Below are 53154 nucleotides of genomic sequence, written 5' to 3'. Positions count from 1 at the left end.
AATGCTTTCAGAGGAGAAGTCAAAAAACCTACCTATACTTATTACTATGAGGTAGTCAAGGACTCCAAAGGCAACAGATACGACCTTGTGGTGAAAAGGTTAGATGAAAATGAAATGATAAGCGTAGTTTATACTTCCTATGTTTTTGTAACCGAAGGAGCAAGCAAAGAGGACATAGTAGTTCACCTGCACTATGCCACGGGGGACGGCATGAAGTGGAGATTCTCTCCCAAAGATTACTTAGAAGTGGTTTACAGCAAAAATAATAGTACAGTCATAGAAAAGGCAGTAGGCAAAATGGAAACATGTCTTTTGCCCAATGTTGATAAAACTAAACTGTTGGAGAGAGATGCCTCTAAGGAGTTTTCTAACAAAGAAGCTATCAGAAAAGCAGTAGAGATTATGTTGGTGGCTTATGAGAAGGTAGTGCCTGATGCTTAAAATGCCCTACTCAGACCTACTCACTTTTCAGGGAGGTCTGAGTATTTTCCCTTACTATCCCTGCTTTATTTTCCTCAAAAATATTTTGTAGCTATTTAGGTATTTCAAACATACTATTTTTATATCGAGCTTTTTTATCTTAAAAATTGACCTTTAGTTTATTACCTCAATAACTCATCTTATTACTAACATCTACGCGTAGAAATACTTTGTCTTTGTACTTACCCTCAATCAAAAAAACAAAACTTTTCTAACATATCCTATTGCTGTCAGAGTTATCAAAGAAACAATTATATCTTTGCACTTTGAGAAAAAAATAGCATCAAGAAATGTTAAAAAAGCTAATTTTCACTATTTTAGGGAGAAGAACAAGCAAGCGGCTGTATTATACTCTTACCCGTAAAAAGCTCTATTTTTCAGAAGCAGAAATTATCATAGACTATTTTTATACCTACCAACGCCAAGGATTGATGATAGACGTAGGGGTGCATTTTGGAGAAAGTTGTCTGCCTTACAGCGAGTTAGGGTGGAGTATTATAGGCTTTGAACCCGACCCTTATAATCAGAAAAAAATTCCTATGATTCAAGGTTTGAAACTTTACCAAGAAGCTGTTTCTAATAAAGACGGCGAGGTACTTACGTTTTACGCAAGTGATGAGTCCTCTGGAATTTCCTCTCTCTCCTCGTTTCATGCTTCGCATCGTCCTGTGGCTCAGGTCAAGACCATTTCTCTTAGCACTGCTATAGAAAAAGAAGGAATACAAAAAGTAGATTTCCTAAAAATAGACATAGAAGGGCATGATTTATTTGCTCTTAAAGGCTTCCCCTTTGAAAAATGCGTTCCTGAGATAATTTTGTGTGAATTTGAAGACTATAAAACCGTTCCTGTCGGCTATACCTATAAGGATTTAGGAGATTTTTTATTAGAAAAAGGGTATGCGGTTTACCTTTCAGAGTGGTATCCAATTATCAAATACGGTTCGCAACACCGATGGAGAAATATACGCCCTTACCCTACTAAATTAGAAGATGCAAGAGGCTGGGGGAACTATATTGCGGTAAAACAATCAGAGAAAGATAGATTTGAGAAAGTACTCCAACAGTATTTGAAGGATTTTCCAATAAGCAACTGGACAAAGTAGCTTGATTATCAAGGATATAGCTTACCCACCCCATATAACAAAAGCCCCCCAATAGTATGGGTGTGCATATTTATCTTTCATTTTTTGTTGGGCTAAACGGAAGGCTTGGCGACGGTTGCCCTCAGCCAACCATAGTTGATAAAACTCTTTCATTAGGCTTTGAGTAGCCCAGTCATCAGCTAACCAAAGACTTATGATAATATTTTTCGCACCTGCTATCTTGAATGCTCTTTGCAAGCCATAGACTCCCTCTCCTACTTTGACATTCCCTACGCCCGTTTCACAGGCAGAAAGCACAACCAAGTCCGTAGTTTCCAAAGAAAGGTTCATGGCTTCGTAGCCTGTCAATCTTCCGTCATCTTCATCTATTTGATTATCGTTGCGATAAGAGGTTAGCATCAAGCCAGAGGAAAACATTGGGTCCTCGTAGCTATTAGCAGCAAAAAATCCATGCGAGGCAATATGCAGTACTGTAGGGCTGTCGCTTTGCTTTAGGATAGATTCGGAGGCTTTTTCACCTAAGTAAACTTCCGTATGCCACTGCTCTTTATTGAGGAGTTGGGCGATGTGTTTGACTTCTTTTTCTGTACCTTCCAAGTCTGATAATTTTTCCTGCAAATGCTCTGAATCATATTTAGGTCGACCTATCAATACTGCCTTAGGTAAGGTGTTTTGTAAAACGGCAGATGAAGCAGGCTCTATCTCCAGTATTTCTTTGGCATTGGCAAGCAAGTGAACGTCTGTTTCGTCTATGAGATAATTTCCTGTTTCGGGATTGAGCAATACATTTATATTCAACTGATTATATACACCATCAGGAGCGAAAAATATTTTCTTTACTTGTCCTATTTTTTCCTTAAAAGGCGTCCAAAAAAGTTGGTAAGAATCTACATCTGTTTGCTTTTCTTTGAGAGCAAAGCGATACGCCTTAAAGTGTTTGTTTTCCAAGTCTTTCCCATAGGTAATAAGGCTAACCATAGGATAGGTTTGCTCATGAGGCAGGGCTATTAAGCCCGCATAGTTTACCGAATCTGTCCATTTATCTTTGTAAATATCAAAATATCTAAATCTAATTACTTCTATTAGAGCCTCCCCCTGCTGAAGTTTTTGTTTGATGCTGCCCCAACTCACGGTTTGCTTATCGGCGAACTGTTTGAAAGTTTCTGATTTTTCATACAATTGCTTTTCTAACTTTTCCACTTCTGTTTCCAGCCCAATAATATCCTCAGCAAATATCTTTATCCTTGTTGCTTTGGCTGGCTTATAGATTTTTGCTAATTTGTCTTTCAATTTTGTCCACTTTTTATAGGTGGCTATGAGTTCTTTATCACCGCTATCAAGAATTTGTTTTCGCATCTTATTGGCAGATTGGAAGAGTATAGCTTTGGTAGTGAGGCGATAATTAAAAACTTCGCTGAGCAAATATGGATTTTGTGTACTTCTCTGGAAGGCAAATGCGTTGAACTTTTCAAAATTATCACTTATACCTGCATAAAACTTTTCCTTTTGTTTTTCAGACAAAAAAGGGAAATAGGCATAAATCTGATGGACTGAGGCTTTCAAATGTTGGAGATACCAACTTTCCGCTTTTTCGTATTGTTTGATAAGCTGATAGTACAAAGCTAACTGAACAAGCGAAGAGATATAATCAGGGTGGTTAGTGCCTACGATGCTTTGGCGTAGTCGCAGTGCCTCGAGGTAAAAACTTTCTGCTTTGGAGTAATTGCCTATTGCCTGTTGTGCTTTCCCTAACTGATGCAAAGCGTTGGCATAGATGAGGTGTTTTTTACCTAACTTTTCTGCAATGATTGCTATACTTTCTTCTAACAAAGGTAAAGCTTTGGTGGGTTGGTGCATAGCTTGGTAGAGGGTTGCCAAACTGAACAAGGCAAGACCATATTCAGGATGTTGTTCTGATTTTTCCTTTTTGATGATATTCAAGCTATTCTTCAGCATAATCTCAGCTTGGTCGAGGCAACCTATTTCTTGATAAAGTGAGGCACAGGCACTTTGAAAAGTAGCAAAGTACATATTATTTTTGCCGTCACGTTTCTTAATAATATTAATGCTTTTGATATAGCCATTGAGGGCTTTTTCATAATCTCCCATTTCATGCAATAGGGAGGCTAAATGATTGATAGACATAGCATAATCTACATCTCTATCTCCTAAGAGTTTAAGCCTAATGTCCCTACTTTTTGTATAAAGTTTTTCTGCTTCGCTGTACTCTCCTAAGTTCTGTTTGGCTACTCCCAAATTGTCCAAAAAAGTCGCTAAATCGGGATTTTCTACGTTAAAAATATCCTTATGAATATCTATCGCTTGTTGGATATGGTGTATAGCTTCCTCATAGTTTCCTATATCCAATAAAATCACTCCTCGGTTATGTACCAGATTCATCAGCGTTTCCAAGTACACGCTTTGGTCTTTACTTTCTGAGAGGCTATCTAAGTCTTTTTTTATGAGGGTGATTGCTTGCTGACTATGCTTGAGGGCTTCTTCATAATTTCCGTCTTGATGGGCATGCTCGATAAGAGTAAAAAACTTACTGTATTTCTTTTGGGCAAAAGAAATAGATACATGAAAAATAAAAGTGATAAGTAAGGCAAGAAAGGTAAACTTTTTCATGCTATAGGTTTTATACAAATTTAATATTTACACTCTTCCTTTTAGCAAACTCTAAGCCCTTTTTCAAAAGCCTCTAAGAATTTTTACCTATCCTTTTTTTAGTACTAAAAATTCTTGTTTAAGTGAAAAAGAATAAAAAAGTAATGGACTATACTAAGATTTTTATTTTTTTTATATCTTGCAAAAAATGATTAAAACGTTAAGATAGGGTTTTAAAAAATCTGATTTCTTTACATTTATCTTTATATTTTTGTATCATATAAGACTGATAAAGTTTTAAAGATGAATTTTATCAGTTCATAAAGCAATCACTCATTCTAATCCAAACTGAAAACCATGAACCGAAAAGTTATCAACAGCCATAAAGCACCAGAACCTATAGGACCCTATAGTCAAGCCATCTTGGTCAATAATACTTTGTATGTTTCAGGACAAATAGCAATAGACAGAGAAACAGGCAATATGGCAAATGAGGACATAGCTACGGAGGCGCACCAAGTCATGCGAAACTTAGAATATATCCTGCACGAGGCTGGCTTGGCATTCAAAAGTGTAGTGAAGTGTACTATATTTTTAAAAGACATGAACGATTTTCAAGTGGTAAATAATGTTTACGGGCAGTACTTTTCGCATCATCACCCTGCAAGAGAAACCGTAGAAGTGAGCCGCTTGCCCAAAGATGCCAGAGTAGAAATTTCTTGCATTGCAGTAAAAGAAATGTAAAAGTAAAACATTACAAGTAAAATTGTGTGATGCTTTTTTCTTATTAAACCATTATTTATGAATAAAGAGAATGCTTCCGAGCAGGAGATTATCTTTGGTATTCACCCTGTAATGGAAACTATAGAGGCAGGCAAAGAGATTGATAAAGTATTGATTCAAAAAGACTTGAAAGGGCAAAATATTGTTGCTCTTGCTCACCTATGCAATCGCCTCAAAATACCTATCGTCAAAGTTCCTATTGAAAAAATTAATCGCATTACCAAGAAAAATCATCAAGGTGTACTTGCCTTTATCTCTGCGATTACTTATGCCTCTTTGGACAATATTATTTCCTCTGCGTACGAACAGGGGAAAAATCCTTTTATCTTAGTCTTAGACCGCATTACTGATGTACGTAACTTAGGAGCAATCGTTAGAACGGCAGAGTGTGTAGGCATAGATGCTATCGTTATTCCTGATAAAAATACAGCAAGATTGGGAAGCGATGCTTTTAAAACTTCAGCAGGGGCATTGAGCAGAGTACCTATCTGCCGAGAGAGAAATCTGAAAGGCACTTTACAGTTCTTGAAAAACAATGGCTTGACAATAGTGGGTTGTACAGAAAAAACCGAAAAATTGATGTATGATATAGACTATGAAAAGCCCTTGGCTGTGGTGATGGGTTCAGAGGAAGACGGCATCTCGCCTGAATGCCTACGAATGTGCGACGAGCAGGTAAAAATCCCTATGTACGGGAAGATAGGTTCTTTGAATGTTTCTGTGGCAACAGGGGTAATTTTGTATGAAGCAGTAAAGCATAGAGTATGATTTTGAATGTTTTTGAAAGTTAAAAAATAAATTATGGACGACAAAAGTAAAAAGTTTTTATACGATTATCTAAACAATGCCTCGCCTACAGGATTTGAAGAATCAGGGCAAAAAATTTGGTTGGATTACCTCAAACCATATATCAGCGATTATCATGTAGATAACTATGGCTCAGTGGTGGGCATAGTCAATCCTACTGCCTCTTACAAAGTAGTCATTGAGGCACATGCAGACGAAATTTCGTGGTTTGTCAATTACATCACACCAGAAGGCTATATCTATGTCATTCGCAACGGAGGTTCTGACCATGTGATTGCTCCCTCAAAGCGAGTAAATATCCACACAGAAAAAGGCATCGTCAAAGCAGTCTTTGGTTTTCCTGCTATTCACACCCGCAAAGGAGATAAAGCAGACTTAAAACCTACCATGCAAAATATTTTCTTGGACTGTGGCTGTTCTTCAAAAGCAGAAGTAGAGGAGTTAGGCGTGCATGTGGGCTGTGTAGTTACTTTCGAGGATGGCTTAATGGAACTCAACAATAAATACTTGGTTGGCAGAGCCTTAGACAATAGAATAGGAGGTTTTATGATAGCAGAGGTTACTCGCCGACTGGCTGAGAACAAAGTACGACTTCCGTTTGGATTGTATGTAGTGAATTCCGTCCAAGAGGAGATAGGACTAAGAGGTGCCGAGATGATTTCTCGCTATCTCAAACCTGATTTAGCGATTTGTACTGATGTATGCCACGATACCAAATCGCCTATGTATGACAAGATTTTAGACGGAGAACAGGCTTGTGGCTTAGGTCCTGTACTGACCTATGCCCCTGCTGTACAAAATAATGTATTAAAAATGCTTATCAAAGTAGCCAAAGAAAAGGAAATTCCTTTCCAAAGAGCTGCCTCAGAGCGAAGCACAGGCACAGATACAGACTCTTTTGCTTTCTCGAGTACAGGGGTGCCCTCTGCTCTGATTTCTTTACCACTCAAATACATGCACACCACTGTTGAAATGGTGCATAAAGACGATATAGAAAATGTTATCAAACTGATGTATGAGTTTTTGGTACAATTAGAGGCAGGACACGATTTCAGGTATTTCAAATAGTCTTACTATTTTATGGTTAGAAATTTCTAAAAGGTATCTCTTAGTGAGAAAATACTTTTATGAAATCAAACTTAGTAGTGCATTATTTATGTATTTGTAGTTTTTTTTTCTGTTTTACCTACGAATCTGTTTTTGCCCAAGAGCGATGGTTTGTCTTTTCTCCCCAAGACTATTTTGCTACTCAGACCTTAGACTTGAGTCATTGGTTAGATGCTCCTGCGGGTAAGCATGGTTTTGTCCAGATGAAAGGAAAAGATTTGATTTTTCAGGACGGCACTCCTATCAAGTTTTGGGGGACAAATATCGCAAGCCATCTGCCTTTTATGCCAAAGGAACAGGCTCAAGTGTGGGCAAAATTTTTGGCTAAATATGGTTTCAATGCTGTGCGTTTCCACAAATTTACTTGGGACGCTACTGACGGCAAATATTCTACCCTTATTACAGAGGAAAATTGGAAAAATTTTGATTTTCTCTGCCAAGAACTCCGAAAAACAGGGATTTACTACGGTTGGTCGCACATCTATGGGCATAGGATACGCTCAGGCGATAGTACCCGCCTGCTCGCCTACAAAGAACTTGCCGACACCAAATTCCCTTGGTCGCATCTTAACGCCACTACTGCCTCGTTGGTAAACTTCGCAGAGGACTTACAAAATCTCAATATAGAGCTGACCGTCAATATGTTGAATCATAAAAACCCTCTGACAGGCCTACGCTATGCAGATGACCCAGCACTTAGTTTCATAGAGTTGCAAAATGAGGATAACATCTTTTGGAGTGCGATAGAAGAAACACTTAAGCAAACTCCTACTTATAGGGCTTTGTTGTGCAAAAAATTTTCTCAGTGGCTCTTGAAAAAGTACTATTCCCAAGAAAATTTAGAAAAGGCGTGGAACAGAGAAGGTATCAAAGAAGGAGAGCATTTAGGCAAAGAAAATATTTACCCTACGCCCAATCATGGACTTTTTAGCTGGGAATACGAGCAGGCTATTAAAAACAAACAGCCTGTAAAACAGCATATTTTAGATAAAATTGCTTTTCTATACGAGGAGCAGATAAAGTTTTACAACAAGTTTGTTGCCGCTATCAGAGCCACAGGATACAAAGGAACAATAGTGGGGAGTTGTTGGCAGGCAGGAACGGGAATCTCACATTTATACAATTTATATGCAGATTACCAAGTAGGCATCATAGACCGCCATAACTATTTTGGTGGTGGACAGGGACATGACCTCAAAGCAGGAAAGTTTGACAACAGTTCTATGCTTTCGCAAGTAGGTTCAGGATTGTTGGGGACAGGTTTACAGCAAGTGAGCGATAGACCTTTTGCTATTTCAGAATGGATGAGTCTTATTCCTAACGAGTGGACGGCAGAAAGTGCGCCTCTATTAGCAGTTTATGGCATGGGATTACAAGGCTGGGACGCTTCTTATACTTTTGCTACTGACTATCCACATTTTACAGAAACCATCCAAACGCCACCTTGGGGAGGAATTTACAATGCCTGCTCCCCTACGCAACTTGCTCTGTATCCTGCCTTAGCCATGATGATTTACCGCAATGATGTCAAAGAAGGAGAAACGATTGCCAATAGAAATGTGCATCTGCCGTCTATGCTGGAAAACAAGCAATTTTTAAATGAAAAAACCGTTCAAGACCATGATAGAAAAAGTTTTACGGGAGATTTTCCCTTAGAGGCTATGGCTATTGGAAAAGTAAGTATCTCTTTTACAGACAAGTTAAAAGAAAACGAAATTGGGGAAATTCAAAAATTTTGCAAAGGTAAAACTGTTTCTTCTAATACCCAACAACTTTTTTGGGACTATTCCGTCAAAGGATTCTTCACTATCAATACCTCTGGAACAAAGGGTTTAGTAGGTTTTGCCAAAGATAAGCTACACCGACTTGGCGAAGTAGATTTTAGTACAAGCAATGAGTTTGCTGTAATTTTGGTAAATAGTTTAGACAAACAAGAAGGTTTAGACAAAGCCAAAAGGTGGCTTATTACGACAGTTGCAAGAGCCAAAAATACAGGTATGGAATACGATGCAGAAAAGAAAAGCCTACTTAAAGTAGGGACTTCGCCTATATTGATAGAGCCTGTCAAGGTAAACCTAAAAATCAATAAAAAAGCTAAATATAAAGTATATCCCCTTGACCATGTGGGAAATAGACGCTTACAAGAAATCCCAATAAGCAAGCATACTTTGGTATTAGACGGAGAAAAATACCAAGCAATTTACTACGAAATCGTGTTTGAGTAAAAAATTAGAGCTATCTATCCTCAATCAAAAGTGTTTTTGAAATTTTTTACTAAAAAAGTCCCTTTCTCAGCAGGAGAAAGGGATTGAGGTTAAGAAAAACCGTTTTATTTTTAGTATAGAAATTTCTGACTTGGAAAGTCAGACCTACTTAGACAACTTTAATGTATTTTACAAATCCGTCAAACAGCCTTCTGATGCAGAGCCAACAGATTTGGCGTATTTATATAAGACTCCTGAATTGACTTTCAAAGGAGGCTGTTTCCACTCTTTTTTTCTTTTTTCTATCTCCTCATCGCTGACTATCATGTCAATAGTGTGGTTTACTGCATCTATCACTATTTTATCACCTGTTTTTACTAAGGCTATGCCCCCGCCTACTTGTGCTTCGGGAGTGATATGCCCTACCACAAAACCATGTGTGCCGCCAGAAAATCTACCATCGGTTATCAAGGCTACACTTCCTCCTAAGCCAGCCCCCATGATGGCAGAGGTAGGTTTAAGCATTTCAGGCATTCCCGGCGCACCTTTGGGACCGTTGTAGCGAATCACAACAACGTCCCCTGCTTGAATCTGATGATTAGCGATAGCGGCATTGGCTTCTGCTTCAGAATCAAATACTTTGGCTATCCCTTCAAACCTTTCGCCTTCCTTGCCTGTAATTTTCGCAACCGCTCCTTCGGTAGCAAGGTTTCCGTAGAGAATCTGTATATGCCCTGTTTTCTTAATCGGATTGTCCAAAGGTCTGATGACATCTTGTCCTTCTATGAGAGGTTGGGTATTCGCTAAGTTTTCTTTTACCGTTTTTCCTGTAACGGTCAGGCAATCTCCATGAATAAATCCTGCTTCGTACATCATCTTCATTACTGCCTGAACCCCACCCACATTGCAAAGGTCTTCCATAAGGTACTTTCCGCTTGGCTTGAGGTCTGCCAAAAAAGGAGTTTTATCAGAAATGCGTTGAAAATCTTTGATAGTCAAAGGAATACCTATAGTTTTTGCCATTGCCAAGAGGTGTAAAACTGCATTGGTAGAGCCTCCTAAGACCATGACCATAGTCAAGGCATTTTCGAAAGCCTCAAAAGTCATGATGTCTTTGGGCTTGATGTCTTTTTCTAATAAGTTGTAAATGTACTGACCAACTATATCACACTCAGCGTGTTTCAAAGGACTGACCGCAGGGAAAGACGAGCTATTGGGCAAGCTCATGCCCAAAGCCTCAATCGCAGTTGCCATGGTATTAGCAGTGTACATTCCGCCGCAAGCCCCTGCGCCTGGGATAGAGTTTTTGATGACACCTTTGTATTCTTCTTCGGTGATATTTCCCGTTACCTTTTTGCCATACGCCTCAAAAGCAGAGATAATGTCCAATTTTTTCCCTTTGTACTGTCCATAGTCGTACCTACCTGAGTTGATAGTTCCCCCATATACTACAATAGCAGGTCTATTTAGCCTTTCTATCGCCATCATTGCACCTGGCATATTTTTATCACAACCCACCAAAGCTACAATCCCATCATAGTTCTGCCCCCCAACGATGGTTTCTATGGAATCCGCAATCACCTCTCTGGAAACCAAAGAATAACGCATTTCGTCTGTGCCATTGGTCATGCCGTCGGAAACGCCTATGGTATTAAAAATCAAGCCAATGAGTTGATTGGCATTAATGCTTGCTTTTACCCTTGTTGCCAAAGCGTTGAGGTGCATATTGCAAGTATTGCCCTCGTAGCCCATGCTGGCAATGCCTACTTGGGCTTTCTGCATATCCTCTTCCTTCAATCCTATGCCGTAAAGCATTGCCTGCGCTGCAGGGAGGCTCTCATCTTGGGTAAATTTTTTGCTAAATTTGTTCATATTGATTTAGTTATAGTGATGAATTTTGTAAATAATTGATATGCAAGTAATAAATATTATTTTGTAGCGTTTGATTTTCCAAATAGCTGAATACTCGACTTAAAAAGTCAGGCTTAGCTTATCAAAAAGGTTTGATTTTTAACTTTTTAAATACCCAATATATCAAATACGCCCCTCCTGCCCCCACTAATGCACCTGCTAAAATATCTCCCAAGTAATGTACCCCCACATAAATACGGCTGTAGGAAACCAAACTTGCCCATAAAAACATCGTCCATGCTATTTTTTTTCTCTCTTCCAAACTCCTACCTACTGCCCAAAACAGGGTCGCCAAAGCAAAAGTATTAGCAGCATGAGAAGAAGCAAAGCCGTACCGTCCACCGCAACCTACATAGTTATACACCTGATTTTCAATTTCTTCATCATAGCAAGGGCGAGGTCTTTGGAAAATAGGTTTCATCAAAGACGAAGTAAATTGGTCTGCCAAAGTAATACTCAGCCCAATAGCTATTAGAATACTCAAAGCATATTTTTTAAACTTCCAAAATAAAAAAAATACAATTAAGACATAAAATGGAATCCATGCAGTAGTACTTGTAACTAACTGCATGATAGAGTCGAGCCAATCTTGGTGTAAGCTATTGAGAAAGAGAAAAATAGCTTTATCTATTTTATCTAAGTTTTCGAGCATTCAGCTTCCTTATTTTTGGTTAAATTGACTAAGTTTGATTTCGGTCAGCTTTTGTTTGGTATTCAGAGGAAAATCTCCTTTCATCATCCAATCGTAATATGATGGGTCTTTTTTCAGTACCTCCAATACGGATTGGTCTTTGTATTTTCCAAAATTGAATACTGCAATGCCTTTATCGTTATAAATCATGCGTCCTGCAAAGTCCACAATAGAGGAGGCTGTCAATTCGTGCAATACTTTCATGTCATTCTGAACAGGAAAATACTCTTTTCCGTTTTTATCTTTTAAGGGAACATTCTCATACATAGCTACTTGGGTATCTAAAACTTCAAAAGTGGCAAGAGTATCAGCCTCAGCACTGTGGGCATCTTCCAGATTTTTTCCACAATAAAACTTATAAGCGGCAGAGAGGTTACGAGGCTCCATAAGGTGATAAATGCGTTGGGCATCAATAAATTTCCGCTTGCTTACATCGAAGTCCACGCCTGCCCTCAAAAACTCCTCTACAAGCAGAGGAACATCAAAACGAATGATATTAAACCCCGCTAAATCAGCACCTTCCAAGAGTTTGGCTAACTCCTTAGCGATTTGTTTGAAAGTAGGTTTATCTTTCACATCTTCATCATAAATACCATGAATCAGGCTGGACTCGATAGGAATAGGAATCGTAGGATTAATTCGCTTGACATATTTGGTTTGGTCGCCATTAGGCATAACTTTCAGTACGGCAATTTCTACAATCCTATCTGTAGCAATGTTTACGCCTGTGGTTTCCAAATCAAAAAAGGCAAGTGGATTTCTAAGTTTTAAGTTCATTATTAATAGTTTATACGATATTGGCTTAGTACAAAAAAATTTTTTTGCAAGTTAGTTCAAAAAGTTTAAAATTATTGATTTTTTTTATTTCAAATTATTCTCATCAAATTTTTCTGATAAAGGGTTTTTCACATTAAATATTCAAGCAAGACGCATAGACTAATGTGCTGTTCCTTATCCTAATCGAGTGCAAATTTATAATTCGGACTTGCTTAAAGTTGGGCTGTTCCAATGTAGTTGTAACTCAAGTTTTATTTTGCGTTTGTAATTTTGCCTTTGTTAATGAGTGTTCCAAAATTATTATTAGAAAAACTATCTATTTAGTTTGCTGATTGTAAGTGAGTAAAAACCCTGATAAAGGTTTACTTTCGTACTTTTATCTAAACAAAACCTTACAAACTTCTGAAATTTAGTAGGAAAGTATATATTTTTGCGTTTTGCCTTGAATAGACAATAACCTGTAAATGACAGATAGCGATGAATACCTTTCTACATCACAAACCATTTCAAATAAGGTTTTTTCTGATTTATACTACCCTTTTTGCGGTGTTTATTTTAGCGGTTTTCTCTGTGTTTGCTCAGTCCGACCAAGAACTCAAAAACTCTTATCAATATGGTAAACAGCTTATTGCAGAGAGAAAATTTAGTTTGGCAAAAGATATTTTCTACAAACTTACTCAGCCTCTGCCGAATAATATCTATGAAAAGTATGCACATTACTTCTATGGCTTGGCTCTTTACAAAACAGGCGATAAAAAAACGGCAAGGACTTACTTGCAAAAATTGGTGGACTCCTCCCCTGCTTTTGCCCAAATAGATGAGGCAAAATACTTACTTGGTGCAATTTTGTTGGAAGCAGGAGAAGTAAAGCAAGGTTTGGACTTACTCAACTCCATTAAGCAAAGTACAATCAAAGAGGACATCAATGCGCAGAAAAGATATTTTTTATCTACTTTGACTACTGAGCAACTTAAAAAACTTTACGAAACCACCCAAGATGAAAGTGTAGGCAGAGTACTTGCCCAAAAATTAGTCAATGAGCGTATCTCCACGGACGACAAATTACTGCTCGAAACTTTATTGGTCAAATATAACCTTAAAAGTACTTCGCTAATTCAAACTAATAAAACCTTAGAACCACCTATTTTGAAGTCTGAATACAAGATCGCTCTCTTTTTTCCTTTTTTACTTAAAGAAACTTCCCCATATAGCCCTAATAGACGCTACCAATTTGTCTATGATATGTATGAGGGCATGAGAATAGCCCAAGAACATTTAGAAAAGGAAGGAGTGAAAATTAAACTTTTTACTTTTGATACGGAAAGGAATGACAACGTAATTGCACAGTTAGTGCAAAAACAAGCCAAAAGTGAAATAGATTTGATTATGGGACCTATTTATCCCAACAACATTCATAGCCTGCTCCCTTTGGCAGAAACAAAGAAAATCAATATTGTCAATCCTTTTGCCAATGATATTGGTATCTATCAGTCCAATCCCTACATATTTTTTGCAGAATCTTCTTATCAAACACAAGGCAAAAAAACGGCAGAATTTGCTGTGCAAAATTTTATCGGGAAAAAAGCCTATGTATATTATGGACGCAACTTAGAAGACTCTTTGAGTGCTTTTGCTCACAAAGAAACTTTAGAAAAGGCTAATTATCAGGTATTTCTACGAGCGATTGATAGTCGCACTATCTATCAGCGTTTTACAAGCGATATTAACAATATTTCAAAAACAGACTCGGCACATATTTTTATCAGCAGCAGCGAGGAGGCAGTAGCACTCAATCTTATTAGTGCTACGCAAACTGGACGCAAGATACTACCTATCATTGCTCCAGAAACATGGCTTAACTTTGAGCAGATTCCCTATGAAAAGTATCAACAAGCAGAGGTACATTTCTTTGCATCAAATTATGTCCGTACTAACAGAGATGCTAAAAACTTTCAAAAAGAATACATTGCTCGCTCCAATATGATGCCCTCTGATTTTGCCTACTTAGGTTACGAAATGATGTACTACTTTGGTAAAATATTATCTAAGCACGGTATAAATTTCCAAAATGCTATCAGGCAAGTTGATTATGACAAGGGCAAAATGATGATAGGCTTTGACTTCAAGGATAGCAATGATAATCAGTGCGTTGCTATTACTAAGTTCAAAGAGGGAGTATTAGAAATCGTCAATTTACCTTTGATAAGCATAGAAAAATTGACAGATGGTACGACAGATTAAGACATATACCTCAGCTTATTTTGCTGGTATATTTCATTCATGATTCGCCAATGATGCAAAACATCTCTATAGGCTTGGATAAGGGAATAGTTGGCATCATAGATATGAGCAGGCTCAGAAGAAATGCCATTTAACTCCATGATTTTGATACTGTTCCCTGTATAAAGGTCATCAAAATTTTGTACTTTCAAATCAAATCTACCATAATAAAAGCCCTCGATGGGTCGGCTAATTTTGTCAAAAACTGAATGAATCTCCTCTTTGATGAGGTCGTTGCGGTTGATAAACTCCGTTCCTCTACAATGGTTGCCTATGGGTTCTACGAGGATTTCTTGGTTTTGCTCAGGGATTTCTTGCAGTAGTTCGGGCATCTTTTTTTTTAGCCTCTCAAGTTGGAATCTTGCTCTCTCATTGTTTTTTAAAAGAGTATAAATTGTGGACTTCCCGTCGCCTTTCACTGTTAAAAATTTTTTCATAGTAATTGAGCTAACTCTACCAGTGTTTTCATTAGGCAGTCGATAATACATTACACCTAACTCTATGGGATAGTCTATGTACTCTTGGACTATGAGGTCTTGTTTATGTTTCTTTAAGTAAGCAATAAGTTCTAATGAGTCATTGATTTTCTCTACCTTGTTTCCTCGTTCTCCCACATTAGGTTTAACGATAATAGGGAAGTGCATCTTATTTTTTGCCAAATAAGCAAGCACAATCTCGGCACTGAGGAGTTCTTCGGATTTGAAAAACAAAGTCTTAGGCTTAAACTCGAGAGGGATTTTGTTAAGAATATCTATCTTGGACTCTCCTATCAGTCCTCCTGTTTCTATGCTTGGATTGACTAAGGAAAAAAACTTGAAAGAACGTTCTTTGAAGACAATACGAAGAAAATAAGGGAGTAAAGGAAGGTAAAATACCCACCAAGACCAATACTCGTACTTAAAAAGTTTTATCAGAAAAAGTGGTGTGCGAATTTTCACGACTGCTCAGTCTTTAATTTTTCGTTGTGATATTGTATAGTAGCATAAGCGATTCCGAAGTTTGTATCTAACTGAATTTCAGGAAAGTGCTGAATCACAGCCATCTTCACTATGGCTAAGTGATGAATGGCATGCTCTAAGTTATAAGCCAATTCTCTGTAAAAAGTTGTAGGAATATGTTGAGTATCTCCTTTTTCATTTAGGCTAAAGCAGAGCATCATTTCTTTATCCTTATTAGTTTGTTCTAAAAAAAAGACTAACTGCCCAATTTCTTGTTTTGCATAGTTTTTATCGGTTTCTATGAAATGGTTTCGGATGCGTGCATCATAGTTCACCACGATTTGATTATTTAGATAGCTTTGGAGTAGGTGTTGATAAAACTCTATGATGTGTCTTAGATGCTTACCTATCGTATTACCTGAAAGAATAGAAAGATGTGCCGAGAACTGATAATCTTCAATTGAGTCTATAAATGCAGACAGTTGATAAAGCATTGCTTTGTTTGTTTGTAATAAGCTCATAATTAACAATTTTACGTGATAAAATTTTTGAGTCTAAGAAAAAATTAGTCGTTTAGTGATATTTACTTGTTTTAATCAATAGTAAGCATTATCATAATAGTTACCCTATCACTCATTATCCAACTGCTGCCTCCTATACCAAAATCAAGGCGATTAAGTGTAAATTCTGCGTTTAGTTTTACTGCATCTCCTACTTCTGTATAGGTAAAAGGAAATTTAATTTCTTTGATAATTCCTTTCAAATAAAGGTCAAATACACCTTCGTAAGTACCAAGTCCTAATTTAGTCATTCTTTTTGATTTCATTATGATTTTTGGGAATCTTGCTACATCAAAATACTCTTGCTTCCTAAGATGATTATCGCGACTTTCTATGCCTGTATCTATGGTTTTGGCTTCTATGCTTGCCTCTATTTGAGTATTTTCTATCTTATCCTTGTCCAGAAAGATAGTTGCCTCTATCGCCCCAAACTTGCCATCGACAGTGAAGCCCGCATTCTTGATTTTAAAAGTTACTGATGAGCTTTTGACCTGCCATTGCTTTTGAGCAAGTAACTGACCTTCAAAAATATAAAGAAATGAAAGAAAGAAAATTATAAAGACATGGTGGATATGCAAGTTCATTTTTATTTTACGTATTTTAAAACAATTAGTTTATCTATATGGAGAAAAAGTAATTCCTAACATAAGCATCAAAATCTTTGCTCTAAACCTATCGTTGTCAAAAACAAGTTTGCCAGAACTTGTGTACTCACTAAAAGCAAAGGTCAAGCCCCCTCTAACAGCCCATTGAGTATGAAACCAATAGCGAAGATAAAGTTCTGAGTTTAAACTACCTATGTCATTATCGCTTGTCAGCAACAAATTCAAGGTAGTGGGTTTAGCAGTTTCTTGTGAAGGGTTACGTCCTTGGCTAAGGGCAACAAAAGTTCCTTTTTGCGTTCCACCAAAACTAACGCCCAAAGCATCAATGTTGAACCCTATTTCCCATTGCTTAGAAAAAGCATATTGGAGGTTGATATTGATATTTATAGCATTTACTTGTATCTTTTCTAATGTCAGTGTATCTAAGTTTGCTTCAATAGTTTCTTGAAATATTACCCCAAGTCCCGTATTTGCCGTAGTGAACTTAGCAGGAGCAGTAATATGCTCTACTTTACTCCCAAAAAAAGAGGTTAAACGTATGCCATAACCCACCTGAAACTTTCCTCTTTTCCCAATTTTATGGAAATGCGACCACGACGGAGCAATGGCAATCCCCTTTCCTACACTAATTGCCAAGTCATAGTAATTGTTGTATTTGAACCTTTTTGTAGTGTCTTTATCCTGAGCAAAGAGAGAATGAAAGAATAAAAAAAACAGGCATAAAACTAATAAATTTTTCATAAATCGTAATGATTTTCTTCAAAGTTAATGCCTATTGGAGGATAGAAATGTCAGAAAGATGACAAATTTGAGGAGGAGGGGATAGCAAGCAAAGCAGGAATTTGATTACTTTGCTTGCTATTTAAGGTTATTTTACTTGTGCTACTGCCAAAATTTCCTTTGCCCAAAAATTTCCTTCTTTTTTCAAAAGGTAGCGTTGCTCTTGGTTTACTTTACGAAGGTTAAGGCTTTGAACTTCGTAGATAAGCGAATCTGGCTTTAACTCTGCCTGTTTCACACTTACTTCATAGTCAAAGACTAAGCTATCGCCTTTATCAGTAACAGTTCTTACCTTCATAAAAACACGCTTCTCACTAAGCGGATAGATGCTGTCTGTTTCTATTTTGCTCAGTACAAAAGCAAGACGTTTATTGGTTATCATATCTTGAAAGTAGTAATGCAACAATCCTTTTTTAATAGAATTATCTACGAAATGTTTATCTATAGTTCGCATTACTCTGTCCCTTACCTTAGCATCATTCCAATCTACCAACTCTTTCTTGGCAGTAATTTCTGATTCTTGTGATTGTTTTTCGCCGTCAGAGGAGCAGGCATATAAGACAAAGGAAAAAATAAATAGCTGTATAACAAATACTTTCGCTTTCATGGTTTAAGTATATTTGAATTTCGAGGTGCAAAGGTAGTGATTAAATTGAAACTTAATATTAGCAAAAAGCAATTTTTTACTGCTTTGGATTTTGTGCCGATTGTAACATTTTCTTGTAATAAGCTAACTTTTCCTGATTACCTGTTTGCGAATACGCAGCTAATAAGTTATTAATGATTTGCTTACTTGGCATCATTTGAAAGGCTTGTTCAAAGAACTGACTTGCTTTTTCATAGTCCCCTAATTGGAAATAGGCAACCCCCATATTGTTACTACAATCATAGCTATTAGGGGCTAATTGGCAAAACTGAGAAAGATATTTGATAGCTTCTTGGGGTTGTTTGAATTGGAGTAAAGTAGCTCCTAAGTCTAACCATATCACCGCTACTTGCCAATACCATTTAATTTTATTCATAATCTAAGTCTTTCTACTTATCCTTCCCTGTAAGAAGTTGATACTTTTGAGCATAATAGTTTGCCATGAGAGTATCTTTTTTGTCCCTATAACATACTGCTAAGTTACCCAAAATAATTTTGTCGTTAGGTTTGAGCGCATCTGCCTTTTTCAGATAAGCCACCGCTTCATCTAATTTTCCTTGATATAGTTTTACTGTACCAAGATTGGTGTAAGCATCTGCTAAAACTGGATTCAAAGAAAGTGCTTTTTCACAATGCTCAATCGCCTTATCAAACTCTAAATACCTGATATAGTACATAGCATAGTACAAATACCATTCTGCTTTCAGTTCATTGGTAGTAGCTAAGGGTTCTGCCTTAGCAAATAATTCTCTGGCTTTGGGAGCATTATAGATGTAAGCATTGTTAAATGCCATGTCTAAATAGTACCGAAAAGTATTTTCCAAACTGGGCTGCATCTTTACTGCCATCTCATAACCCTTAATAGAGGTTTCAAAGTCGTTGAGCTTATTAAGTACGTGGGCTAACTGGAAAGTGGTGAGGGCATCTGGTCGAAGCAAATTTGCTTTGTCTAAATCTTTGAAAGCCTCCTCGTAGTTTTTTTCTGAAAGAAAAATATTGCCTCTCAGATAATAAGCCAATTCATCATTGGGATACTCCTCAATTACATCTGTCAATAGTTTTTTTGTGCTTTGCCACTCTATTGTTCTTTGATAGGATACGTAAGCTAACACCAAACAAGGAATGATTACTAAGGCAAGGGACATTTTCTTGTCTGCTTGACGGAATAATAGCTGATATAAGGCTACTACGAACAAAGACAAACCTACATAAGAAACATAACTTTTATAAGCTACCCACATAAGGTATCCGTCCACAGGCACTACTAAGGTAGGTAGTATATGCAATAAAAAAAACAGCAAAGCAAAAACAGTATTCCTATGAACTAATAAAGTCCTTCTACGAATAAATAAAAATGCTATCAAGCCCACACATGAAGCAACTACTAAAGCCCCTATAAGCAAAATAGATTTATCCAAAGTCAATGGGTTGATAATATTCCAATACAAAGGGACAAAAAACTTGCTCACATATACTCCCAAAGCATACCCCCCTAACCACAATTTTTGGAAAGTAGAGGGAACAAGGTTAGTAAAATACGAAGGAGCAGTGTTAATGCCTATGAATAAACTTAGTATCAATAGTCCTACAAATGGTAGCTTGTCTATGTAGCTTTGCCTTTCCCACTTTCTATGTTCAAAATAGTCTAATAGGAAAAATACCAAGGGAGTAATCCACGCCAAAGGCTGTAAATAAGCGGCTATCCCAAAGCACAATAGGCTTATGCCATACAACAACCACCTCGTTCCTATGAAACGCAGGTACAACAAATAAAATAACAAAGACAACAAATAAAATCCATAAAACAGTAAATTACCCTGCCTTGCTGTAGCTGACAATATATCAGCGTGTAGTGGGTGTATCCCCCAAAAAAGAGTTACTGCAAGTCCTACCCAAAAATTGCGTAACAGGGTGGAAACAAAAAAGTAAACTACTAAGGTATTGACTAAGTGAAAAGCTAAATTCAACCAAGGAATAGTCGCCAGATTGCTCAAGTTTCTCCCACCTGACCAATAAATAATATCCCTATCCAAAGAAGGATAATAAACCGTGCAAATCAAAATTAGAATACCTATCAGAAAAATATAAGGACTACGCCACATAGTGATATGTATAAATTATAAAAAAACTCTGCAAAACTAATGGTTTTTAGACAAAGTAAAAGTTCTTTGAGGTTACATTTAACACTTTTTAAACGCACTTTTCTCTAATGTGCTTTTTTTATTTGTAATTTTGCACGCTTTTTTGAAAGATTAATAAAAACCAATTTTAATAAACCATGAAAAAGTATTATTCATTCTTATTCATACTTGTTAGTGCTTATTTACTATTCTCTTGTGGAAGTGGTAGCGATAGTGGACGTAGCGATAAAAATACCGATGTGTACGGAGAAGCAGACAGCCTAAGCTATCACCAAGGCAGAAAAACGGATAACCTTGCCCGTGCCGTTATCAACGGTAGAAAAGTGGAATTCAAATACATAGATGCTGCTTTGACCATAGAAAATGTCATTCCGTTTACTCAAAGCAAAGACGGTAGATTTACCAGTTTTTCCTTTGAACTTGGCTCTGATGAGAAGTTAAGAGAGAAAATAGGCATCATGCTTATCAATCACAACATTACCGCAGACAATATTCCTTACCAAATTATGCCGGGTAAGCAAGAAGGCAAGCAAGCCAAGTTAGACCTGAATATTCAAAAGTCAAGCATTTTTATCTCTTATAATAACACTGATAATTTTACCTGCTCTATCACTGCATTTAGCGATGATGAAATAGAAGGCAATTTCTTTGGTGAGGTGCGCAATGCAGGTGGAAGAATTATCAAAGTAGAAGACGGCTACTTCAAGGTCAAAATCAAGAAAGTAGAAATGAAATTGCAATAAGGCTAAATATAAAATTGTATGCTCCCCTAAGAATAATCAAAATTCTTAGGGTTTTTTATTATTATTTTCTTCTAAAAATTTTCTTTTACATACTCAAACTCCTCCTCACTGAGTTCAAACACTTCTTTTGCAATGAGGCTTTCCAGGTCCAGACGCAAGTCAGAATAAAGTGGATTGGTAATCGTAGGCACGCTTTCTATGCCGATTTTTTTTCCTAAGTCTTTGAAAATGCCTTCATTTTGGTTTGAGAGTATGGCAAAAGCCTTTGCAATAATCTGGCTTTTGAGCGTTTGCTTATCTTTGCGATGTATGAGTTTAGGAAAAGGCAAAAGGCTAAGGTCTGCCAAGCCAATTTTCTGGACATAAAAATTGAACGCAAAAGAGTTGAATAAGGCAAGTAAAAATAGTAAATCTTCCTGATTAAGAAACTCTTGTAATAAATCTTTTTCACCTCTACTATACGAAAAATTACTGAGGTAAAGCAAATTGTTTTCTGCAAAAACCTTAGCAGGCAGTATAGCCGCTATCATAGACCTATCCTGAGCAGTAGCATTGAGTTTTATGACCAATCTTTCACTTTCGTAGTCGAGCAGGAAACCCTTTTCATTAAAAATGCCTATGATTTCATAGTTTTTTTGACTTAGATTAAATCGCTTTTTCAGTGCATTAACTTCTTGGGAAAGTAGTTGGGTATGTGCTTTCTCTTTGGGAATGAAATACTTAAAAGTATCTTCGCAAGCATAAGCCTCTATCATTCGCCCTTCGCAAAAAGGTAAAGTCTGCTCCTCCTGAGTGCGAAAAAAGAAATGAGCATCATTAGAAAGTTTGAACTCTTTTTTGAAAGTATAGCCCATCTCCTCCAAAGTAGGATTTTGTCCTTTTATCTTGCTACATATCTGATAGTCAATTTGTTGCTCAAATTTTATCAGATGAAAAGAAAGAGGAGAAAAACCTGCGATGAGTTCATTTTTATAACTAAAACTTTCATAATTAGATAAAGTAAAGCTAAAAGTGTGATTTTTACTTGGTTTTTTCTTTTGCACTTGAAGGAAACACCATTCCGTTTTTTCTTGCTCAAAAAGTTTCACCTTCAGCAAGCTATTCTCTATGAATAATAGTTGGCGAAGGTTCGTATCTACTTCATTAAAAAGGAGTTGGGAAGGAATGAAAAGAGTCAAAAATTCATTTTCATTCACTTGTGCCATGTATTGGCTTATGAGTTCTTTATAAGTTTTATCTTTCCATTTTTCATAAGGAAGCAAACAAGCTACCGCTGAGAAATATGAAGGAAGGACAAAGTTATTCCCAAACTTAGCCAATGCCTTTTTTTCTTCTTCGGGCATTAGTTTCTTGAAGTGAAAAGCCGAAGGAGCGAGTTTGATAGCAGAAAGATAAACATTTAGTTTTAAGGTGTTTAAGAGTTTTTGGTTTATTGTTTCTTGTTCTTGCTTGGCTGTTTCTGGTTCTTGGTTAAGTGGAGAAATAAATAGTTGGTGGAGAATAATATTAGCAATAAGTTTTCGCAAATCGTTCAAACCCAATTCTTCTTTAAAACTTGCCAATTTTTTCCAATGCTCGTCTTTGTCCAAAAGAGAGGTACTTTCATCTAAGATTTTATCTATGTGATTTCCAATACGTTGATATTGCTTGAAAATGAGTTTTAGCATTTTAGCAAGTACAATACCACTTTCAAAAAACGGATTGAAGATGCTGTTTTTCTGCACCTCCTCAAATAGTTGTTTGGCTTTTTTAAGGTTACTCTTGTCTATATTTTCTAAAATTTTATCTATTTGATTTTCAAACAAATAAAATAAGGTGTTTTCACAAAAGAAATCATAAACTTCCTCTGAAAAGCCATTATTCATGCCATACAAATTTTCAAAGGCTTTACCTAAAGCGTATTCATTGATTTTGAGGTAGTTATAGTCGGAAAGAGATTTTACTTTTTCATTTTGCTGTATGCCCAATGCTTGCTCTGTCCAACTTTTCTGAAAGGTAGTAAATTCTTCATTTTCAAAGGTATAGTAAGATGCAATAAAATCATTAATGGTCTGTAAAAAATGCTTGCCCACCGCTTCTTCCCCTAAAGTATCCCAAAGCTGAAGATTGGCGGCATATAAGTTTTTCAAAAAATGAGTAGGTAATAAATTGCAGTTTTCTAAGTGTTTGATAAAGATAAACCTTTGAGCTAAGTCAGATTGGCTTTCTTCTTGTAAAAATTTTTTAAACGTTTTATCTAACTGTCTGCTAATGTATGTATTTTCATACTCCTTCTGCCAAGACTGCACTAAACCTGCCAAAGAGTTTTTCTCTGCACTCAAACAGAGAAATTGGGCAAAATCAAGCTGTTGAATAGCTTGGAATTCCTCTATCGCCTCTTTGTCAAAAATAAAAACCTTCCTAAAATTAGTAAAGATAATAACTTCATTATCAGACAAATAATTGATAATACTCTGCTCGTAATTTTCTATAGACAAGTTTTCTGCTTTGAGGGAAATTACTTCTCCTTTTTCATTTTTGTTTACTTTATAAAAAGGTTTCGCAATGAGTAAAACAGCCTGATTTACAAGTTCTTGGATAGCATTCTCAGCAATGCTGCTCTTTAATCGCACCTCTGTCAGAGGCATTTTTCCGAAAAAATCCTCAGTCAAACGTTTTAGCAAAATAGAAGTCGCATCATCAGGCTTTACACCTACTTTGAGGCAGAGCAAGTATTGCTTCAGAGGCGTATAGGACAAAGAATCAATCAATTCATCTATCTGAGCTAAACTGATTGATTCTTTGTGGTTTAACTTTTCTAAGTCGCTAAGAATGAGGTCTAATTTTTTCATACTTGCGAAGTTAGAAGTTGTTAGCGAAAACAGCAAAATTTTGCTTTAACCTTTGCGAAGTTAAAACTGCTTCAAATAAGTAAGCTTGCCAATCAAGTGCTGACTTTGTTGCCTTTCCGTAGTTTCGTAGCCACGCTGATTAAACACCAAATAGACAAAAGAAAGTGGCTGGAACTCCCAAGCTAATCGCATATTCCAAATTTCTCTACTCTGGGAAGTATTGTATTGGTAAAAGCCGATTAACTGCAAGCGGGGATTGATAGCAAGGCGACTTTCTACCCCCACCAATTTGACCGATTCATTTACTTTTTCTATGCCGAGTTCGCTGAATTTGTTGCTATCGTAAGTCAAAGTCAAAGAAAAATGAGGCACAGGTGAGGTACGTACCCGTATCGAGAAATAGTCTAAGCGTCCATTGTAGTAGCCACCAATTTCATAATTTAAGCGGTAGGAAATCTTTTTGGAAGGGTCGCTCAGTGCCAAAGCAGTGTAACGCAAATAGTTATACTCCCCTACCCCTATATTGATTCCCAATGGACTAAAAACCTCGTCCAATCGCTGGTAAGTAGGCGTAACAAAAATGCCGAAAAAGCCTCCATTATTCAAAGCTAACCATATCGGATTGAAATTCAGCACTCTTTCTTGTAGCTTTCCTGTAGAGGCTTGGAAATAAGTTTCTGCAAAGAAGCCCGGTTCTAAGCCACGAATCCATTGTGGCTTCCAATCAGGTCGCCAAACGGCATAACCTCCTGTAGAGTTGGAAATGACATCGTAGCGAGATACAAAGCCCATCTCAGGATTGAAGTCTTTGGTAACTAAGGTGCTGGTACTCCAACCTACAAACTGATTGCTGTTGTAAGAAAATTGGGCATAGCCAGCCAAGCCACCGACTCCATTGTTGCTTGATTGCGTACCTATCGCCATGACATTCAAGGAAAATTTTTGGCTCAGTCTGAAAAATCCATCTACTGCCCCTGTCCAATTGGTATAGCCTTGTGTTTTATCGGTGGCTTCCTTATTTTTTACTGTCATAATGCCTCCTATGCGGTCTTGCTTACCGATATTGTGAGAATAGCGGGCTACGCCAAAGTTTACCGCCCCTTCTGTTTCGTTGCCTCTTTGTCGCATGAGCATACCGCCGTAATTTCTTTTTAATGAGCGGCTTACTATCCTCGCTCCTGCGTCTAAAGGAATAGGATTTCCGCTATCGTCTAAGCCTATTCTACGACTAAAAAAAGGCTGGATACGCATAGAACCGCCTACTAAGTTGTCGTTAGGGGCTAAACCTGCGGCAAAAAGGCTGGCATTTTCTAAGAAAAATTGGCGGCGTTCAGGGAAAAAAACAGAAAAACGAGTAATGTTATTCACCTGTCTATCTACATCAGCCTGAGCAAAATCTGTGTTGAAAGTCAAGTCTAAGACTGTATTAGGATTGACAGCCCATTTTACCTCGCCCCCTACTTTGGTGCTTGCTTTTTCCTCATAGCCTACTTCACTACCTTTGTACTTGTCAGCTACCCCCAAAATATAAGGCTGTACTCGCACATTGGGCGAAGGGGGTGGTGGCTGTATGTCTTTTAAAATCCCTGCATACTCCATTCGCAAAACGCTAAATGCCCTTGGATATGGCGACCAACCTGTTAGCTCATTGGTTTTACGGCGATTGCGGAAAAAGTTGATGCCCCAAGATTGTGTTTTTTCTATGCTGGCAGGATAGCGCAAGGTTTGCCAAGGAATGGCTATTTCTGCTATCCAGCCCTCCTCAGTGCGTTGTGTACGCACCCTCCACAGCCCATCCCAATCGGTATCGAAAAGGCGGTCATCAAAAGAAAGCAAATCTCTTTGCGTGCCATAAGCATTGGTCATGAAGGTCATAGCATTGCGCTTATCGTTAAAAGCATCTATGGCAATACCGAAAAAATCATGCTCTTGGAAGTTAAAATCTCTCCTCATGTCAGGAGTACGAATAGCAGACTTCCCCAAAGAATCCCTACAAAAAGCGGCGATGTAGAGAAAATGTTTGTTATAAAGTATCCTGACTTCTGTGTCGTGGTTCGCTTTTTCGCCTTGCAAAGGCTCTACCTGCACAAAATCGCTGGTAGATTTTGCCAACTGCCACTCTGCCTCATCTAACTTACCATCTATGCGTAGGTTAGTCTGAATAGCTACCGCATGGACTTCTCTTTTGATAGAATCAGGCAGAAAAATATCTTGACTATAAGCAGACTTTGCATAAAAAACAATAAAAAGTACAGGTAAGGATAAAAATAGCCTCATTTTGATTTGGTTTTTAAAGTTTAAGTTTGTATAAAATGAAATTTGATTCCCTAATGAGCAGGGCAATTGTGAAGGAATTATAGGTATGTGCGTGTTTTATTTGCAAAATTAGCGGGAAAACTTGTATTTTCCTAAATTTTCTTAACCTGTAAATTGTTAATGAAAAGTTAAATAAGATTGGTTTGAAAATGAATTGATATACTCCATCAAAAGTGGTTTTGAAATTTTATTTACTCCAAAATCCCTGTTCTCTGACACTTCCTGTGTAAAACTTATGTAAACATTGGACTTTCAGACTAACACAGTAGGTGTGCTATTTTTGTAGAAAATAATGAATAAAACCGCGTAGCGGTGGCATATTTCACGCCTACGTCCCTTGCTGTAGGTGGGTTGGGCTTACTCTTTTCTACCAAGATGACAGCCCTACGGGCTTAAAGTTAGATGTAGTATTGTTCATTGGAAAAAGTGTCAGAGAACCCGAGTCCCTTTCTCAGCAAGAGAAAGGAATTGAAAAATCATTTTATTTTGAGCATAAATCCACAGATTTGATACACTAAGAACTGTTTATTCTAAATCAGTCGCATTTTTACAAAATTAGCAAGGTTTCACTGCATCGTTACACCTATAAAATTTCGTACTTTTGTATATGAAAAAATATACTTAAAAAAGTCATTACCCATGAAGTCTATTTTATTTACTTTACTATTGCCTACACTTTTGTATTCCTTTGCTCTCGCCCAAGAGGAAAGGAGATGCGGCTTCCCTATCTCTGCACAAGAGAAAGCCCGGCACAATTACTTCTTTGATTATCAGGAAAGACTCCACCAAGAAGTAGAAAAACGCAAAAGCCAAGAAACTTCTGCACGTACCGAAAATGATATTTTTGTTATTCCTGTCATTGTTCACGTGATTCACAACGGCGAACCCATAGGCACGGGAACGAATATCTCTGCGGCACAAATTCAAACACAAATTGATGTTTTGAATGAAGATTTTTCCAATAACAACCCTTACAAGAGCCGTACTTTACCCCAATTCAGAAATTTAGCCGACGATACTGGGATTCGTTTCGTCTTAGCAAGCTATGATGTAAACGGCAGATTACTCTCGGAAAGAGGGATTCGCCGCTTGCGCTCTCCCAACGGCAAGCGAGTATGGACTCCTGACGAGTTTGACAGAGAAGTCAAGCCTACGACTATTTGGGACCCCACTAAGTACTTGAATATTTGGACGGTAGATAGTTTGAGAATAGGGAATGAGGTGGGCATTGGCTATTCTTCTTTGCCCGATTTGACAGGACTGGAAGGACTACCTCCCACAGGAGATTTAAACATCACAGACGGGGTAGTAATTCGCTACAATCGCTTTGGCTCTGCGGGAAAAATTGATGTTCCTCAGTTGGACAAAACAGGAACTTATACTTACGGAAGAACCACTACGCATGAAATTGGACATTTTTTAGGCTTGTTGCATCCTTTTGAGTCAGGAAACTGCTCCTTTGATGGAGATTACTGCCCTGATACTCCTTTGACTTCCAGCCCTGTTAGTGCAAGATTAGTGAGTTCACAATGCGATTTAAACCAAACAAGGTGCAATGGAATCGCTATGGTACAAAACTTTATGGACTACGGCAGGGATACTTGCATGACTTTGTTTACCAAAGACCAAATCAGGCGTATGAGAACCGTACTCCAAACCAGTCCACGCAGGATTGCACTTACTCAATCTGTTACAGGCTTCATAGACCGAGTTTTGAGCAGTCAAATCATAGTTTATCCCAATCCTGCAAGTAATCAAGTACGTATCGCAGCATCAGCAGCAGATATTAGGCTTAAATCATACCAAATCTATAATCTACAAGGTCAAAAAGTCATCTTTGATAAGTTCGATGAGTTTAGTGATACCATAGATGTAAGTCGACTACCCAAGGGAATGTACCTCTTGCAGATAGAAACACAAAAAGGAAATGCACTGAAAAAGATAATGGTAGAGTAAAAACAATATACCCATGCAACTTTTTTTATACAACATTTTTATACAACTTTATTACTCTCTAATTTATCTTTTTTCATTTTTCAATGCAAAGGCAAAATTATTTGTCAGAGGAAGGGAAACTATTTTCAAAGATTTGTCCTCACGCTTCCAACCTAAGCAAGTTCCTTTGGCATGGTTTCACTGTGCTTCTTTGGGCGAGTTTGAGCAGGGCAGACCCGTGATAGAGGCTTTCAAAGCCCAATTTCCTACTTATCAGATTTTGCTTACTTTTTTCTCCCCAAGTGGTTATGAAGTGAAAAAAAATGATGCCATAGCAGACATTATTTGCTATTTGCCTATGGATACTGCCAAGAATGCAGAGAGATTTTTGCAAATTACTCAGCCCAAGATAGCATTTTTTGTGAAGTACGAGTTTTGGTATCATTTTATTTATCAAACTTCCCAAAGAAATATTCCACTTGTTTCTTTTTCAGCAATTTTTAGGAAAGAGCAGATTTTTTTTAAGCCTCATGGTGCGCTTTTTCGCAGTCTTTTAAAAAAGTTTACTCATATTTTCGTACAGAACCAAAGCTCTTTAAATTTATTACAAAGCATTGGCATCCAGCAAGTAAGCCTTAGTGGAGATACTCGCTTCGACAGGGTTTGGGCTATCAAAGAAGCCAATAGAGAGATTCCTATTGCTAACATTTTTAAAAATAACGAAAAACTCATAGTGATTGGGAGTAGCTGGAAAGAAGACATTAGTGTTATCAGCAGGGCTTTGCAACATTTCCCTTACCCAATCAAACTCATCATCGCCCCTCATGAAATTAATGAAAATACTTTGCAATACATTGAAAATCAATTTTTTTACCGAAAAGTGATTCGCTTTTCCCAAGCCAAATCGCTCACTAATGCACAGGAATTAGCCAGCTTTGACCTTTTGCTTATAGATAATGTAGGTATGCTGTCTGCCCTCTACCGCTATGGAGAGTATGCTTTTGTTGGTGGCGGATATGCACAAGGATTGCACAATATTTTAGAACCTGCCGTTTTTGGAATGCCTATATTTTTTGGTAATTTGGCATATCAAAAGTTCAGCGAAGCTACTCAATTAGAAAAATTGGGCGTGGCTTTTCCTATCAAAAAGGCAGAGGATTTAAAAAACAAACTTATTTTTTTTGTAGAAAATCCACAAGCAAAGAAAAAAACCGATACTGACTGCATTACTTTTGTCAAGGAAAACTTAGGAAGTACGGACAAAATTTTGGCATACCTTACAAATTTTCTTTCTTTCCAATAATTTTAGCATATTTGTATCAGCTAACAAAATACCGGTGGTGCTTTCAAATGTATGATAATTTTATGTGTTTAAAAAAATCCGTTCTCATCGGTACAATCTGTGTCATCAGTGTTCCAAAATAGAACAACGATAATACGGATTGGGCTGAATAAGCACAGATTTTTATTCAAAAAAACACTTTTCTCATCAAATTGATAACAGTAGATAAAATACCATCATACAATTGGAATCATCACCAAAATCCCAACTTTTGATTCAAAACAAACAGTATGAGCGATAATAACGAAAAAATTATTTTTTCTATGGCGGGAGTAAGCAAAATCTACCCCCCCCAAAAACAGGTACTTAAAAATATCTATCTCTCTTTTTTCTACGGAGCAAAAATAGGCGTACTGGGTTTGAACGGCTCAGGCAAATCTACTTTGCTTAAAATCATTGCTGGTTTAGACAAAAGCTACCAAGGCGAAGTGGTCTTCTCCCCTAACTATTCTGTGGGGTACTTGGAGCAGGAACCGCAGTTAGACCCTACCAAGACCGTCAAACAGGTAGTACAGGAAGGCGTACAACCTATCATAGACTTGCTCAAAGAATTTGAGGAAATCAATGAGAAGTTTGCTGACCCTGAGGCAGATTTTGACAAACTCATGGCAAGGCAGGCAGACATTCAAGACAAATTAGACCAAGTGGGGGCTTGGGAATTGGACAACCGCTTGGAGAAAGCCATGGACGCACTTCGCACTCCTCCCGAAGATGCCATCATTGGCAATCTCTCTGGTGGGGAGAAACGTAGAGTAGCTCTGTGTCGTTTGTTGTTACAAGAGCCAGACGTACTATTGCTTGATGAGCCTACTAACCACTTAGACGCTGAGTCGGTTCACTGGTTAGAACAACACTTACAGCAGTACAAGGGAACGGTCATTGCCGTTACCCACGACCGCTATTTCTTGGACAATGTAGCTGGGTGGATTTTGGAGTTGGACAGAGGCGAAGGTATCCCTTGGAAGGGCAATTACTCCTCTTGGCTCGAGCAAAAGCAAAAACGCTTGGCAGTGGAGGAAAAGCAAGAATCTAAGCGACAAAAAACCCTGCAAAGAGAATTGGAATGGGTAAACATGTCGCCTAAGGCTCGGCAGGCAAAGCAAAAAGCTCGCTTGAGTTCGTATGAAAAACTTTTGAATGAGGAGGTCAAGCAAAAAGAAGAAAAATTAGAACTGTATATTCCGCCCGGTCCCAGACTCGGCAACAAAGTCATCGAAGCACACAATATCTCCAAAGCGTATGGAGATAAATTGCTTATAGAAAATTTTAGTTTTTCTCTGCCCCCTGCGGGAATCGTAGGGGTAATAGGTCCCAATGGCGCAGGGAAAACTACTCTTTTCAAGATGATTACAGGAGCTGTCAAACCAGACCAAGGCACTTTTGAAGTAGGGGCAACCGTCAAGTATGCTTATGTCGACCAAGAACATGATGACTTAGACCCTAATAAAACGGTATGGGAAGTCATCTCTGGTGGCAATGAACTCATGAAGGTAGGTGAGAGAGAGGTAAATTCCCGCGCCTATGTGAGCAAGTTCAATTTTAGTGGCAACGACCAGCAAAAGAAAGTAGGACAACTCTCGGGCGGGGAGAGAAACCGAGTCCACTTAGCAATGACCCTCAAACAAGGAGCAAATCTCTTGCTCTTAGACGAACCTACTAACGACTTAGACGTAAATACTTTGCGGGCTTTAGAGGAGGGCTTAGAAAACTTTGCGGGCTGTGCAGTAGTCATTTCGCACGACCGTTGGTTTTTAGATAGGATAGCCACACACATCATTGCCTTTGAGGGAGATTCGCAAGTTCGCTTTTTTGAGGGGAACTTCAGCGAGTATGAGGAATTTAAGAAAAAACAAGAAGGCTATGTAGAACCTAAACGCATTCGTTATAAAAAATTGGTGTAAAAAATAAATGAGTATGGTAAACAAAGAAAAACTATTGGAAGCCTTCGGGGAACTGATTTATGCAGTAGCCAAAATCGACGGCAGAGTCCAACCCGAAGAGGTAGAAAAGTTAAAGGCTCTCTTTCAGTACAAGCAAGGGGGCGAGGAGATAGTGTGGTCTTTTAACTATGAAACCAAGAAAAACAACAGCGTCAAAGATGCCTACGAAAAAGCCCTGAGCGTAATGATAGAATACGGTCCCTATCTTGGCTACCCCGAACTCATACGCATTCTCAACGAAGTAGCCCAAGCAAGCAACGGCATAGACGAAAGCGAGAGATTTTTGATTAGTCGCTTTGAGGAGGACTTGATGCGAGGCTTGCGCTCCAGACCTTATGAGGAATAGGACATGGCACCATGTATTAGTAAACTTACTTGTTACAAGCCATAACTCAAGCAAAATCATTTTTTGCAATATAGCCCTCTCCTTTGGGGGGAGGGCGACCATTGCTGCGGCAGAAGAAAACAAAAACTGCTTGTGGAAGTCTAAACTAATCTAACAACCTTGTTTCTAAGATTTCTCTGAATTTTCGCAAAATTGCAATAATTTGCATGAGTTCTTTTTGTTTTGTACTATCGTAAGCCTCCGAAACACAGTATTGCTTTCCTTCTATAATGACAAAGTTCCAAAACCTCCCTACCACGTATCCTCCATAGATTGGCTTATCGTCCTGATTGATAGCCTGCGCTATCAGAAAAGCCTCTATCAGCTGCGCCAAAGGGTCTCCGTGAGGGTCTCGTTCTTTTTTGTACTCTTGAAAGTGAAAATAAGGCTTCTGCACCAAGTCCAGAATGCCTTTGGCTATCATAAAATCAGATTTGACCTTTAAAAAATGTCCCTCTATCTCTGCTTCTATGGTTTTATCAAAAAAAGTACGTATATGCTTAGATGATTTTAAATGAGATAATTCTAAAACAAAAGCAATAAAATTCATCTTCAGGTCTTCCTCTGACCATGCCTCTATGTTTTCCAAGGCATGATGCAAAATGCTATCAAAGAGTTTCTGCTCGTAATCCAAGAGCGTAGTCTGACTCATTAGCCATTCTTGCATCAGAGGCGTAGCTATCTTAGTCTTGTCCAAGCCAAACAAAGCAATGAGTTCTGCCTCTGAGTACCTTACTTCTTTTTTACTTGTTTTCTTGCCCATGCTTTTTTCTTCAAATATATACAAGTTCCCACAAAAATACAAAACAAAAAAGGGTTGAGCTTAAACCCAACCCTTTTTTATTTATCTATACAAAGATACTAACTAACAGATTAGTCTAACAAGCGACCAGTACCGTAGTGAATATCTCTTACATAAGTAACACCAGTTACTACGTCAAATGCTGAACCTGGAGAGTTAGCACCTGTTTGAGTAGCTGTACCAGAACCATTGCTACCTACGATTACGTAGTCTTGACCAGATGGACCGGAGGTAAAGAATCTTTGATACAAGTTACCTCTGCCGTAGCCAGAACCACCGTTAGTAATTCTGATGGCTTGGATTTTACCTAAGTTAGGAGCACCACTTTCTATTCTGATACCTACAGGAGCTGGGTCGATTACCGCAGTAGCTTGTGTACCAGTAGCAGGAGCAGAAATGGTTACTAATGGAGGTTGGTGATAGCTCACTGCATTCCAACCTGCACTTTCTGCACTTGTTCCATTCACGAAGTTAGCACCTAAAGAGATACCAGTAACTGCACCGTTAGCCCCGATGCTGATTCTTGTACCATCAACAGGCGCAGCAGAGCCTAAACCAGCCGCAAAAGCATTGGTCAGTGAAGTACTCAAGGCATCAGATACAAACACCGCAGGTGCGCTCACGAATTGAGGAGTAGCAGGTAAGGTGATTCTACCTTGGTTAGCTTGTGCGCCTGTAAAGTTATTACCTACTCTTGTTACAGAACCATTAGACATAGATACAGGACCTACAAGGGTAGAGTTAGGTGTACTTAACAAACCAGCAATCTCATTGAAAGTCAAACCACCATCAGCAATAGCTACAGAAGGAGTTTGTGCATAACCAGAACCACCATTAGTTACAGTGAACTGTAAGAAGGCTGATTGAGCAGGCAATTCAAAACCGATGCTCAACGCATTTGAAAGTGCATTTCTCAGGTCTTTACCTGCTTGTACAGGAAGTACATTAGTAATATCTGTGCCCAAAGTGAACCAATTAGTAGCATTTGCAGGACCAAAATCGGCTAATGCGATTGCAGAGTTGCCTACTGCTGCACCAGTTCTTCTAAATGGATTAGGCATCAAAGTCATTGGCACTGCGGTAGTAGAAGCAGCATAACCAGCACCAGCATTAATAATCCTCACACCTGCAATGGTAGATACTCCATTAACTAAGTTTATGAAAGGAATACCCCATGCTTGTACTCCACCACCTGCTGGAGGATCAAATACCACTATCCATGGGCTTCCACCTAATAAATTAGTACCTAAATCTACAGTAATAGGAGAGTTAGGATTTAACAAAGTAGAAGTTACCAAAGTAGTATTTGAAGGATAACCAAATGCAGTAGCTGCGGAGAAGATGTTAGTAGTACCTACTGTAGGTGTTGGTGTAGTAATTACGTAGTTGTCCAAAGCCAAACCAGAACCACCTGCAAATGACAAAGCCGCCAAAGAGTTAGTAGTTCTTGAAGAACCAGGAGGCACTGTAGCAACTACGATTCGTAAAGAAATACCATCTATATTCCCACCTACGCCTGTCAGTGGGAAAGGAATAACATCAGCTGCTGCTCCATTTCCACCATAACCAGTAATGCCACTATAAACTCCTCCATTAGTAATTTCTATACGAGCTATAGAACCTGGAGGTGTATTAGAGTTATTAGCGTTAGCAGAAGTATTTAAAGTAAGTGTAAAAGAAGCAGGTGTAATACTTGGGAAAGAACCATTACCTTGTGCAGCAGCCACTGCGGTAGGCACAAATACATATCCACTTCCTAAGGTACTTCTTTGACCTGCTGCCGCTGCTTGCGTAGCTGGAGTCAATATAATTGACGTAGCACTTACTGTATAGTCTGTACCTGCTGTTCCCCAAGAAGGAGGGAATACATAAGCAGGTCCACCAGTAGCATCAAAGTTAAATTGAATACCTCCTGAACCATTTTTCTCAAATAAATTATTAGTAACAGCATCTTGAGACGGAATAGAACCGGGGTTACCATAAGTAAATACAGGTTGAGGAATGGAAGATAAACCGCTACCTTGGTCAGTTACTGTGATGGCAGTAATAGTACCAATAGAAGGCTCAGGTATTACCACTGCTACAGGAGTAGTAGCTGGAGGCAGAATGCTGCCAAAGCTAACTACTGGCAAAGCACCAGTGAAACCAGAAGTTACCGTAGTAGTAGTACCGAAACCATTGATGGTTCCAGCTGTTGTTCCTATTGCTGTAACATCAAAAGTAACAGGATCTGGATATCTAAACCCAAAACCACCGTCAGTTACTTGGATAAAGTTGCTGATTTGAGAACCAGTAGAGCCAGCTACTCTGAAACCAGAACCAACACCTACTACGTCATTTCTTGTGAAAGAAGCCACTCCATCGTTGTTAGCTCCTGACACCGCAGTATAACCAGAGCCTCCTGCGGTTACGTTTACCGCAGTAATAGTCTTACCTACCACAGTAGTACCAGCAGGAGTGTCAGCAAAAGCATCACCTACTGTACCTGTAGCACCTATAGAACCCGCCAAACCAGTACCGCCTGTACCTGAAAGCGTTACAGTAGGAGCTACTGCATAGAAGCCACCACCGCCAGTTCTAAGACCTGTTGCGAATGAAGAACCAATAACTTGTGGCTGATAAGAAACTGTTACTACTGCTGGAGTAGTGAAAGCTTGGAAACTCACTGTAGGTACAGAAGCATTCACTGGCACAGCGTCAGCAGTTACGTTAGGACCATACAAGTGACGTTGAGTAGTCAATAGACCACCTGCACGGAAGTAAGTCCTGTTAGCTACGATTTCGTCAGACTTCATGTTGATAGGAAGACCAGAAACTGTAGCAGGAACTAACAAGGTATAATCACCAGTAGCACCTACCGCTACTCTTGTTACAGGCGCACCAGCAGCTCCAGAACCAGTCGCTGGAGTAGCAGGACCGTAGAATATCTTAGTGATAGCACCTAAACCAGCAGTAGTAGAAGTACCCCCTAAGTTAGCACCAGCAGTACCAAAAGCACCTTGCTTAGCTAAGTAACGGTTAAAGAAAGTACCTTGAGTGTTGATACCCGCAGTTACGAAGATGTTATCTACTGCACCAGCTGCTTGGATAGCGGCATTTTGAGTATTAGCTAACTCTTCTACATCGTTTGTCAAATCAGTTTCGATGAAGGCACGACCGCGGATTCTCGCCATCTTAGCTCCATCAGTAGAGATTTCAAACAATGGGATTACGTTACCTACATACACAGTAGTACCGTTCTTAGGAGCTTGTACTACAGTATTTCCACTTCCTACCAAAGAAGTTTGACCGCCAGAGAAAGGACCTGTCAAGTTTACAGTGTAGTCAGCAGAAGTGTGGTTAGGAGCAGTAATCGCTACTGTAGCTTCACCACTTCTCAACTCGAAAGTAGCGATACCGTTAGTAGTTTGTACTGTTCTTGTTTGACCATACTGAGAAGTAGTAACAGAAGCACCAGTAACACCTTCAGCTTCTTCTACTCTACCATTAGAAACAGCAGAAGCAGTAGCAGAAACTACGTTTACAGTATAGAATACTCTACCACCTGCGTTTTCTCTGTCAAGAGAGTCTAATGCTCTTTGATAACGCAATAAAGCATTTCTATCAAGTCTATCCTGTGCGGTCTTGATAGAGTCGATGGTTCTTTGCGCTCTCAATCTTTGTAGTTCAAGATTCAAAGCGTCTCTCTCTGTGAACTGGTCCTTAGAGCAAGACGACAAGATAGCAGCTGCAGAGAGAGCTACTGCCAACGCCTTTACTGAGGATTTCATGAAGTTTTTGTTCATAGATTAGCGTTTTTAAATTAATTAATTGTAATTAAGTTTATTAATTTTCACGGCAAAGTTATTAAAAAAATCATGTTTGCAAACAATTCTATACAATTTTTTAAGAATTGCCCTCTGGTAGAGGTTTGCCATTTTTCTAATAACTGCTACCACCAAGACCCAAGTCAGCAAAAAAAGGTTGCAAGCCCGTGTTAATTTTTTTATGAAAAAGTTAAACTTTTTATTGGAAATGTTAAAAATTAGATTTGCTGCCTCGCTCAAAAGAGAAAGTCATAATCATTATAATAGAGTTCTTGCGAAAGTGTTTTTAATCCGTTAGGATTTCAATATTGGTAGTGATGCTATTAATTTTAATCAAAAACTCCATTGGGAGTTTAATATTCTTCGTTGTATGCAACTCCTAACGGGGTTGGAAGTGTTTTGAAGGGTGATGTGTTCTACCAATATATAACACCTATGGTGTATTTTTAAGCACAATTATTGAATTATGCTATGAAAATGAAATTTCTAAGGATTTCTATGCGGTACAGACCTACTTTCGCAAGAAGTCTAATAGAAGAAGCATAACGAAGCCTAAGATATTAACAAAAAATTTTGCTTGTTAAGTAAATACTTTATAATTTTGCAGTTCAAAATTGAATGCTTCACTGCAAGCAGCTAGGCGTGAGAGATTCAGTTTGAGAAACTTTCATATTAATTATTAAAGTTTACAAGCATTTGTTTTATTTTTCACAAATTGATAAGTGTTGGTGAGCGCATGTAAAGTCTAAGGACGGCATACTTACTGATACTTTATCGTAAAAAATTAATATTCATCATGCGTTACTTACGTTATTTACCAAAGGAAAAAAAGCAAGAAATTTTTGAAAAACACGGTTTTGAAAAGTCTAAGACCGACACAGGTTCGCCAGAGGCTCAGATTGCACTCTTTACTCAAAGGATTAACCACGTTACCGAGCATCTAAAAAACAACCCCAAAGACCACTCTTCTCGTTTAGGCTTACTTAAATTGGTAGGGAAAAGAAAAAGTTTGTTAAACTATCTTTACAAAAGAGACATTAACAGATACAGAGCAATCATTGCTGAGTTAGAACTTAGAAAGTAATTCAATAAAATAGTTTCAGGGGGTCTCTTTCAGAGATTCCCCTTTTGCTGTTTGAATCAAAGCAATCAAAATTAAAATATTGAAAATATAGATGCAATCACAAGCGATTATCAAGACTATTGAGATGCCTGACGGAAGGCAAATTACGATAGAAACAGGCAGATTAGCCCGCCAAGCTGATGGTGCGGTAGTAGTGCGAATGAACAATACGATGTTATTGGCAACAGCAGTGTCAGCCAAGGAAGCCAAAGAAGATGCTGATTTTTTTCCTCTCTCTGTGGATTACCAAGAAAAATATGCAGCTACGGGAAGGATTCCCGGCGGCTTTTTGAAAAGAGAAGGCAAATTGTCTGATTATGAAATCTTGATTAGTCGTTTGATAGATAGAGCTATTCGCCCGCTTTTCCCAGATGATTACTTGGCAGAAACCCAAATCAATGTAATCTTGCTTTCCGCCGATGACAAGGATATGCCTGACGCTCTCGCTGCCCTTGCGGCCTCTGCGGCGCTTGCCGTTTCTGATATTCCGTTTGGAGGACCTATTTCTGAGGTACGCGTCGTTAAGTTTGAAGGAGAGTATTTTGTTAATCCTACCAAAGAAAAAATAGAAAAAGCAGACTTGGACTTGGTAGTAGCCGCCTCTATGGACAATATCTTGATGGTAGAGGGAGAGTGCAACGAGGTTTCTGAGGAGGAGATGTTAGAAGCACTCAAAGTCGCTCACGAGGCTATCAAAATCCAGTGCCAAGCACAAATAGAACTGAGCGAGTTTTTAGGAAAGACCCAAAAACGTCAGTACAGCCACGTAAAAGAAGATGAGGAGCTAAAAAAATATTTATTTGATACTTATTATGATAGATATTATGCAGTGGCTAAGTCTTGCATTGCCAACAAACAAGTTCGTAGTGAATCTTTTAAAGCTATAGAAGAAGAATATTTTGCAGGATTGCCTGAGGATACTACGGTAGATAAAAACATTGCTAAGCGTTATTTCCACGATATTCACAAGAAAGCGGCTAGAGATTTGGCTTTGAACGAAGGTTTGAGATTAGACGGGAGGAGAACAGAAGACATCAGACCTATTTGGTGCGAGGTAGATTACTTGCCTATGCCTCATGGCTCTGCTATTTTCACCAGAGGAGAAACCCAGTCGCTCACTACGGCAACCTTAGGGACTAAGTTAGATGAGCAGATGATAGACGGTGCGGTCATAGCAGGTTATAGTAAGTTTATTTTACACTACAATTTCCCTGCTTTCTCCACAGGCGAGGTAAAACCAAACCGAGGTCCCGGTCGTCGTGAAGTTGGTCACGGGAACTTAGCTATGCGAGCTTTGAAAAGAATTTTACCGCCTGAATCTGAAAATCCTTATACTATACGCATAGTTTCTGATATTTTGGAGTCCAATGGTTCGTCTTCTATGGCAACCGTCTGTGCAGGTACTTTGGCGATGATGGACGCAGGCATACGCATCAAGTCGCCTGCCTCAGGGATTGCGATGGGTATGATTTCAGACCCTTCCACCGGTAAATATGCCATCTTATCTGATATTTTAGGAGACGAAGACCATTTGGGAGATATGGACTTCAAGGTTACAGGCACAGTCAACGGCATTACTGCCTGCCAAATGGACATCAAAATAGATGGACTTTCTTACGAAGTATTAGCCCAAGCCTTAGCCCAAGCCAAAAGGGGAAGGCTACACATTCTCAACGAAATGGCGAAAACTATTTCTGCACCAAGAGAAGATTACAAACCTCACGCACCACGCTCAGTAAGTATTCAAATCCCAACGGAACTCATAGGGGCTGTCATCGGACCGGGAGGGAAAGTAGTTCAAGAGATTCAGAAAGAATCAGGAGCTACCGTTATCATTGAGGAAAAACCCAATCACGGTCTGGTAAGTATTTTTGCAGTGAACAAAGAGGCTATGGAAAAAGCCTACACCAGAGTAAAAGCCATAGTAACCGAGCCTGAAGTAGGTGAAGTCTATGACGGAGTTGTAAAGTCTATCCAGCCTTTTGGGGCTTTCGTAGAGTTTTTGAAAGGCAAAGAAGGACTGTTGCACATCTCAGAAATCAAATGGGAACGCTTAGAAAATATGGACGGCGTGCTTGAGGTAGGGGAAGAAGTCAAAGTAAAACTCATAGAAATAGATAAAAAAACAGGCAAGTATCGCCTTTCTCGCAAGGTTTTATTACCCAAACCTGAAGGCATGAGCAGCAATAGTGGGGGCAGTAATGGCGGGGGAAATAGAGGGAAATTGGATAATAAAAATAATCAAAAAAAAGATTATGATAAAAGACGAAAATAGAACTTAACTCGTTCTGTTTATGTTTAGTATTGAAATCTAACTCTTATTATACGTCAAACTAAGTTTAAACCGCATATTTCTGTTATTTAAACTGCTTTTTGGAGTTAGTAAATTTTATTTATTTGATATATTTTTCACTGGGTAACAAAATTATAGGTAGTAAAATAGATGAGACAGCTTAAAATCAGTAAACAAATTACCAACAGGGAGAGCCAATCTCTTGACAAGTACTTGCAGGAAATTGGTAAGGTGGACTTACTCTCTCCAGATGAGGAAGTGGAATTAGCAAAAAGGATTCGCGAGGGCGATCAACTGGCTTTGGAAAGACTTACCAAGGCTAACTTGCGCTTTGTGGTTTCTGTGGCTAAACAATATCAAAACCAAGGACTTTCGCTGGGTGATTTGATTAATGAAGGTAACTTAGGTTTGATTAAAGCGGCGCAACGCTTTGATGAAACCAGAGGCTTTAAGTTTATCTCTTATGCTGTTTGGTGGATTAGGCAATCTATCTTACAGGCATTGGCTGAGCAATCTCGCATTGTGCGTCTGCCTCTGAACAGAGTGGGTTCTCTGAACAAAATTTCTAAAACTTTCTCTGAATTGGAGCAAAGATTTGAAAGAGAGCCTTCTCCTGACGAATTGGCAGAAGTGCTTGACCTCCCTACTTCCGAAGTAGTAGATACTATGAAGATTTCAGGTAGGCACGTTTCTATGGACGCACCTTTTGCTCAAGGGGAAGAAAATAACCTTCTGGACGTATTGGAAAATGATGGGGAAGAAAAGCCAGACACAGGTCTGATGACTGACTCGCTCAGGCGCGAGGTTCAGCGTGCTTTATCCACACTGACTCAAAGAGAAGCCGATGTAGTGGCTTTGTACTTTGGATTGAACGGTGAGCATGCCATGACTTTGGAAGAGATAGGAGAAAGGTTCAATCTTACCCGCGAGCGTGTAAGGCAAATCAAAGAAAAAGCTATTCGCAGATTGCGTCATACCTCGCGTAGCAAAGCATTGAAAACATATTTAGGATAAACTTTAAAACCCTCCATAAGAACGGAGGGTTTTTTATTAGCAATATGTATTTATAAAAAAACATCTGGCAATCAAAGATTACCAGATGCTTGAGTATTCAGTTAAATGTATGCAAATATAAAAAAATAAAATACAACTCTATGTACTAATTTACTGATTTTACTGTAACCTAATATCATCAAAATAAACAGGGTCTATTTGGTCGCCTTCATTGCCAAATTCTTGGAAAATAATGCCTTTGAGGTCTGCTTCATTGCCTAAGTCGCTTACGTTCAACACCACTTCTGTCCATACTTTTGCTTTGATGGTAAGGGTAACACCTGTGTTACCAGATGGGGTTCCATCATCTTTAGCCCTGTAGAAAACTTTGATTTTCTTGTCGTTATCTTCGCCACCATAGACCCAGAATTTCAAGGTTTTAAAATCTGAGGCTTTTACAGAGTTAGGATTATTCAGCCAAAGTGCGCCCCAAGCAGAGAACACTACCTTTATAGAATTTCTACCAGATTTTACTTTGGTCTGGTCTCCCAGAGTTACTCTTGCCCAAGACCAGTTCTGGTAGCCATTTTGGAGTTGGTCGTCGTAGAGAAAATAGCCTGCTCCCTTAGGCGAGAAATCTATCTTGGAAAGCCCTGCTCCTCCTTCTGTAACGACCTCTATGGGAGCTTTTTCCACCCCTTCAGGCACTTTTACTTTGATTTCTGTTTCGCTTTTAGATACTATCTCTGCACGCTTCCCACCGAACCTTACTTCTATCACATTCATAAAAATTTTCCCTTTGAGGGTGATTATATCTCCTGCTGCGCCTTCAGTAGGCTCGAAAGCATCTATTACAGGTGGTGGTTGTAAAACTTTAAAATTGGTTTCTTTTTTCGTAGCATCGCCACCAGAGTTAATCAATACGAGTTTTTGCATACCATATCTTACTTCAGGAGGTACGCGTACCATCAGCACATCGTTGGTATTATAGACCGGGTTGAAGCGTGCGTTAGTTTCTCCAAAATACACTTTTTGCATATCTGCCAAACCATTTCCTTTGATAGTAACCAAAGTACCGGGTAAACCCTCTGCAGGGAAAACTTCGGTGATATTGGGCGTAGGAGCAACATTGTCTTTTTGGCAAGAGCTTAGCCCGAATGCTACCAAAATCACTCCTATAATTTGTTTTATATATTTCATTTTCATTTGTTTCTTCAATTTTAAATGTTAGATGTCGGTCTTTAGATATTTGTTGTTAGTTTAGTTCCTTGTTTTTAGTTCTAAAAAAAAAAAATAAATCACAAACAAGGAACTATGAACTGTACTCTGCCTACCTTTTTACTTGAAGTCATAAGGTACAGGCGGTTCTAATAGTTTAGGATTCTGGTCTGTTTCTGACTGAGGCATCGGCAAGAGGAAGTCATTATTTGTTGGTGTTACTCTTACCGAACCAATTTCTGTATCGTTATAATAAGCCCCTCTTTCCTGATTTGAAATGATAGAGATTGCTTTTGCTCTATCTATTCGCCCTAAATCGTACCAATAGTCATGCTCTAAGAACAGTTCTATACGTCTTTCGTGTAAAATATCGTCAAAGGTAAGTAATACTTTAGGCGGTAGTCCTGCCCTTGCTCTTACTCGGTTAAATGAGGCAAGTGCTTGGGCATCAGTGGTACTTGTGCCACCTGCTAAAATAGCTTCTGCATGAATGAGTAAAACCTCTGCAAAACGTAAAATATTGGTATTGATGCCTGTACGCATAAAGTAAACGGGACCATCAGGAGAAGTAGGCGAGCCAACTATGTATTTACGAATGTTGGCATGAGTTGGCGAAATAAAATTGTCCTTTGGATAGGTATAGCCATTAGGATTTGTTTTAGAGGTTAGCTCAGGGTAGAACTCTCCTGGGGTCATGATAGAGGGCTTTCTGCGTTTATCATTAGGTTCGTAGGCTCTAATGAAATCAATAGAAGGCGTAAGCGACCCCCAGCCATCGCCTGTTTCGGTGATGCCTTGCCCAAAAGGAGCAAAATAAGCCTGATTGGTGTTTTGCTGTCCCCAGCAGTCAGGGCAGGCAACCCATTGCCACGCAAAAATAGACTCTCTGTTGTTATTATTTTTGGTTCTAAAAATGTCTGCGTAGTCTGGCAATAAATCATATACGCCAGAGTTGATAACTTCCTCTGCCTTTTGGCGTGCTTTTGCATAATTTTTTTGATACAAATACACTTTTGCCAATAAAGCCTTTGCCGCCCCGCTTGTTACCCTGCCAGCATTAGTGGCATCGTATCTAAGCGGGCAGTTTTGCTCTGCATATTCCAAATCCATGATGATAAACTTATAAATGTCCTCGACATTATGGCGTGGAATACGGTAATCTCCTGTTGCGAGTGCCTCAGAGTTGGCAATAATAGGCACTGCCCCCCAAGTACGCACCAAGTAGAAGTAAGCCAAAGCACGCATAAATCTCCCCTCGCCTACTGCTCTTTTCACCAAGTTTTGGTCTATACTTGCAGGGGCTTTTTGAGGCAAAATATTAATCACGCTATTGGACATTCCTATTACTTTGAAAAGAGAACTCCATGCCTCGTTTAGTCTTGGGTTGTCTTGGCGTACACTAAACTTCATAAAGGGGTCGTATTGCCCATCGTAAGTATGCAAGTTGCCTCCCATGAGGTCGCCTATGGCATAGACAGTTTTATCATTGAGATTGAACCAAGGGAAACCATACAAAGAAGCCGTAAAAGCATTGATTTGCTCTGGAGTTTGGTAAAAGTTATCTACTGTAATTTGGTCTAATGGAGGCTGTTCCAAGAAATCTTTGTTACAAGCCATTACTGCCAAGCAAAGGAAAATAGCAGTAAAGTATTTTAATATTGTTGTTTTCATATTTTACTAATTATGAATAATGAATGATAAAATTATGAGTCGAGTGAACTATCTTGTTATTAAAGTTTATGAATTATAAACATTTGACTATGATTTAGTTAAACAAAGAACACTGCTTTTTAAATCTTTTGAAAACATTTATAATTCATTATTGATAATTCATCATTAAAATTCAATATTAAGCCCAAGTGTATAGGTGCGTGGATTAGGATAGTGTCCGTTGTCCACATTCATTAGCAAGGCATCTTGGTTATAAGCCCCAAGTTCAGGGTCATACCCTGTGTATTTGGTAAATGTCCACAAGTTTTGAATAGCACCATATAATCTTAACTTGCTTAGTCTAAATCTATTAAGGAAGTTATTAGGTAATACATAGCCAAAAGCGATGTTTTGGATTCGCAAGTAAGAGCCATCCTCTACAAAGCGGTCAGATACCCTGTTGTTGCCGTTAGGGTCGCCTAAGACCATTCTTGGCATCGTATTGCTTGGATTGTCAGTTGTCCAGCGGTTGGTAACACTTCTCAACTGATTCATGGCTACCCCATTCATGCCTTCTGTATGGCGGCGAGTAAAGTTAAAAATCTTGTTACCATACGAACCTTGCAAGAAGATAGAAATATCAAAGTTTTTGTACGTCAAGCTATTAGTAAATCCAAAAGTAAACTTAGGATGTGGGCTACCAATGTAGGTACGGTCATTTCCGTCAATAACTTGCTTGCCATTTACAGGGGTTTCATCTAAGTTTTTGAAGCGAATATCGCCTACCCAAGTCCCATTGCCTTGTGCTACTTTATCCGCTTGAGCTGGTGCGCTATTTACCTCGTCTAAGGTTTGGAAAATCCCATCGGTTACAAATCCATAAAATTGCCCTACGGGTTGCCCTACCGCAGATTTAGTTACTGTATTGAACCACTGCACGTTGCGGAATATGGCTGATTTATCATCTACTAATTCCAATACTTTATTTCTGTAGGCAGACAAAATCAGTGTGCTTCTCCAAGAAAAACCATTAGCGTTAATGTTTTCAGTATTAACGGTTAGGTCAATCCCTTTATTCTGCATTTTCCCTAAGTTTACATAAGGGGCTTGAATATCGTCCCAATTACTTCCTGCCCCTGTATAGGCGGGTAAAGGCAGAATATAAAGAAAGTCTTTGGAAGTTTTATCATACACATCTACCGAGAAAGTAATCCTGTCGTTGAACAAACCTACGTCTAAACCTAAGTTAGTTTGAGTGGCAGATTCCCAACGCACACTTGAATTAGGGATTTTGTCCACGAAAAATCCTGTGCCGTAAGCAGTAATGATAGGTTTGAGTGCTGCACCAAATGCGTAGTTATTGATGTTCTGATTTCCTACTACGCCGTATCCTGCTCTTAACTTCAAATTGCTGATAGATTTAATATCTTTCATGAAACTTTCATTGGAAATAGTCCAAGCACCAGCCACAGAAGGGAATGCCCCCCAACGATTACTGGGTCCGAATTTAGATGAGCCGTCTATTCGGTAAGTAACCGTCAAGTTATATTTATCTCTGAATCCATAGTTTACACGACCAAAAACAGATTCCAAGGTAGATGCACCCTTGCCGTTTTCATTGGTAGCACTTATGGCTGTACCTGCATTAAGGGCTTGCACATCGTTAGAGTAAAACCCTGTACGTGTGCCACTTAACCATTCATACTGGGATTTCATTGCCTCATGCCCAATCATTCCCGTTAGCTTGTGGTCTTCGCCTATACTTTTGTTGTAAGTCAAATAATTTTGCCACATCCAGAAAAAGGACTGATTGTTTCCTCTGATGTATTTGTTTTGCGTATTGATAACCGCTCCCCACTGGTAAGTAGGATTATAGGCAGTATTTTCAGAGTAGGTAATGTCCCCACCAAAGGAACTCCTGAAGGTCAAGCCTTTATACAAGTTTACGTCTGCATAAAAGTTTCCTAAAAAGCGATTTTGCATTCTTCTTACATCTCTAAGCAATGCCATTGCTACCGGATTCGTTTGCAGTCCAGAGTTAATGTCCTCAGGACCTCCCCAAGAACCGTCAGGATAGCTTACAGGAATATTGGGGGCTTGCAAGAGAGCGGCACTCACTACCCCGTTGTCGTCGTCTGTGAGCGTAACTCTTTGGTTGGTACGGCTTGCAGTAATACTTGTTCCTATTTTTAACCAATCTTTGGCTTGGTTGTCTAAGTTTACCCTAATAGTGTAGCGGTCAAAATTTGAGCCTACAATGATGCCGTCTTGTTGGAAGTATCCACCTGACACATAATATTGAATCTTGTCTTTCCCGCCAGAAAGCCCAATTTGGTGATTTACGATAGGAGCAGTGCGGAAAATTTGACGTTGCCAATCTGTACCTTTTCCAAGCAGACTTACATCTCTGAACTCCTCTTGGGGTTGTTGGCTATTTTCTGCACGTATTTGATTGATAAAGGAAGCGTACTCCTGCAAATTCATTACAGGAAGGTATTTAGGCACTTGTTGGAAGCCGTAATAAGTATCGTAGTTGATTTTAGAATCATTCGCCTTGCCTCTTTTGGTGGTGATAAGCACCACTCCATTAGATGCCCTTGAACCATAAATAGCTGTGGCAGAGGCATCTTTGAGAATATCTACCGAAACAATGTCGGCAGGATTGATAGAAGAAAGAATACTTTGGGAAGTTTGCCCGCCGCCACCACCAAAGGCAGAAAAAGCCTGCGACTGCACCCCATCACCTGTAAAAGGCACACCATCAATTACATACAAAGGCTCATTGCTACCTGTAAGCGAGGTAATCCCACGAATACGCACTGATACACCGCCTCCGGGTTGCCCTGTATTTTGTGTAACCATTACCCCTGAAGCCCTGCCCTGCATGAGTTGGTCAATACCTGCCATAGGTACAGTTTTCAACTCCTGTGCTTTGATAGAAGAAATAGACCCTGTTACATCTTCTCTTTTCTGCTCGCCGTAGCCTACCACTATGATTTCTTTCAAAGCCGTAATGTCAGGGCTGAGTTTTACGTTCATTACTACTTGCGAACCTATAGGCACTTCTAAGGTTTTGTACCCTATGGAGGAGAATAATAATACTTTGGCATCATCTGGAACGGAAATGCTAAACTTCCCATCGCTGTCCGTAGTAGTTCCTACGGTTGTATTTTTCACTACTACGTTTACCCCCGGCATAGGCAAGTTTGTTTCCTCATCTATTACACGTCCTGTAATCAGTTTGGACATTCTCATGCCAAACTTCACGGATTTGGGAGTAAACATTTCTATCAAGTCGTCAGTAACATGTGTCCTTTGCTGTCCTATTTCTCCCTCCTTTTTCTGATTTGCCTTTGTACCACGTGAGTTTTTTTGGGTAATGACATACACTGATTGGTCAATTTTTTGGAAAGTCAGGTCTAAGGGAGTTAAGAGTGCTTCTAACTGCTTATCTAAGTCCTCATCGGTTTCCATAAACTTGACGATTTGGTGATTGACCAATTGAGGATTGTAGAAAAAACTTATCTTAAAGCGACTTTTCAACTTTTCTAAAGCCTCATTCAAATAAATCTTAGAAGCAGGAGCATACACCTGTGTAAGGCTTTTCCCACTATTTTTTACCAAGACTGCAGGGTAGTCTTGGGCAAACGTAGGAGAAAAGACCAGCCATGCACAAATTGCCATAAGCAATTGTTTAATCGTTTTGTTAGTTTTCATTTTCATAATCTACATAAGTGGTTTGTGTTTAAATAATACCTTTATTTATTTGAAATTATCAAAGAGTCTTTTTTAACCTCTATTTGTAAGTTATACATAGCAGCTAAGGCTTTGAAAAGCAGCTCTTTATCCTTGATAGGTATTTCCCCTGTTACCTGCCTTTCTGCCAATTCCTTGTTTACCAATACTACCTTAATGCCATAAGTATCCTCCAAAATCTGAGCAATGTCCCGTAGCGATGTTCCATCAAAGATGAGTTTTCTATCTTTCCAAGAAGTATGAAGTTCTGTTTTTACCTCTCTGACCTTCAGCGTCTTAGTAACTATATCGTATTGGGCAATTTCTCCCGGTGCCATGATGACCTCTTTAGGCTGTGAGCTTGCAGTTTGTATGAGTTTGATTTTCCCTGATTGTAAGACAACTTTGGTCTTTTTGCGGTAGCTATTCACATTGAACTCTGTGCCTAATACCTCTACATCAAGCCCTTCGGTATGAACAATGAACTTATCTTTTCGTACTGTTCCTCTTTTATTGACTTGAAAAAACGCTTCTCCTTTTAGGAAAACCTCCCTATCTGTCCCCTCTTCCCACACCTGCGCATACTCTATTTGAGAATTGGAATTGAGAATTACTTTTGAGCCATCGGGCAAGGTAATAGTTTTTGTTTCTCCAAAAGCGGTGATATGTTTTAGCTGTGGATTTTGCAAATAAAGCAAGCCCAAAATACTTACTAAAAGCAGTGCAGTAATTGCTGCGGCTATTTGTAAATGTCTTTTGGAAAAAATGTTGAATACTTTTGTCTCTTTTTTTGCTGTTTTTCTATGACTTACCTGCAACTTATTTGTATTCTGTTGGATTTTTTGCCACAATGCCTCTTCGGAGGTAGCATCAAAGTCAGTTATCTCTATTTTCATCATCAAAATCATCAAACGTACTTGCTCTACTCTCTGTTGGTGTTCAGGATTCTCGGCAAGCCAATTTTGCCAAAAAGCATTTCGCTCAGGCGTTGGATTTTTTACCCATGAGGCAAAATCGTTTGCTACTAAAAAATCATCGAGGTTTTTTGGGTCGACTTTCATTTTCTTAGTTTGTTTTGTTGTGAAGACAAGTGTACTGCAACTACCAATTTGCCCTCTATCTAACCATAAAGTACAGAAGGTCGGTGTGCTTACTCACTTGTCAAGAAAAATTTTTTAAAGTTTTTTTTAAATCAAATGAATATGATTTTTAGGCATTGTTTCACCTAAAATCTGAAATGCAAAAGTACAAGAATTGCTAAAATAGAGAGGTTCATTTTTTTTCTCAACACTTCTAATGCCCTGAAAATAAGATTGTAAGCGGATTGCTGTTCTACTCCCAAAATTGCAGCAATGTCTTCGTAGCTCATATTTTGGTAGAAGCGCAAGTAAATAGCTTCCTTTTGGCGTTCAGAAAGTTGTTGGATTGCCTGTTGCAGACGCTGCTGTAATTCTTGGCTTTGCTGCTCCTCTATGAGCAGGGTTTCTACAGAAGCAATGAGTTGGAAGGGTAAATTTTCTTCTTGACCGTCTGCATTTATCCATTTTTTATGCTTTTCCAAACTACGCAAAATACGATTGCGGAGTGCTTTTATCAAGTAGAATTGTATGCGGTCTGTCTCAGCAAGTTTTTCTCTTTTTTCCCAAATATCTACAAAGACATCTTGCAGGCAGTCGCTAATAAACTGTTTATCAACTACAAAGCGATAAGCATATTCATAAAGCACCCTCACGTGCAGACGGTAAATCTGCTCGTAAGCGTGCCTGTCCCCCTGCTTAAATGCCTGCCAAAGTTGTCTGTCATTTTCCATTGTATTTGCAAACGTATAAATTCTAAGGTGGAAAGAATAAAATATCAAATTATTTTTGTACTCAAATAAAATAGATTTTTTTGTGAGAGATATGCAAATTTTAAGAAATTTAAACTACTTGCTTAGCTTATTTTTGTGTTAAGTTATAGAATAAAAATAGCCCAAAAGCAAAAATACTCCAAGTGAATGACTTAATGAATATATAGAGCTTGGATTTTAGACGAAAAAGAATGATTTTTTGCTTTAAAGCCAAAAGTTTTGTAAGTTTGATAGATTGTACCTATTCATCAAGAAAGTCATGAAAGAGAGCAGTAATCCATTGTTAGAGAAGTACATCACTCGTTTGTTGGACTTGCAACAACGTTCTGCCGAGCAGCTCACCCAAGCAGAAATACAGGAGATAGCTAAAGAAATTGGCTTGACAGAGCAGGACTTAGCAGAAGCCACACAAACGGTCAAAGATGCTATCCAACGTAGCCAAACCTACCAAGAAGCAGGAAGGTGGAAAGAAGCAGAAAAAGAATTACAGTTAGCGGCAGACCTCCAGCCCTTTGATGCAAATATTGAATCTTTATTGGCGAGTTTTTACCTCGAGAAATGGAAAAAATTTCATCGCTCAGAAGATTTCCAAGCTATGGAAATACACATTGAGAAATGCTTATCGCTCTCCCCAAGACATGCCATTGCTACCCAACTTTTAAAGGATTTAGACACAGAAAAACGTAGAAAACAAAGAAACAGGAAAATCAAAATTGCCTTAGCGGTAGTTATTCTACCTTTTTTGGCAGTAACGACACTATTTTTTTTGAATGAAATAGGTATTTTTGACCCTACGCCCACAGGTTTTGAGGGGCGTACTTATCAGATTCCCGTAGAGTTTGTCCCTCATGCGGAGGCAGAAGGCGTAAATATAGCTATGAACTATTGCGAAATTAGGCATAGTGAATATACAGGAAGCAACTCCATAGACTATACTTGCTTAGGAAAAATTACTTCGCAAAAGTTTGAAATACAAACACTTCGCCTAAAAGCAGAATTTTTAAATGAAAAACAACAAGTAGTTGCGACTGATGACTATGTGTGGATAGTCAATGCCAACAATGCAATGAATCGCTATCAAGATGGATTTACCATTCACCCCCAAGACCGTCTTTCCTTGTCGCTTGGTGAAGGTTTTGGAATGATTTATTTCAAAGACAATCAACCACCTACCGAAATCAAAAAAATGCGCCTGTTAGTAGATGTCATTCAACGTTATATGCCTCCAGCAAGCTATCCTGTTTATCCTACTATTCCGCTTTCATGGATTTCAGTACCACCAGACTATCTCACATTTGAAGCAAAAGAAAGACAAAATAGAAGCATAGAAGAACAAGACGATGCAACTACTATTCACCTGCTTAATGTAGAAATTACTCATACAGGCACAGCACCTTGCAGGGAACTGATAGTACAGTTGGATTGGCTTGATTTAGAGGGAAAAGTCATTTCCTCTAAGGATATTCCTTTGATTAGCCTGAAACACGAGCCATTTATGCCTAATGAAAGACTGATATTTTCTGAGGTCAATTACTGTCGTTCTCCTACTTTCAACTTTCCCCAAGCCTTTGCGTCTTATCAGTTGAGAATTAAAAGTGCCAACTAAAAATAAAATTACCTGTCAGTAGGTTCGCGGTACTAACAGGTAATCTTTGCTTGCCAATGTTTTTCTTACTTCACCACCTTCAACAACTCCTCTACTGCTTTTTCCAACTGCTGGTCTTTGCCTTTGCTAATCTGCTCAGGCTCATTTTTTACTTGAAAATCAGGTACTGTTTGGTTGTTTTCTAACCATTCGCCCTTGCTGTTTTTGGCACTGACAGGCACCGCACCCCAGCGCGTAAAACCGTCTTGCAAGAGTTCCCAACCTGCAAAGCTACACGTACCTGGGACGGGCATTCCTACGGTTTTGCCAATACCTAAGTCCTTGTAACCACAAGCAAAGCAATGTCCATCACTGTAATTGGATTCGTTGAACATTGCCAAACTTGGTTTTGTCCAACGGAAAGTTGGTTCGTAGCCCACTGAGCGGCTTTCTATGGCGTAGTCTAAAAATTTTTTCCCTGTGAAAAACATGGCTAAGTCAGAAACAAGGTCGCCACCGCCATTGAAGCGTGTATCTACGATGATGCCTTTTTTATCGTGGTACTTTCCCATGACTTCCTCATAGACAGTGCGATAGGGTGCATCGCTCATGCCGGGTATATGTACGTAACCCAACTGCCCCTTGCTGAGTTTTTCTACTTCTTCTTGGTTTTTGCGAACCCAACGCATGTAAAGCAAAGCATTTTCCTCTCCAAGCGAAATAGGTTTGACGGTAATTTGCTGGCGAGTCTTAGTATCGGGGTCATAGACTTGCAAGGCAGTAAAATTCCCTGCTTTGCGATTGAGGAAGGCAGCATAATCTATGTTGGCAGTGAGGGCTTCGCCGTCTATTTGCTCTATAATCATTCCACTGCGAACCTTGATGTTCTCTTTATCCAAGGGACTACCTTTAAGAATTTCTGCTATCTTTACGCCTTCTCCTGTATAGTCATAATCTATCAAAATGCCCAAAGAAGCCGTATTGTCCTCATTGGGAGAAAAAGAGCGATAGCTTGCCCCTGAGTGCGAAACATTTAGCTCTCCTAACATCTCAGAAAGCAACTCCGCAAACTCGTAACCTGTACCTATCGCAGGCAACTTGGCTTCATAGACTTTCTTCAGCTCGTCCCAGTTTGCTCCATGAAAATTGGAAATGTAAAACATGGATTTAGTACGCCTCCACACATGGTCAAACATATATTGGCGTTCCGCAGCGGCATTGAGGTTTAGTTCGCTTCTGATACTTACCGATTCTCTCTTTTTGGACTCAGGATTGATTTTGGATATGCTCCCATCAGCTAATAAGAACAAGTTTTTCATTTCCTTGTCCCAAGTCAGCCTGCCAAAGTTTGCTCCTAATTCTATTTCCATTTTGGTTTCTTTGGTTCGCAATTTGGTACTCCAAAGATTTAAGCCTTTTTCAAATCTTGCTAAATAATAGAGCGTTTCTCCATCTTTGGACAAAACTGCATCGCTCAAAGCAGAGGAGTGGATAGTCAAGCGGGCTTTTCTATCTTTAATTCCCTCTAAATCAATGACTAAAGAACTATCTTTTTTTACTTCTGTTTTCTTGTCTTTGCTTTCTTTTTCCTTGTCTTTCTTAGCTTTTTCCTCTATTTCCTTAAGCAAGGCATAGTCCTCTTTGCTCATTCTGAACCTATCCCAACTGTCTTGGGTAAAAAATGTAGCATATACGTCTGACTGGCGCGCACCACTGTTGGCATAGCTACGCAAGCCATCTCTGTCGCTAAACCAAAGCATTTGCTTGCCCTCACTTACCCACTTAGGGCGAAAATCGGAATAGCCGCTCTCGGTCAAGTTTACCATTTTGCCCTTGCCGTCACTTGGTATTAGCACAATTTCCGAGTTAGCCATGACGGGATTGTACTCTGCCAATATCCACTTTCCGTCAGGACTCCAGCTAAAATATTGGTCGCCGTCTGACATATAGTATAACTCGTTGGGAGTAAGCAAGGTACGTACCTGCTTAGAAGCGAGGTTGAGGATTTTGAGCGAAGTTCTGTTTTCTATGAAGGCAACTTCCTTTCCGTCAGGAGAATATTGGGGCTGGTAGTTTTCATTCTGATTTTTAATCAGTGCCTCCTCCTTCAGCAAAGTAGAAGCATAAAAATATGGCTCATCGCTTTTTACTTTTTTAGTTTCATAAATGCTCCACAAGCCGTTGCGTT

38 protein-coding genes (1 of these 38 running past the window's edge) are annotated in these 53154 nt (G+C 38.9%); 17 read left to right on the top strand and 21 right to left on the bottom strand.

What is annotated here, in order from left to right; genetic code table 11:
* Positions 1-441: hypothetical protein (locus tag BM141_RS22805; RefSeq protein WP_177217278.1), on the top strand; the 441-nt coding region annotated here is incomplete at its 5' end.
* A gap of 329 nt (positions 442-770) precedes the next feature.
* Positions 771-1583 carry an FkbM family methyltransferase gene (locus tag BM141_RS05875; protein WP_091541641.1) on the top strand — a complete coding sequence of 271 codons (813 nt, stop codon included), beginning with the start codon at positions 771-773 and terminating at the stop codon, positions 1581-1583.
* A gap of 21 nt (positions 1584-1604) precedes the next feature.
* On the opposite strand, the gene BM141_RS05870 is transcribed toward BM141_RS05875, so the two are convergent.
* Complete coding sequence (locus tag BM141_RS05870; RefSeq protein ID WP_091541637.1) at positions 1605-4211, bottom strand: CHAT domain-containing protein; 2607 nt, start codon at positions 4209-4211, stop codon at positions 1605-1607.
* Positions 4212-4547: 336 nt separating this feature from the next.
* Between BM141_RS05870 and BM141_RS05865 the strand changes: the two genes are divergently transcribed.
* The 4 genes from BM141_RS05865 to BM141_RS05850 are packed head-to-tail and all read left to right on the top strand — an operon-like array spanning position 4548 to position 9112.
* A complete protein-coding gene (locus BM141_RS05865; protein WP_091541633.1) occupies positions 4548-4934 on the top strand; it encodes a RidA family protein in 387 nt (128 codons plus the stop codon).
* 57 nt (positions 4935-4991) lie between these two features.
* Complete coding sequence (rlmB, locus tag BM141_RS05860) at positions 4992-5741, top strand: 23S rRNA (guanosine(2251)-2'-O)-methyltransferase RlmB (protein ID WP_091541630.1); 750 nt, start codon at positions 4992-4994, stop codon at positions 5739-5741.
* Between the two features lie 33 nt (positions 5742-5774).
* A complete protein-coding gene (locus BM141_RS05855) occupies positions 5775-6848 on the top strand; it encodes a M42 family metallopeptidase (RefSeq protein WP_091541627.1) in 1074 nt (357 codons plus the stop codon).
* A 59-nt stretch (positions 6849-6907) separates the two neighbouring features.
* A complete protein-coding gene (locus BM141_RS05850; protein WP_091541623.1) occupies positions 6908-9112 on the top strand; it encodes a hypothetical protein in 2205 nt (734 codons plus the stop codon).
* A 168-nt stretch (positions 9113-9280) separates the two neighbouring features.
* Here BM141_RS05850 and ilvD read toward each other — a convergent pair whose 3' ends face one another.
* The 3 genes from ilvD to BM141_RS05835 all read right to left on the bottom strand — a co-directional run bounded on the left by ilvD (position 9281) and on the right by BM141_RS05835 (position 12470).
* A complete protein-coding gene (ilvD, locus tag BM141_RS05845; protein ID WP_221407633.1) occupies positions 9281-10963 on the bottom strand; it encodes a dihydroxy-acid dehydratase in 1683 nt (560 codons plus the stop codon).
* A gap of 121 nt (positions 10964-11084) precedes the next feature.
* Positions 11085-11654 (bottom strand): phosphatase PAP2 family protein, encoded by a 570-nt coding sequence (locus tag BM141_RS05840; protein ID WP_091541616.1) that lies wholly within the window; start codon positions 11652-11654, stop codon positions 11085-11087.
* Positions 11655-11663: 9 nt separating this feature from the next.
* A complete protein-coding gene (locus BM141_RS05835; protein WP_091541612.1) occupies positions 11664-12470 on the bottom strand; it encodes a 3'-5' exonuclease in 807 nt (268 codons plus the stop codon).
* A 546-nt stretch (positions 12471-13016) separates the two neighbouring features.
* On the opposite strand from BM141_RS05835, the gene BM141_RS05830 reads away from it, so the two are divergent.
* Positions 13017-14711 (top strand): ABC transporter substrate-binding protein, encoded by a 1695-nt coding sequence (locus tag BM141_RS05830; RefSeq protein ID WP_221407632.1) that lies wholly within the window; start codon positions 13017-13019, stop codon positions 14709-14711.
* Here BM141_RS05830 and BM141_RS05825 read toward each other — a convergent pair.
* The 7 genes from BM141_RS05825 to BM141_RS05795 form a co-directional block, all read right to left on the bottom strand.
* Positions 14708-15688: an ATP-grasp domain-containing protein gene (locus BM141_RS05825; RefSeq protein ID WP_245763995.1), complete on the bottom strand. Its 981-nt coding sequence runs from the start codon at positions 15686-15688 to the stop codon at positions 14708-14710. The genes BM141_RS05830 and BM141_RS05825 overlap by 4 nt on opposite strands.
* Positions 15685-16182: a hypothetical protein gene (locus tag BM141_RS05820; protein WP_143090819.1), complete on the bottom strand. Its 498-nt coding sequence runs from the start codon at positions 16180-16182 to the stop codon at positions 15685-15687. Before BM141_RS05820 ends, BM141_RS05825 begins: the two co-directional genes overlap by 4 nt.
* A gap of 98 nt (positions 16183-16280) precedes the next feature.
* Positions 16281-16832: a YceI family protein gene (locus BM141_RS05815; RefSeq protein WP_091541603.1), complete on the bottom strand. Its 552-nt coding sequence runs from the start codon at positions 16830-16832 to the stop codon at positions 16281-16283.
* Positions 16833-16862: 30 nt separating this feature from the next.
* Positions 16863-17594, bottom strand: coding sequence for a hypothetical protein (locus BM141_RS05810; RefSeq protein ID WP_091541600.1), 732 nt, complete (start codon positions 17592-17594; stop codon positions 16863-16865).
* 127 nt (positions 17595-17721) lie between these two features.
* Positions 17722-18240 (bottom strand): hypothetical protein, encoded by a 519-nt coding sequence (locus BM141_RS05805; protein ID WP_091541596.1) that lies wholly within the window; start codon positions 18238-18240, stop codon positions 17722-17724.
* Positions 18241-18316: 76 nt separating this feature from the next.
* Entirely contained in the window at positions 18317-18655 is a 339-nt protein-coding gene (locus tag BM141_RS05800; protein WP_091541592.1) for a tetratricopeptide repeat protein, read from the bottom strand.
* 13 nt (positions 18656-18668) lie between these two features.
* Positions 18669-20381: a tetratricopeptide repeat protein gene (locus BM141_RS05795; protein WP_091541589.1), complete on the bottom strand. Its 1713-nt coding sequence runs from the start codon at positions 20379-20381 to the stop codon at positions 18669-18671.
* A 176-nt stretch (positions 20382-20557) separates the two neighbouring features.
* Between BM141_RS05795 and BM141_RS05790 the strand changes: the two genes are divergently transcribed.
* A complete protein-coding gene (locus tag BM141_RS05790; protein ID WP_091541585.1) occupies positions 20558-21163 on the top strand; it encodes a hypothetical protein in 606 nt (201 codons plus the stop codon).
* 71 nt (positions 21164-21234) lie between these two features.
* On the opposite strand, the gene BM141_RS05785 is transcribed toward BM141_RS05790, so the two are convergent.
* Both BM141_RS05785 and BM141_RS05780 read right to left on the bottom strand, forming a co-directional pair.
* Complete coding sequence (locus tag BM141_RS05785; protein WP_091541580.1) at positions 21235-23994, bottom strand: hypothetical protein; 2760 nt, start codon at positions 23992-23994, stop codon at positions 21235-21237.
* Between the two features lie 60 nt (positions 23995-24054).
* Complete coding sequence (locus tag BM141_RS05780; RefSeq protein WP_091541575.1) at positions 24055-26271, bottom strand: carbohydrate binding family 9 domain-containing protein; 2217 nt, start codon at positions 26269-26271, stop codon at positions 24055-24057.
* Positions 26272-26949: 678 nt separating this feature from the next.
* On the opposite strand from BM141_RS05780, the gene BM141_RS05775 reads away from it, so the two are divergent.
* The 5 genes from BM141_RS05775 to BM141_RS22800 all read left to right on the top strand — a co-directional run bounded on the left by BM141_RS05775 (position 26950) and on the right by BM141_RS22800 (position 32027).
* The gene (locus BM141_RS05775) at positions 26950-28266 is read left to right on the top strand and encodes a M43 family zinc metalloprotease (RefSeq protein WP_091541571.1); all 1317 of its coding nucleotides are present in this window, start codon (positions 26950-26952) and stop codon (positions 28264-28266) included.
* Between the two features lie 13 nt (positions 28267-28279).
* A complete protein-coding gene (locus BM141_RS05770; protein ID WP_091541567.1) occupies positions 28280-29548 on the top strand; it encodes a 3-deoxy-D-manno-octulosonic acid transferase in 1269 nt (422 codons plus the stop codon).
* Positions 29549-29817: 269 nt separating this feature from the next.
* Positions 29818-31488, top strand: a complete 1671-nt coding sequence (ettA, locus tag BM141_RS05765) for an energy-dependent translational throttle protein EttA (protein WP_091541560.1) — start codon at positions 29818-29820, stop codon at positions 31486-31488.
* 13 nt (positions 31489-31501) lie between these two features.
* A complete protein-coding gene (locus BM141_RS05760) occupies positions 31502-31873 on the top strand; it encodes a TerB family tellurite resistance protein (protein WP_177217277.1) in 372 nt (123 codons plus the stop codon).
* The gene (locus BM141_RS22800; protein WP_177217276.1) at positions 31863-32027 is read left to right on the top strand and encodes a hypothetical protein; all 165 of its coding nucleotides are present in this window, start codon (positions 31863-31865) and stop codon (positions 32025-32027) included. The genes BM141_RS05760 and BM141_RS22800 overlap by 11 nt, the downstream gene beginning before the upstream one ends.
* Here BM141_RS22800 and BM141_RS05755 read toward each other — a convergent pair.
* Entirely contained in the window at positions 32019-32675 is a 657-nt protein-coding gene (locus tag BM141_RS05755) for a hypothetical protein (protein WP_143090818.1), read from the bottom strand. The genes BM141_RS22800 and BM141_RS05755 overlap by 9 nt on opposite strands.
* A gap of 110 nt (positions 32676-32785) precedes the next feature.
* Positions 32786-36499: a beta strand repeat-containing protein gene (locus tag BM141_RS05750; RefSeq protein WP_091541551.1), complete on the bottom strand. Its 3714-nt coding sequence runs from the start codon at positions 36497-36499 to the stop codon at positions 32786-32788.
* A gap of 817 nt (positions 36500-37316) precedes the next feature.
* Between BM141_RS05750 and rpsO the strand changes: the two genes are divergently transcribed.
* The 3 genes from rpsO (at position 37317) to BM141_RS05730 (ending at position 40950) form a co-directional block, all read left to right on the top strand.
* On the top strand, positions 37317-37604 hold the full coding sequence (rpsO, locus tag BM141_RS05740; RefSeq protein ID WP_091541545.1) for a 30S ribosomal protein S15: 288 nt from the start codon (positions 37317-37319) through the stop codon (positions 37602-37604).
* Positions 37605-37695: 91 nt separating this feature from the next.
* Entirely contained in the window at positions 37696-39918 is a 2223-nt protein-coding gene (gene pnp / locus BM141_RS05735) for a polyribonucleotide nucleotidyltransferase (RefSeq protein ID WP_091541542.1), read from the top strand.
* Positions 39919-40086: 168 nt separating this feature from the next.
* Positions 40087-40950, top strand: a complete 864-nt coding sequence (locus tag BM141_RS05730) for a sigma-70 family RNA polymerase sigma factor (protein WP_091541541.1) — start codon at positions 40087-40089, stop codon at positions 40948-40950.
* A 159-nt stretch (positions 40951-41109) separates the two neighbouring features.
* Here BM141_RS05730 and BM141_RS05725 read toward each other — a convergent pair whose 3' ends face one another.
* The 5 genes from BM141_RS05725 to BM141_RS05705 form a co-directional block, all read right to left on the bottom strand.
* Positions 41110-42135: an IPT/TIG domain-containing protein gene (locus tag BM141_RS05725; protein WP_091541537.1), complete on the bottom strand. Its 1026-nt coding sequence runs from the start codon at positions 42133-42135 to the stop codon at positions 41110-41112.
* Between the two features lie 132 nt (positions 42136-42267).
* Positions 42268-43818: a RagB/SusD family nutrient uptake outer membrane protein gene (locus BM141_RS05720; protein WP_091541534.1), complete on the bottom strand. Its 1551-nt coding sequence runs from the start codon at positions 43816-43818 to the stop codon at positions 42268-42270.
* A gap of 165 nt (positions 43819-43983) precedes the next feature.
* Complete coding sequence (locus tag BM141_RS05715) at positions 43984-47520, bottom strand: SusC/RagA family TonB-linked outer membrane protein (protein WP_091541531.1); 3537 nt, start codon at positions 47518-47520, stop codon at positions 43984-43986.
* Positions 47521-47555: 35 nt separating this feature from the next.
* Positions 47556-48593 (bottom strand): FecR family protein, encoded by a 1038-nt coding sequence (locus BM141_RS05710; protein ID WP_091541529.1) that lies wholly within the window; start codon positions 48591-48593, stop codon positions 47556-47558.
* 164 nt (positions 48594-48757) lie between these two features.
* Positions 48758-49342, bottom strand: a complete 585-nt coding sequence (locus BM141_RS05705) for an RNA polymerase sigma factor (RefSeq protein WP_091541526.1) — start codon at positions 49340-49342, stop codon at positions 48758-48760.
* A gap of 298 nt (positions 49343-49640) precedes the next feature.
* Here BM141_RS05705 and BM141_RS05700 point away from each other — a divergent pair, with 298 nt between their 5' ends.
* Positions 49641-50987 carry a tetratricopeptide repeat protein gene (locus tag BM141_RS05700; RefSeq protein ID WP_091541523.1) on the top strand — a complete coding sequence of 449 codons (1347 nt, stop codon included), beginning with the start codon at positions 49641-49643 and terminating at the stop codon, positions 50985-50987.
* Positions 50988-51052: 65 nt separating this feature from the next.
* Here the strand turns inward: BM141_RS05700 and BM141_RS05695 are convergent, their stop codons facing one another.
* Positions 51053-53154, bottom strand: the 3' portion of a protein-coding gene (locus BM141_RS05695) for a S41 family peptidase (RefSeq protein WP_091541519.1). Its footprint extends 1120 nt past the window's final position; the window shows 2102 of its 3222 coding nt (coding positions 1121-3222); its start codon lies off the right edge, out of view; it ends in the stop codon at positions 51053-51055.

The sequence above is a fragment of the Thermoflexibacter ruber genome (assembly GCF_900113045.1).
In the GTDB taxonomy this organism is placed as follows: Bacteria; Bacteroidota; Bacteroidia; order Cytophagales; family Thermoflexibacteraceae; genus Thermoflexibacter; species Thermoflexibacter ruber.
Note: the sequence above shows the minus strand (reverse complement) of the source record. Positions and strands in the feature narration are given on the sequence as shown.

What these genes read in the sequence shown, in the direction of transcription:
- BM141_RS05875 (WP_091541641.1), top strand. Translation starts at nt 771, where the DNA reads ATGTTAAAAAAGCTAATTTTCACTATTTTAGGGAGAAGAACAAGCAAG.
- BM141_RS05870 (WP_091541637.1), bottom strand. Translation starts at nt 4,211, where the DNA reads ATGAAAAAGTTTACCTTTCTTGCCTTACTTATCACTTTTATTTTTCAT.
- BM141_RS05865 (WP_091541633.1), top strand. Translation starts at nt 4,548, where the DNA reads ATGAACCGAAAAGTTATCAACAGCCATAAAGCACCAGAACCTATAGGA.
- rlmB (WP_091541630.1), top strand. Translation starts at nt 4,992, where the DNA reads ATGAATAAAGAGAATGCTTCCGAGCAGGAGATTATCTTTGGTATTCAC.
- BM141_RS05855 (WP_091541627.1), top strand. Translation starts at nt 5,775, where the DNA reads ATGGACGACAAAAGTAAAAAGTTTTTATACGATTATCTAAACAATGCC.
- BM141_RS05850 (WP_091541623.1), top strand. Translation starts at nt 6,908, where the DNA reads ATGAAATCAAACTTAGTAGTGCATTATTTATGTATTTGTAGTTTTTTT.
- ilvD (WP_221407633.1), bottom strand. Translation starts at nt 10,963, where the DNA reads ATGAACAAATTTAGCAAAAAATTTACCCAAGATGAGAGCCTCCCTGCA.
- BM141_RS05840 (WP_091541616.1), bottom strand. Translation starts at nt 11,654, where the DNA reads ATGCTCGAAAACTTAGATAAAATAGATAAAGCTATTTTTCTCTTTCTC.
- BM141_RS05835 (WP_091541612.1), bottom strand. Translation starts at nt 12,470, where the DNA reads ATGAACTTAAAACTTAGAAATCCACTTGCCTTTTTTGATTTGGAAACC.
- BM141_RS05820 (WP_143090819.1), bottom strand. Translation starts at nt 16,182, where the DNA reads ATGCTTTATCAACTGTCTGCATTTATAGACTCAATTGAAGATTATCAG.
- BM141_RS05815 (WP_091541603.1), bottom strand. Translation starts at nt 16,832, where the DNA reads ATGAACTTGCATATCCACCATGTCTTTATAATTTTCTTTCTTTCATTT.
- BM141_RS05810 (WP_091541600.1), bottom strand. Translation starts at nt 17,594, where the DNA reads ATGAAAAATTTATTAGTTTTATGCCTGTTTTTTTTATTCTTTCATTCT.
- BM141_RS05805 (WP_091541596.1), bottom strand. Translation starts at nt 18,240, where the DNA reads ATGAAAGCGAAAGTATTTGTTATACAGCTATTTATTTTTTCCTTTGTC.
- BM141_RS05800 (WP_091541592.1), bottom strand. Translation starts at nt 18,655, where the DNA reads ATGAATAAAATTAAATGGTATTGGCAAGTAGCGGTGATATGGTTAGAC.
- BM141_RS05795 (WP_091541589.1), bottom strand. Translation starts at nt 20,381, where the DNA reads ATGTGGCGTAGTCCTTATATTTTTCTGATAGGTATTCTAATTTTGATT.
- BM141_RS05790 (WP_091541585.1), top strand. Translation starts at nt 20,558, where the DNA reads ATGAAAAAGTATTATTCATTCTTATTCATACTTGTTAGTGCTTATTTA.
- BM141_RS05785 (WP_091541580.1), bottom strand. Translation starts at nt 23,994, where the DNA reads ATGAAAAAATTAGACCTCATTCTTAGCGACTTAGAAAAGTTAAACCAC.
- BM141_RS05780 (WP_091541575.1), bottom strand. Translation starts at nt 26,271, where the DNA reads ATGAGGCTATTTTTATCCTTACCTGTACTTTTTATTGTTTTTTATGCA.
- BM141_RS05775 (WP_091541571.1), top strand. Translation starts at nt 26,950, where the DNA reads ATGAAGTCTATTTTATTTACTTTACTATTGCCTACACTTTTGTATTCC.
- BM141_RS05770 (WP_091541567.1), top strand. Translation starts at nt 28,280, where the DNA reads ATGCAACTTTTTTTATACAACATTTTTATACAACTTTATTACTCTCTA.
- ettA (WP_091541560.1), top strand. Translation starts at nt 29,818, where the DNA reads ATGAGCGATAATAACGAAAAAATTATTTTTTCTATGGCGGGAGTAAGC.
- BM141_RS05760 (WP_177217277.1), top strand. Translation starts at nt 31,502, where the DNA reads ATGGTAAACAAAGAAAAACTATTGGAAGCCTTCGGGGAACTGATTTAT.
- BM141_RS22800 (WP_177217276.1), top strand. Translation starts at nt 31,863, where the DNA reads ATGAGGAATAGGACATGGCACCATGTATTAGTAAACTTACTTGTTACA.
- BM141_RS05755 (WP_143090818.1), bottom strand. Translation starts at nt 32,675, where the DNA reads ATGGGCAAGAAAACAAGTAAAAAAGAAGTAAGGTACTCAGAGGCAGAA.
- BM141_RS05750 (WP_091541551.1), bottom strand. Translation starts at nt 36,499, where the DNA reads ATGAACAAAAACTTCATGAAATCCTCAGTAAAGGCGTTGGCAGTAGCT.
- rpsO (WP_091541545.1), top strand. Translation starts at nt 37,317, where the DNA reads ATGCGTTACTTACGTTATTTACCAAAGGAAAAAAAGCAAGAAATTTTT.
- pnp (WP_091541542.1), top strand. Translation starts at nt 37,696, where the DNA reads ATGCAATCACAAGCGATTATCAAGACTATTGAGATGCCTGACGGAAGG.
- BM141_RS05730 (WP_091541541.1), top strand. Translation starts at nt 40,087, where the DNA reads ATGAGACAGCTTAAAATCAGTAAACAAATTACCAACAGGGAGAGCCAA.
- BM141_RS05725 (WP_091541537.1), bottom strand. Translation starts at nt 42,135, where the DNA reads ATGAAAATGAAATATATAAAACAAATTATAGGAGTGATTTTGGTAGCA.
- BM141_RS05720 (WP_091541534.1), bottom strand. Translation starts at nt 43,818, where the DNA reads ATGAAAACAACAATATTAAAATACTTTACTGCTATTTTCCTTTGCTTG.
- BM141_RS05715 (WP_091541531.1), bottom strand. Translation starts at nt 47,520, where the DNA reads ATGAAAATGAAAACTAACAAAACGATTAAACAATTGCTTATGGCAATT.
- BM141_RS05710 (WP_091541529.1), bottom strand. Translation starts at nt 48,593, where the DNA reads ATGAAAGTCGACCCAAAAAACCTCGATGATTTTTTAGTAGCAAACGAT.
- BM141_RS05705 (WP_091541526.1), bottom strand. Translation starts at nt 49,342, where the DNA reads ATGGAAAATGACAGACAACTTTGGCAGGCATTTAAGCAGGGGGACAGG.
- BM141_RS05700 (WP_091541523.1), top strand. Translation starts at nt 49,641, where the DNA reads ATGAAAGAGAGCAGTAATCCATTGTTAGAGAAGTACATCACTCGTTTG.